Below are 45875 nucleotides of genomic sequence, written 5' to 3' on the forward strand. Positions count from 1 at the left end.
ACGTACAACAAATCAACAAGGATATTAACACCACGAAATCAGATATTACAAAAATCGATACCAAACTGAAGGAACAAGAAAAGGTGAACAGTGCAGCGTTGCCAAAATTAGACCAAATATTGGGCTTTCTTCCCCTTATTCCCGCCAGAGCCGCAGACGCAATCAGGCCGGATATTCCAACCATCCCGCAAATCGAGCAAGCGGCCGCAACTGGGACGTGCCGAACCACCCAGCCGGGTGGATGTATGAATAAGGCATTGAAAGACAATGCAGCAGAAATCACTAGCAATAATAATGCCAACACCGCTAATATCTTGGATGCCTACAACACAGGCGCTAACACTGCATTACTGCAAGGACAGCAGACAATTTTGCAGAGGTTGGGTGACCAGGTTCCCGGAGGTATATCCGGTTTTATGAACCGAATTGTCAGGAATCAGTGGGTAGATCGCTCAATAAATCTAATAACAATGACGGCAGCAGTGCATAACGTAATGATGCTTAGCGACCAAGCCGTGACCACATTTTTTAGTATTTTAGATAACGTCCTCGCAATCCCAGCATTAATTGTTGATCCAAACGCTGAAACTATTGACACCAAACAAGCCTTTGGTGGAGTTATTGATAACTTTTTTAAAAATATTTTTGGTGTAGCCGAATGGACGGAAATTAAAACCAAATGGGCAACTGCTAACCGAATTTATCAAGCAGCTGCAAATGGAGCTAATGAAGTTCGCAACATTGGAGGAAATATTATTAATGCAGTAGAGCAAACTGCAAACTTAACGGGTAAAGGATTTAATGCTTTGCAGGATGAAGGCTTAATTTCAGAAAATAATTGGGACTATTCTCCAGAAAATCTAAAACTAAAAGGAGGATTATTTGCTAAATTCGGCAAATTAGCTGATGGAATTAATATTGCAACTGAAGGATTAGAAGCAATAGAATCTATCACTTCAGAAATTAGAAGTGCTGTAGATTCAGCTAACCAAATTAAAGAAAATGCCAAAGAGGTTGATGATGGTTTGAAGGAGTTATTCAATCAATCCAAAACCAAACGTGAAGAAGAAGTCGAAGCGCTTCCAGCTAAAAGCTATTCATGGGAGGATTTAATTTAATGCCTGCTAGAGATTGGGCACAACTTAGAAAAATCCTTCGTAATGGAGATAGTTTCAACCGTGAAGTGTACGAATGGTTTCGAGATGCTGATAACAACGATATTAGAAAAGCATTAAGAGACGATTTATTAATTGGAGCAAAAGACAGCATTGCAATTGCTCAAGTAAAAATGAGGACATTTAGAGAAATAATACAAAAGACTCATCTCAAGCCCGATATCATCGGGATGCCAAAAATTGATGTTGACGCTGATGTTAGTTATCGTCCAGAAATAACTTTACACTTCAAGCAAAGTAAAGAATCTGTTCCTAAAAACAAACATGCTAAAACAGCACGAGTTTCTTATAGATTGATGAATCAAACATCATTGTCTTTATCATTAGCTGAATTAAAAAATTTAGGAAGAGATATTTACAATGATTTTGCCAAGCCAACTCCATATCGATTTAATAAAGGCAAAATAATCGGTTGGTATATCAAGCCAGAGCAAGGTTTAAACCTTCAAGTTTATTGTCACACTGAAGAAATTGCAGAAACGGTAGTTAAAAAAGTTATTACTCATCGAAGTTTTAGCTTTGATAACGATATTTTCAAGTTCACCAAACCTAACAGAAATAGCGACCCAACACCAGGTAATATTACAATTCTTGGAAACTCCGTACAAAAGCCAGTGTGGCGACCCACGGTGTTTGTAGAATTCGACCACGCTAGTATAAATCTACACAATGACACCAAAATTAGAATACTTGTTGATTTATCTGGATTACACGCTCCGTTGTATCGACCTTGAAACCAAATCTCTGATATTCCCGATACATTACAAACCCTATAGGGTTTGACAAATGTCATAACGCTCCAAGCACAAGCTATGACTGATTTGTAGACATTTTTGATTAAACATCACAATGGCAACAACAAAAACGTTAGAAAGAGAAGCTCATATTGTAGGGAGTGGCAGTGATGCCGTGGTCATTTCGCTTCCAGACGTGTATAGCAACATTGAATCCGTGGTTGGAGTCAAAAAATTGACTGGAGACAAACCAGATGGGGCGACTGGAAGTACTGTTTCTCTCGCCAAAAAATCAGGTTTAGTTGTGCCGATTCGCATTTCTTACATTGAAGGAACTAAGCGCCGCTACACAACTATTATCTGTGCCCTTGATAAAGTTAAAACCGCAGTAGCAGAACTCCCTGGCAAGACTTATAACACCTTCAAAATCAAAACTGCATATTTCCCTCGCCGTATGCGTTTAGGCTAAATTATCCATTTACACATTTTAAAAATACGCCAAATTTATGGTAGCTAAACTGATAAAGTGCAAATTAGTTTCTGGAACTGCCCCAAACCAAGAAACTTACTTTTTTTTAGGGCCCAAGGGTCTTTACATTGGGGGAATTGCTACTGAGACTGGTATCAGTGAGGCAGATGAAAACGAGCAAGATAAACCTAATACCACTGTTAAAGAATTGCTTGGCAGTGGGGTTGCCAGACGCATATCTGTACGTTCAACTCAAGGAACCAGCAAGTACACTACAAAAATGCTTGTAGCTAAATCTAAAGCTCCAACCGCCGAAGATGGCTTAATTGACAAAATTATTAGTACAGATGGTACTAAAGTCTCTGGCTCAAAAATTGTTTCTGTAGTTAATCCACGTCGAGCAACTTTTTACTAAATAAGTAGATGGGAATCCCCATTTTACAGTTATCCAATGGCGCGAATTGGGAGGAAATACACACTGAATATTATCAGGCGAATGTTGAGTCTCCCAGTTCGCGTTTTATGTACGTTATTCCAGAGGTTACTATTCCAATATTGATGGAGAATAGCATAGTAATCACTTATGTAACTTCTCCAAAAGCCAAACAACATTGGAAAAGTGCGGGCTACATTAATCAAAAAGTTCAATCTGGCATCTTAATCGGCGGAACTTTTGATACAGAAATTGGCGAACGTAAACGGCTGTTGTTGAATCGAAAAACTCTATTAATTTTTACTCAGATTGTTTCAGGGTATTCTATCTCGGTAAATTTTCATGAGTGGATTCAAGATGCCTACCTGACTATTTGGCAATATTTACCAGTGGTCGAAGATTACACCAATAACTTAATCTTTGAGCTTGGCGACGCTGTGGAACGAATTGAATCTAAAATTGATGCTCTTTAATAAGTCCGAATTCTTATCAATATTTTGCTTTTACTTACAATCAATAACCGCTGCTTATGCCCATTGCATACAATGATTGATTTAAAAAACTCTGTAGACTTGATTTTAGGAATATTTGCGCTAGTTGCAATTGTTTATCGCATTAGCCATATGGAAGCAGCAATCTATCGAGAAATTGATAAAGCTTCAGATGAATTTAGAAAAGAAATTCATTTAATTCAGATGGATTTGTCTGCACATAAAACTGATTATGTAGTCCGTAAAGAATGGCAATCAGATGTTGCCCGTGGGTTGAAACAGATGATTAAGCATAAATCCAGTCGGCTCAACTTCCACATTATTGACATCCAACGCCATCTAGAAAAACAAACTGGCTTTATTGTTCGCTCCCAGCCGGTTGCTGACCCTGATGAAGACGAAAACGAGAATTAACTCTCTGGGGATTCACGGTACAATTTATCCAAACTGGAAAGCGCACTGTTATAGGCATTTTCTCTAGTCCGCATCTTTTCAATCAGGCTTGAGAAAGCAGGTAAAGTGAGTCCATTGCCTAAATCTAAATTTGAAGCAATTGAGTTTATACCAGCTGCACGACGCACTGCTTTTTCTAAGACTACGGAAGTTCTTTTTCTACGAGCCATAATCTACACCTTGTAATTAAGTACGGTTAATATTCTTTACCTTAAAAAATTCCGTATAGATCGGCTTGAGAGAATTCCGGCAAATCTGCAATAGCTTTTGCTACAAGCGCGATATTTGTCATGAATGCGCGAACTACTGAAAAAAGAAAGCAAACTGGGGTTTGAGAAAGTCAAAGCTGATTTTACTTGCGGAAAACACCAAAATGAGAAAGCAAACTGGGGTTTGAGAAAGTCAAAGCTGATTTTACTTGCGGAAAACACCAAAATGAGAAAGCAAACTGGGGTTTGAGAAAGTCAAAGCTGATTTTACTTGCGGAAAACACTAAAATGAGAAAGCAAACTGGGGTTTGAGAAATTCAAAGCTGCTTTTGCTAACTAAATTTAGGTTTATCTATATTTTTGCGATGTAATGACCACTTACGATAGTCGTGAGGTAGGCGAGCGTAAAGCATAAAGTAATGAAATAATGACCCAGAGCGAGTATTATATTTGGCAGTTCCAGTAGATGCCTACGGAACTTTTTTTCAACTTGAGTTCACCCAGACATGGAGGAAAATAAGCTGAATTTAGAAAATATTCATATCGCATTTTAAGTAAAGCTTTGAATTCAAATTAAGATTAATTCTATGACTCTTGAAAGAAAGATAGCAGCAGCCTTTAGCATGAGCGATGATGCTTGGTTACGTCATGCTAACCCTTGGAGTGGATGGACGCGTTTTATTACTGTCTTACCACTGCTAATTTTTGCAGCATGGAGCCGTGTTTGGTTCGGTTGGTGGTCACTAATTCCTGTTACCATCGCCATTGTTTGGATATGGTTGAACCCGCGCATCTTTCCTAAGCCACAATCAACCGACCATTGGATTTCTAGAGGTGTTCTTGGCGAACGAGTTTGGTTAAATCGCGATCGAATTCCTGTTCCCCACCACCACCATCACGTGCCTAATATTCTCAATGGTATCTCTGCTTTTGGTGGAATTTTAGTCATTTGGGGCTTAATCGAACTCAACAGCTGGATTACTCTATTGGGTTATACTTTAGTTACACTCGGTAAACTTTGGTTCATCGATCGCATGGTCTGGCTTTACAACGATATGAAAGATGTAAATCAAGAATATCAAAGCTGGCTTTATTGATGTGGCATCAAAAATAAGTGTATGAGGTTCTCAAAAGGGTGCAACGCAGCTTAATAATATTACAAATTTGAGAATGATTAAAATCTCTTGGCGTCCCCTTGTCTCCGTATCCCCGCGTCACCCTAAATGATAAGCATTTCAAAGGACATGATTTAATTGAGGCGATCGCACCAATCAAATCCTCAATCTACCTGGATTGTATTAAATAATAAATTATACCTAAAATTATTAAATGAGCCGGGTAAAATAAATAAAACCATCTAGCTCGCGAACCTTGTTTGCCATTGAATTGAAACACAATGAATCCTGAAAAAACTGCAAAACTTTGATACAAATATCCTCTAGATATCACTACTAAAATGAAGTGAAATATGCACCAGTAAAGCAACCATACTTTTGGCTTCAATTTGTCTGTTAAAGACATTAATAAAATTACCCCAATTCCATAGGCTCCATACTCAAAATTCCAGATTTCACTCACCACTGCACACAATCCAATAATTATTAATTTCTGCCATAATTGAGAACAACGATTTACTAAACGCAACATCCCCAGCCCAAGCAGAAGCGTAAAAAGAATATTAAGTGAGAAGCTCCGAAAAACAAAAGTGTAGATTGGTTGAGATATAATTGCTGTGATTAATAGTCTACTTCCATAGCGGTAGATATTTTGGGTGTGTTTTTCGCCTTCAGCCAACAACCATGCAAAAAGGGGAAAACTCAATCGCCCAATTAAATGCAAAATTATCAACTGTGGTATTAGCAAATAGCACACATGATCCATAACCATGAATACTGCTGCTAAAATTTTAATCCTGAAAGCTGAAAATTTAATCACAACACTGAGTTTCCTTAATTTGTGAATATCAAATCTCTCAAAGATTCTTTCTTTAATATAAGAGTTATTCCAATTCCTCGGAAATTTCTCTTGGGAAAACTATTTATATAGGAATTCGATTTGATTGATGAACAAATCTAAGTATGTGTAGTGGCGTAGCAAGCCTTAAATATTGTATTGAAGAAGAATTCAGAAGTCAGAATTCAGGAGTCAGAATTCAGGAGTCAGAATAAATCAGTCGGGGATTCAGACTTGCGACTGATTAAAGACCACCAAATTTTCAATTTGGTGGGGGTGCAAAAACGCCGATTATTCAGACGCTCCTACGTCGCTCTAAGCGAAGCCATGCCGCAGGCTTTACGCTGCGCTATCCGCCAGTCATACAGAATACCTAACTGAATTCTGACGACTGACTCCTGAATTCTGTTTGATAAAATTTCTTATGGGTAAACTCTTTAACCCGCCCCAGACACGCGAGAGAGCTTACCCCACAAGAATCAAGCTAATGCATAACTTTAGCCTTGCCACGCCAGTAGAGTGTGTTACAGCTGTGTAGGAATTTGAGGGTTTGAGAAACCCCTATAATGCTTGTGCCGCGCCAAGGACAGCAGGTAAATAAATTTTTTAAATTAAAGCAGATTTCCGTAGCAATTTGATAACATTAACAAAAAGGGCGATGTCTGTCTTTAAAAGTTTAGATGCCTGCGGTAACCCCAAAGCATCTGCGGCGTAAGCTGTTACTAAAACAACTTTTCCCTGTGACAGACTGTTCGGTGATGCCCTCTTCACCAAAGATCCCAAAAACACTATTTATGGCAAAGCGTAAAAAAAGCAATCTCCAGTGGATTAAAGAAACGCTTGAATTAAAACCCGATCATCGCTGGGAATCTCCATCAGGCTACAAAATATTTGTTGCTAATCGTGGGGCTGTTCGCTTCAATGTCCCTCAAGATTGGGTTTTTGAGCCACAAGAAAAATCTTTCAAGTTCGTCGATAAAAAACCACCCAACGATGATTGCTGTCTAGAAGTATCTTTTAATCAATTACCTCCCCATGATTGGAGTCAGTTTCCACTTAAATCTACCTTGAGGAAAATTGTAGAAGACGACAGTCGCAATCCCATTGAAAAGGGAGAAATTATCACTGTTAACCGCCAAACAGCTAAAATTGTTTGGACAGAAATTAAGTTTATTGACACACAAGAAGAACCACGGGAAGCTTTTTCGCGGATTTGCATTGGTTTGGGGTCGAATGTTCAGTGCTTGATTACATTCGATTTTTGGGCAGATCAAGCAGAACAATTAATACCCGTTTGGGATGAAGCAATCCGTAGTCTCACACTAGGTTTATATATTCGCGACCCTATGACTGGTTTAGCTTTTCCGGACTGAAGTTTTTAAAGTAATTCGTAATTGACTGAGAGGTTATTCATAAAGCGAAAATAAAATTAATGTAGTGCCGTGACAAGACTAAAATCGTGCATTAGTAAACTCTTGTGGGGTGGGCATCCTGCCCGCCCGGACGGGTGAGGACACCCATCCCACAATAAAATCTATTGCAATATTTAGGGCTTGCCATGCTACTACTTAAGATTTACTTTATAAATGGTCTCTGAGGACTTAAGTACTCACTACAAAATGATATAAGTCCTGTGACTGGTACTTAATCTCCATACCCAATCTGATTGTGCTAAATTTGAAGCGGAATAGTAAGAAAGTTACAAAGCTATGGTTTGGGTTCTGTGTGCCTGACTGGTGCGCCTACCTATGGTATGAGCGTATGTCGTGGAGTACTTGAAACTATACCATCGTTTGATTAGCTCAGTTGGCAGAGCGATCGACTCATAATCGATGTGTCGCAGGTTCGAGTCCTGTATCAAACACCAAACAATGAAAGTTAGCTCAATTGGAAGAGCGATCGACTCATAATCGATTTGTTGTAGGTTCGATTCTTACACTTTCTGCCAAAAACCCTGTCCGGGTCAAAAGACACTACCCTTTTAAGGTAGCTAATATGGTACGAATCCCAAAAGGTTCGAGACTCTCATTTTCTCAACTCTGCGGTGCAAGTGTTTTGCTGTCGCTCATCACTCCCAAGGTGATGTTTGATGGCTACAGTCAAGGAGCCAGCGCAATTGTATTTCTCCTTAACTTGAGTATGTCCCTTCGTTTTCCACAATCAATTTCTCTCAGGAGATTTTGAATTGGCAAATAGAACGGTGTATTTGAGCGCAGTTATCTTTCTCCACCAGGGAAAAGTGACAGCAATCTTAATCCAGTTCTGGAGAAACTTTTGCCCGCACCTCAACTGTAAACACTTGCATTAGCAGAGTCCAAAAATCTTTTGCTATGATATACGGCACAAATTTAACCACCACCCCGCTAGCAATTGAGGGTAATTCAGCAGTATTGCGATCGCATGGTTTAGCTGAATATCATTCTGCCGCAGAAATAGCCTGTGCAATGGGGATAAACCCAGGACAACTGCGTTTTTTGACATCTAGTTTTCCTGGTTCTGAAGTTAAACATTACGTCCATTTCAAAATTTCAAAAAAGACTGGTGGAGAAAGACTAATTTCTGCACCCAAACCCCATCTTAAGGCTGCTCAAAGGTGGATTTTAGAAAATATTTTAGAAAAATTAGAAGTTCATCATGCAGCACATGGTTTTTGTAAAAATCGTTCCATAGTCACCAACGCTCAACCTCATGTTGGTGCTGATGTCATAGTTCACATTGATTTACAAAACTTTTTTCAATCAATTACCTACAAACATGTCAAAGAATTATTTTCTGGGTGTGGTTATTCAGGAATTGCAGCGAATATTTTTGCACTGACCTGTACTACTTCGGAAATAGAAATACATGAACAAGCTCACAATATCAGTCTAGAAAATCGTCACTTACCTCAAGGTTCGCCTACCAGTCCTGTTATTTCAAATTTAATTTGCTATCATCTCGATCGTCGGATGCTAACAATGGCTGAAAATCTGGAATTTTCTTATACACGCTATGCTGATGATTTAACATTTTCTGCTTCTGGACAGGCATCGGAGAGAAGATATAAGTTAATTAAAAATGCAAAATTAATTATTAATAGTGAAGGTTTTACTGTTAATTCTCATAAAACCAATATTTTAGGTAAATCTGTGCAACAACAAGTAACAGGTGTTGTTGTCAATACACAATTAAATATATCTAAAAAGACATTAAAAGCTTTTCGTGCAACTTTATATCAAATCGAACAAGAAGGCTTGTCAGGCAAACATTGGGGCAATTCACCTAATATAATTGCTGCAATTACTGGGTTTGCAAATTATGTAGCAATGATTAACCCCAACAAAGGTGCAGAACTGCGATCGCGTGTGCAACGCATCAAAGAAAAATATGAATCGCAAGAATAGCCGATCGCTCCTCAATTTCCCCGTTGCCTTGTAATACTTTTTTCCTGTGCTAAATTTGAAGCGAGATAGCGACAAAGCTACAAAGCTATAGTTTGGGTTCTGTATACCCGACTGGTGCGCCAACCTCTGGTAATAGCGTATACCGCTTAATGCTTCCAACTATTTCACCATGAAAGTTAGCTCATTTGGTAGAGCGATCGGTGTATCGCCGATTCATTATAGGTTCGATTCCTATACTTTCAGCCAAAAAACCCCTGCCCTGGGTACGGGCACCTTGTTAGGGACAAGGCAGTGTCACAGCTAGATGTATTGGGCGATTCAAAAAAACCCAGTGAAAAAACTTTTTGTTTTTTGTACTCTGTCATGCAGGTGTTCGTAACAGTAAAGGAGCCAGCGCAACTGTAATCTCTCCCCAACTTGAGTATGTACCTTCGTTTTCCTATATCTGCTTTGACTTCGGAAATTCTAGATTGGCAAAGCGATCGGCATATTTGAGCGCGGTTCTGTTTTTCTAGATTGCCTTTGAGCCGTCTATTGAAACTAACAGCAATCTTAATCCAGTTCTGGAGAAGCTTTTGCCCGCATCCCAAACTATAAACACCTGCGCTGGCAGAGTAAAATGTAATATAATACTACAAAACCTCAAACAAATCCTTCAACCTTTATTTATAGGTTTGTCAACTCCAGAATTATAGGTGGTATTTAGTTTCAAGCAAGGTTATAAATGTTTTGATTAAATCTGGTCAAATTATCTATGCAAATTACTATGTGGAAAACATTTTATATAAAACCTAACGAAATCGGTATTTTATATCACCGCAGCGACTTCAAGAAAATTTTACAGCCTGGTACACATACTTATTTTGGTCGTCATTGGCAAGTAAAAACTTATGACCTCAACCAGCCACAAGCTCAGATTGAGAACCTAGAACTGTTGTTGCGGAATCATCAGGCTGAATTGCAACAACATTTATTGATTGTCAGAACCCAATACAACCAAGCGGCTTTAGTACGCTGCGGTCAGAATTGGGTAAGCATTAGACCAAATCAATTAATAGCTTTTTGGCGTGGTTTTATTGAGGTAGAATCTCATGTCTTCAACTTAGAAGAAAGCTTAGAATTGCCTGGTTCTTTTGTACAGCAACTACGTCAAATCGCCTTGAGTGGAGTGAAAAAGTTCCTCATTTCCGAGTCTGAGATTGGTTTGCTGTACGTGCAAAATGATTTTGTCCGACCCCTAGAACCTGGAGAATATGCTTTTTGGTCAGTGGATCGGGATGTTTCTGTACGCACTCTCAGCCGAATTGTACCTAACCCAGACTTTCCCCTGGAAGATGTCCTAATAGAAAAACATCCCGACTTTGTTGCAGCCTACTGCCAAACAGTGCAATTACTGAATTGGCAAGTCGCAATTGTGCGGTATCGAGGTAAAGTGATTTCTATTTTGCTACCCACCAGCCGCAAATTGTTTTGGCAAGGTGTTGAGGTGGAAATCATCGACATCAGCACCAATGCTCAGTTAGAGTCTCGCTTAGTGGCTGAGTTAGTTGAAGGTTCAGCAGAAGTGAAATTGCTCAGTCGCAACTGTTTGCATATATGCCAAGTACCCGCACAGCATATTGCACTACTATATATTAATCAAGAATTTCAAGGACAGCGATCGCCAGGTATACACGCTTGGTGGTTATTTGGACGCTCCTTTCAAACCGAAACCATCGACTTGAGATTGCAAAACATGGAAGTATCAGGTCAAGATATCCTTTCTAAGGATAAAGTACCTCTGCGGTTAAATTTGACAGCTGGCTTTCGCATCCTCGATCCCTTGAGAGCAAAAAGCGGCTTGTCAGATATTGCTGGCTTCTTATACAAAGAATTACAATTTGCATTGCGTGGTGCGATCGGCGAACGCAACTTAGATGCCTTATTAGAAGATAAAGGTGCAATTGACACAAGCATATCTGAATATATCCGCCAAAAAACCGCCGACTATGGAATCGAAGTAGATTCTGTAGGCATCAAAGACATTATTTTACCTGGCGAGATTAAGACTATCTTGAGCAAAGTTGTGGAAGCAGAAAAAGCTGCTCAAGCAAACGTAGTCAGACGCAGAGAAGAAACCGCCGCTACCCGCAGTATGTTAAACACAGCCAAAGTGATGGAGGATAACCCAGTGGCTTTGCGTCTCAAGGAACTCGAAGTATTAGAACGCATTGCAGAGAAAATCGATCGCATTCAAGTTAACGGTAGTTTGGATAATATTTTGACAGACATGATTCGGATTAACGGGTAGCGATCGCGGCAAATACTCACGCAGTAAAAGACCAGTATAATAACAGTAGGTCTATCTACGAAAAAACGAGTATGCGACAGTCAGCTTCAGACTCTCAACAAAACCTTGCTCAAAAAATTGCAAAGTGGAAAGCTGGGCTGGCTGACTTAGGACGACGAAATCCTCTCATCAAGTTTCGGCAAGATAGTCCTCGAATATTAGAAATTCTGACAGAAGAACCAGATGTTCTCTTCAAAAATCTGACAGAAGATAAGAAATCGCTTTATTTTCAAATACTTGATGGCGAACATCAAGATATTATTCAGTCCAGAAATACTAAGGCATTATCAGCACAAAGAAATCCTCTTGAATTAATTACTCGTCAAAGAGGCAGTGAACAACTGAAACGACTGAATAAATTGCGTCTTGAATCACGACGCTCATTTGAAGAACGAGGGGTAAACAGCCTATTCTTGGCGCTGGGAACGTTGACTTGGTATGACAAGGACAAGGATAAGCCAGAAGATGTTTTGGTATCACCACTAATTTTAGTTCCTGTAGAGTTAATTAAAGAACCTAGACGAGATGTTTATAAAATATCTCTATTAGATGAAGATGTTGTATTAAATCCAACGCTGACACAAAAGTTAAAGGTAACTTTTGGGATTGAGCTTCCAGAGGGAGAAGCGATACAAACACTAACTTATAAGGAAATTATTGCTGAAATTGAGGATCTATTAGCAGAACAGAAGACATGGCAAATTAAAGAGAATGTATTTCTCTCACTGTTTTCTTATGCTAAAGCTGCAATGGTTCGGGACATTATCGAAAATGAAGCTTTAATTTTTGACCACCCAATTTTACAAGCAATTAGTGGTGATTTAACTACCTATCAGTCTAACTATAAAGAACCCATACCTGCATCTGCTCTAGATTCACAAGTTAAACCTGAACGAATATTTCAAATTCTTGATGCTGACTCTAGCCAGCAAGTCGTAATTGAAGCAGCGAAATCTGGTTCTAGCTTTGTTGTCCAAGGGCCACCAGGAACGGGCAAAAGTCAAACTATTGTAAATATAATTGCTGAACTAGTTGGCGATGGCAAATCAGTTTTATTAGTTGCAGAAAAAGAAACAGCGCTAAGTGTGGTTTATAAGCGCATGGCTGAATGTGGTTTAGCTCATATATGTCTTAATCTCCATCATAGTGGAACAACAGATAAGCGGGAACTTGTAAATAATTTATCAAGAACTATTGAATATATCAAACAAATTTACGGAGCAGAAAATTATCACGGTTTGTTTGAACAGCTTATTTCTACTCGTCAATCGCTAAAATTATATCTGACAAGTTTACATACTAAAGAACAGCCTCTAGATAAATCACCTTTTGAGATATTTGGTGAGCTTTTGAAAAAAGAACGCGAAGCAGTTCCCAATATTAATGTCATATTTTCCAACTTTAGCCAATGGAATGCTAGTAGATTACAACAGGCAGAAGACTTATTAAATCAATTAGCAAAATTTGTCCCTTTCTTTACAGGAGAAAAAACAACTATTTGGGAAAAAAGTTCTCTAGATTCTTATTCCTATGAAATGGAATTGCAAATTACACAGAAAATAGAGGAATTTCAGCAAGCAATTTTTTCAATTCAAAACATTAGTCAAGAATTACAAGAGACTCTCCAAGTTCAACCGTTATTGAATTTAGAGTCTTTAGAGAAGTGTTATCCAGCCATAGACTACATACGAAAAGCGCCATCCAATCTTCCAGAAAACTGGACTGGAGTAGATATATCAATTGCTCAGTATGCTTTCACTATTCTGCAAACAGACGTTCAAGAGCTTGAAAAAAATAAGCTTTCGCAAGAAGCCGAAAATTTGCTGAGTCGGCTTTCTTCATTTCTTCCATTTTTAAGAGGAGAAAAAACAACCATTTGGGCACAAAGTACTTTAAATTCTTGCTCTGAAATGCTGGAGTTAGAATTAAATAATAAAATCAATAAATTTAACCAAGCAATTTCTTTGATTCAGACAGCTAGCCAACAGCTTAAAAGAATTATTAATATTAAGCCTTTATTGAATCTGGGAGATATAGAAGTTTGCATTCCTGCTCTTCAACATATATTGCAAGCTCCATCTGATTTACCTAATGATTGGACTGAATTAGATATTCCTATGGCTCAGAGTGCCTTCAGTAAAATGAAAGCAGATATTAAAATTCTGGGAGAAAATGAGCCACTTTTAAAGCAAAAATATCATCCTGAATTATTCTCTTCAGAATTACCTGCTTTAGCTAATAGATATCAGAAATATAGCCGCTTTTGGCTGATTAGAATTTTTAATTCTAGATACAGGCGTGATATCAAGCTTTTGAAGAAACTAATTACTAAAAAAGGGCAAATTTCTCACAACGAATTAAAACGTGATTTGGCGCAAGCGGTTCAAATACAAGCTGCACGGAACGAACTATATCAAAGCAATTACCCAGCACGTCAAGTTTTTGGCTCTTTATTTAACCCGGAGGTTTCTAGTGAAGCAGAGTTAAAAGAAATCGAGCAAGCTTTAAGTTGGTTGACTGGCTTACAGAAGTATTCGCTTCCTACAAATTCAGTCCAGCAGCTTCTAAATTCTCCCTCTACACGACGCGAATTAGCTGAATTAGTTAAAAAGCTTGAATCCCTTCCTGAAGATATTAGCCAGGGTATGGATTTCTTATTCTCATACTTTAATGAGAATGATGTTATTGGACAATATCAGCCTCATAATCAAATTTTATTTACCGAACTGGCAACTTTTTTAAACCTAGCTCAATCCGATTTACCCAATTTCCGCCAATGGTTGACTTATAAAGAAATCTATAGGCAACTAGAAAGTTTAGGAGTCCAAAATTTCTTAGATGCATTGCGCGACAACAAACCTAATCCTATTGAGTCTGTAAGAAATAAGTTACGTCAAATTGACTACCAGCCTCGTCAGGTTTTTGGATCTTTATTTAACTCGGAAATTTCTAGTGAAGGAGAGTTAAAAGAAATCGAACAAGCTTTAAGTTGGTTGACTGGCTTACAAAAGTATTCGCTTTCTGCTGATTCAGTCCAGCGCATTCTAAATTCTCCTTCTAAGCGGCGTGAACTTGCTGAATTAGTTAAGAAATATGAGTCAGTTCATGACAGTATTAGGCAAGGATTAGATTTCCTGCTATCACACTTTGATGAAAGTGATATCACAGATTCTTACTTACCTCGCAATCAAATTAATTTTGTCGAGCTAGAAAGATTCTTAAACTTGGCTCAATCGGAACTGCCTTATTTTCAAGAATGGCTGACTTATAAAGAAACTTATCAGAAACTCGAAAATCTGGGTAATAATAAGTTTTTAGATGCTTTACGTGAAAACAAAGTTCAACCAGAGCAATGGTTTTCAGTTTTAGAAAAGCGAATTTATCAAATCTGTCTTGATGCTATTTTTGCTAAAAAACCTGAATTAAAGAATTTTAAACCAGAAGTACATGAACGACAAATAAAGGAGTTTTCTAAACTCGATTTTAAGCAACTAGATACTGCTAGAGAACGTTTAAAGCAGCTTCATGTCCGACGCTGGCAAAACTGGGAAAAGACTTCACTTGCTCTAGCTGAGTTGCAAAATTTGAAAAAAGAAGCGAATAAGAAAAGCCGACATTTACCCATCCGTAAACTTCTTAACGACACACAAAAAGGAATACCAAATCTCGTCAAAACCTTAAAGCCTTGCTGGATGATGAGTCCACTTTCGGTTAGTCAATATATCAATCCAGATGTAATTGATTTTGATGTTCTTATCTTTGATGAAGCATCTCAACTTCGGACTGAGGATGTTGTTCCTTCAATTATCCGTTCTAATCAAGTGATTGTAATTGGGGACAATAAACAGCTTCCTCCCACATCATTTTTTGCAACCAGAGATAGCCAAGAAGATATCGATGATGAAGATGATGCAAGCTATGAAAGTGTTTTAGATGAATGTTCCAGGTTTATGTTTGGACGCACACTAAAATGGCACTACCGCAGTCAAGATGAGCGTTTGATTGCTTTCTCCAACCATTATTTTTATGACGACAATTTAGTTACATTTCCAAATCCAGTTCAAAATTCAGATTTGGGGGTATCGTTCCGACACGTTCCTGATGGCGTTTACGATCGCAGTGGACGCACAGATAATCGACGCGAGGCTCAAGTGGTTGCTCAGTTGGCATTGGAGCATTTTCAACGGTTTCCAGAACAATCCCTTGGTATTATTGCCTTTAGCGAAAACCAAGCCGATGCGATTCGGGAGCAAATTGAGATTTTGGGGAAAGAATATCCTAATCTGGAGACATTTTGCAGTGATAACTCACCTCAGTTTTTTCTGAAAGCATTAGAAAACGTTCAGGGTGATGAGCGAGATGCCATTATACTCAGCGTTGGGTATGCTCGTGATTCTCAAGGTAAGCTTTATCTCAACTTTGGCCCCTTAAATCGGCAAGGTGGAGAACGACGGCTCAACGTCGCTGTGACGCGGGCAAAAAGTAAAATTACACTTGTTTCTTCCATTGTGGCTGGTGACATCGACAAAACACGCGCCCAAAGCAAAGGTGTAAAATTACTACATGATTACTTGGAATACGCAGCAAGTGGTGGAGAACGACTACAAGGTAACTCTTACACAGATACGCTTAAGTTTGACTCGCCATTTGAAGAAGATGTCTACCATACTTTAGTCCAGCAGGGATACACTATCCGCACCCAAGTTGGATGCTCAGGATACCGGATTGACCTTGGTGTAGTCAATAGCGAGCGCCCTGGTGAGTTTTTATTGGGGATTGAGTGTGATGGTGCATCTTACCATAGTTCACCTACTGCCAGAGATCGCGATCGCCTCAGACAACAAGTACTTGAAAAACTTGGTTGGAAAATTCACCGCATTTGGTCAACAGACTGGTTTCGCAACAAACCAGTTCAAGTTAGTCTTTTGATAGAAAAAATTAAACAATTACAACAAATCAGATAAAATCTGATAAGGTTCAGTTAAGCCTATAGATTTTTGTCGAATCAATTTTTTTTAACAAACCGCTCCAAGCCCAGAAAACGCAGAGATAAGAGAGTAATGTTTAACCAAACTGTATTGAGATAAAATCTTGTTGCTCTGCATAATATCTATTTAAGTCTAAATAGTTTATACACTACAACAATGCGTAGGTATAAAATGCTAACATGAGTCTATCAAATCAAAGTGGTGTTTCTGCTAAAGCTGCCAAGTTTAATTTATTTAAAATACTAGACTTGATTGGGCGCTTTTCGTCCCAAAAAATTAGAGACGAATAAAAGTCTTTTGCTATTGAAGAAGTCAAAAGTTCAAAAGTTTTATATGCAACTTTTTCATCATCAAAGCTAATAAAGTAAACTGTATCATCAAAAACCGCAGGTTTTTCTCCTATCTGACCTATCAATCTAAAGTCCAATTTCTTGTAAAGTCCACAGATTGCAATTTTCCAAGGTGCAAAAGTATACGAACCTACACCAAAAATCGAAAATCGAGGGTTATCTTGATAAATCTTACTTTTTCTTTTGTCTAGGTATTGTGAATATGCTTCTAGATAGTTCCAAGTTTTAGGAGCAGAATCTTTAATATGTTCGATAGGTTCACCCACAAATCTTTGAGTTACTAAAACATATCTATCAGTAACTTTGGTTTTATTTTGAGCAACATAGGAACCTTTAAGCAAAGGAAATAGATATGTTTCTTCAATATCGGCAGCTTCTCCCAATCCATTAATCAGAGTGTTGTTAATTTTGCGAAATTCCATCACACTCGCGCAATCATGTTTAATGCCAGAGCGCCATTTTATTTTTGATTTTTTATCGTATAGATTTTGTAGTTTTTCAAATGTAATAATATCTCTGACAAGTACATTATTCCAATAACCTATTCGATAATAATTAGAACTTTCAAGGCTGCTGAATACATCACAGAAATAATTTTGTGAACTTGAATCAAATTTACATAACAGTAAACACGCGTCAACAGTAGCATCAAAATATTTTTTTGTATCTATTTTATAAGTTGCACAGTAAGCAAGATGTAATTTTTGAGAACTAATATAAGTTAATATTTTCCTAGCAACAGAACTCTTACATAAAATCGCTAAATAACCTTCACGCTTTTGTAGCCATTGCACAACCTGAATTAACATCCATTCAGATATATCAAAATTACTCTTACCTGTAATTGCATCTAAACCAGAATAGTTTTGGAAATTACTCTTATTTGGTAAATTATTTCCATCAATGCTACCTTGCTGCGAGTTTGTTACCCAAGGTAAATTACCAATTACTAAGATTTCATCATTTGAGTTTTCTATAATTGATGACCAATCAAATTTAAAAAAATCCCCATATATAATTTCAATTTTTTTATAATTAACAAATTTAGCTTTCGTTTGAGCTTGATTTAAATAATTACGATTGATTTCAACTCCAAAAATTTTATTTGGTGATTGAAATGAATCTAATACTGCTTCAATAAAATTACCAACTCCACACGTTGGCTCAACTATAATATCTGGTGTTATGCCAAGTTCAACTAGCTTTTTACATACTTTGTTAGCTAATTCTAATGGTGTCTGAAAATCTCCGTACTCTATCTTTGTTTTATGTGCAGTATGAGTCATGGATTGATTTTGTAAACAGAAATTATACCATCTTCTTGACCAGCACGTTCTATCACTCTTCCATACTGGAGCCGCCATTGCAAAGCATTGGAAATAGTCAGAAAACCCTGTACAGGTGGATTGCTCATAATCTCATCGGCGATGTTGCTTGCCTCAATTTCATCAACGGGTAAATTGCGATCGAGCATGAAAGCAATTAAATCATCTTTATTACCTTCGTTTGCTATGATATTGCGAATTCCACGAGTCATTTGAAAATCTGCGGTTCTTTCGGCACTTACATAAATAGTATGCAAAATATTTAAGGTTGCTGTGCGGTTAGTGCTATTGTCTGTTTTATCGTAGACGAAAATCAGCAGCGAATACCCAAGCCCAAATATCTTTTGTCGTGCAGATTTGAAAGGACATGATGATTGTGGTTGTCGAATGCTTGTTACCTTCACATCTACAAGTAACCCTGGAAAGTCAATACCACTTGCAGAATTACCCTCTACAAACTCATACCGTTCCTTGAGATAAAGTCTAAATTTTTGTTCCAAGTATGTCCCGACAGCCTTACCATCAGTCACACCATATAACAAAGGTTCTGGATGTAAAGACTCGGCTGCTGAAAATATGGCAGCTTCTGAGCATAGAATTTCTACAGTCAAAATTGTCATGGATAAAGTAAAACTAAGTGTCAAATATCATACAGTAGTCCTATTTGATTTGTGAAAAAACTAAATATAGGATAGCGATCGCCATTTAGAAGCGATCGCAAGCTGGTTATCGAGTAAAGGCGATGTCTGCGACGAGCTACACCTACGCCATTAAACTGGCCTTACGAAACCGAACATGATTGAGTTCGGTGGTTAATTAATAACGGTAAGATGGGAGTATCACGCATTAACAAAGACGGTTAAGCTTTTCATTTATCTCACTCCTTACTTTAATGAAACCAAAAGTTTATATTGAAACTTCTATTCCCAGTTTTTATTACGAGGTACGTACTGAACCTGATATGGTGGCGCGGCGAGAGTGGACACGGGAATGGTGGAGCTATGCAAGTGACAACTATATGCTTGTAACCAGCCTTGCGGTACTGGATGAATTGAATCGAGGTAACTTTCCTCAAAAGAGCGAGGCAATAGAATTGATTACTGACTTGTTATTTATCCCAATTGAATCTGCGATCGCCCAAATCGTTGAAGTGTATATTCAGCAACAACTGATGCCTAAAGATCCACTTGGAGATGCACTACATCTTGCCCTAGCTTCGTACCATAAATGTGATTTTCTGTTGACTTGGAATTGTCGTCACTTAGCAAATGCCAATAAATTTGGGCATATCCGACGGCTGAACGTTATGCTGGGGTTATACGTTCCAACACTGGTTACGCCATTAGAGTTAATAGGGGCGCAAAATGACGAAGAATGATGAAGCAATCAGCCAAATACGTAAAATTCGGCACATAATATCTCAGGAAAATGAACACAATCCCGATCAATTGGTAAATTACTACATTGAACTTCAAAAGCAATATCCTCACCTTATTCAGTACAAAGAACAGCACCAAAAAGTTTTAGAATCAGCAGCACAACAAGGTATTGAAACAGAAGTATAGAAGCGATCGCAGTTCAACCAACTGACAAAACTAAGCATGATTTTAGTGCGTTGATGTAGCCCACCGTAGGCATCGCTCTATCCCGTAAATTAATTTTGTTAACTCGCAATCATCCGGATTTCAGCAAAGTACCAGGATTGTTAATTGAAGTAGTAACAATTTAATGCGATCGCATCCCCTCATCACCCATAATTCAGTAGGGTGTGTTGTCGCGAAGCGCAACGCACCATCATTTCAAACATCCCAAATATCAGACACAAGTTGAACCTCACCACTGCTACCCCAATCTAACGAGTAAATGTTCTGCTCGATAAAACGATGAACACTCGAAAAAGCCCATTGTTGTGGTAATTCACAGAGTTGATGCCGTACAGGATTATAGTGAATGTAGTCACAATGATTGGCAAAATCAACATCGTCTCTAATTAGATGCTCCCAAAAGCGGCGTTGCCATAAATTTCCTTCTTTTCGCTTTTCTCGTGAACGGGAAATAGCCACATCAAGCCCTAGCTGATGCCCGTAGTATTTAGTCACAAAACGTTTGATCAAAAGCATTCGCATCGATAGATTACTATCTCCCGTAGGTAGAGTCCATAAAGTATGAAAATGATCGGGCAAAAGAACAAATGCATCAATGGAAAAAGGATAATTTTTTCTGACATGCCCAAGGGCAGCACGAACAGCAGTACGTCCGATATCAGAGCAAAGCCAAGGTTGTCGTTGGTAAGTAACTTGGGTGATGAAGTAAGTAGCTCCAGAAATATGTAGTCTGCGGTAGTTGGACATGGACATGAGGAGATGACATTTGTTTTTAGGATGCCCATGATTTATGTGGTGCGTTGCACTACGGGACAACGCACCCTACGACTCTTTTATATATTCAGCAAATCTCAGTATAATTAGGTGAGTATAAAGCAGGATTTTTGGGTATTCTCTTCATAAGCATAGATTTCCTGAACGATACTCAAATACCAAAAATTGATATAACTTCCAAAGTTGATAAACTTCATGATTCATGAAGCTTTGACAGAAATACACTTTTATTTAGTGCCAGTCCATCACCAGTCTCACTGTTTAAGCAAATATTATGAACTCTGCTAAAGTTGGCAATTTTTTCGCTAGTCCAAAGACAGGTACAATATCAGAATTAATTACTATTTTAAATAATGAATATGAATTACGAGTAAATACCCAAGTCTTTAGATTAAATCAGTCACAGTTTAACAGACTGATACACATTCCAGACGCTATAGTTTACTTATTGAACCGTTCAGAAGAAATAACCTTAGCACCTTATAAGCAAATTGTAGACTCTTTTCTTGAAGCAGCTAGGGTGTTGTACTTTGATGGAAAAATTGAATATGAAGTGCTTCAAGCATGGCGGGAAAAGCTTGGATTTACGTTTTCTAATGAAGTATCGTTATTAACAAATTATGGTAATTCATTAGAGTATGGGGGTCTATATCTGGGTGGGGATTGGAGAGATGATTACGATCCACGTTACTAAATTTTGACGCTGAATCCGTTTTTAACTTCTACAGTTATGAGGAAATACATCTTCATCACTCGTTTAGCGATCATAAGTATGATATCGAGATGAAAGTATAGCTTAAGCACTATAAGACTACTATAATATGCAAGAGGTTACTTACAACCAATGAGTTAGGTAGTTAGTGCGATTGCTCCTCCGAAGCGAGGCAATTGCATCTCGTCCATCTTCCTAGAACCTGATCGCCTACCTCCTTATCCCACAAAAGCGATCGCCCCATTTAATCTAAAAAATCGTCATTTAAAATAGTCTTTTATTTAACAGTTTTTCTTTGAGCAAAATGCTTTTCAAATCTAAAAACCAGATTACATAAGAGTTATACTGTCTGAAGCATTAAAAAAGAGTGTTAGTGAATAATCCTATAACTTGCATTTAGGCTAGAAATAGGCTCTTTTTTATTCGACAGCTAAAAAAAACATTGATTTAATTCAGTTTGAAGTACGATCGCCAGGTTCGGAGTAATCCCAGGAGTGCATTTGGCGGAAGGGTAGACCCATCTTTTGGAAGACGTACTTCTCTTTGACACCAGAAGCAATTAAATCTGGTTTGAGTGCTTTTACAAATTCCTCGAATTCATAAGCAGTTACGTCATCGTAAACGATGGTGCCGTTTTCGATGTAGTGGGTGGTACGTTTGTAGTCGTCGTTGTGAGCGAACTCATAACCTGTACCAACCATCTTCATACCCAAATCTTGGAAAGCGGGTACAACGTGGCGAGGACGCAAACCACCAACCATCATCGCAACGGTCTTACCTTCCAAACGGGGGCGATACTTGTTAACGATCGCATCCATTGTAGGCTGATATTTAGCGATGATTTTCTCAGCGTTTTCTTGGATCTTGGAGTCAAATTTAGAAGCGATTTCCCGTAAGGATTCAGCTATCTTGGTGGGGCCGAAGAAATTGTACTCCAACCAGGGTATCCCATAAGCTTCTTCCATGTGACGGCTGATGTAGTTCATCGAACGGTAGCAGTGAATCAAGTTCATCTTCACGTTCGGTGTCATCAACATTTCGTTGATTGTACCATCACCAGACCACTGAGCAACTACGCGCAAGCCCAGTTCTTCTAACAGAATCCGGCTCGCCCAAGCATCACCACCGATGTTGTAGTCACCGATGATTGCTACGTCGTAAGGAGTAGACTCGAATTGTAATTTGCCTTCTTTTTTCTCTTTGTCGGCTCTGGTGAACACCCAGTCACGCACCATGTCGTTAGCGATGTGGTGACCCAAGGACTGAGAAACACCCCGGAAACCTTCGCAACGAACGGGAACAACTGGCTTGCCAATTTCTTTGGATGTGTTCCGAGCTACTGCTTCGATGTCATCCCCGATTAGACCGATGGGACATTCAGATTGAATGGAAACACCACGGTTGAGAGGGAAAAGAACTTCCAATTCTTGGATCAGCTTGGTGAGTTTCTTGTCACCACCGAACACGATATCGCGTTCTTGGAAGTCAGAGGTGAAGTGCATAGTACCAAAGGTGTCTACACCTGTAGTACCAATGTAGTAGTTACGACGACCAGACCAAGACCAGTAACCGCAACCTACAGGGCCGTGGCTGATGTGGATCATGTCCTTAATAGGGCCCCAAACCACACCTTTAGAACCGGCGTAAGCACAACCACGAGCGGTCATTACACCAGGAAGAGATTTGATGTTAGATTTAACGCCGCAATCGCTCTTACCTTCTTCGTATACGTTTAGGTGCTTTTCCCGTTTTTTAGCTGCTTTTTCGGGATAAGCGCTTAGTACTTCCTTAATTAGTTCTTTTCTTTCTTCGATGATGTTTTGATTTTCTGGAGGAGTCATTTTTGCCTCTCTAGCTCCTAAGGAACGGGGATAGGAAGGGGAACTTCGTCCCCTGTGGGGTTGGGGACTTGCAGTCCCCTTGGGGGATACAGGTAATCGGTAGAAAGAAGGTAAAAGGTAAATTATGCAATTGTTTCCTTTCCCTTTTTCTACATCAGAGTTTACTTAACAGGTGCTTCAGCAGCGGTTTTACCGATGATGTCTGCGTGCTTGGTATCATCATCAAGAATACCGAATTCAACCAACAATGCTTCTAGCTCATCCATTTCGATTGGTGTGGGGATTGTGAGCTTGTCGTTGTTGATGATCTTCTTAGCTAGTGCGCGGTATTCGTTACCTTGTGCGCTGTCGGGTGCGTATTCGTTAACAGTCATCCGGCGTAATTCTGCGTGTTGAACGATGTTGTCGCGGGGTACGAAGTGAATCATTTGAGTGTTCAAACGTTCAGCCAAAGTTTCGATCAATTCGATTTCCCGGTCAACTTTACGGCTGTTACAAATCAAACCACCCAAACGCACGCCACCGGAGTGAGCATATTTCAAAATACCACGAGCGATGTTGTTAGCAGCGTACATCGCCATCATTTCACCAGATGTAACGATGTAGATTTCTTGTGCTTTACCTTCACGGATAGGCATAGCAAAACCACCGCACACAACGTCACCCAATACGTCGTAAGATACGAAGTCTAGGTCTTGGTAAGCACCAGCTTCTTCCAAGAAGTTAATGGCGGTGATGATACCACGACCGGCGCAACCTACACCGGGTTCTGGACCACCAGACTCCACGCACTTAACACCACGGAAACCGGTGAGCATTACTTCTTCGAGTTCTAAATCTTCTACTGCACCACGTTCAGCAGCTAGGTGAAGAACTGTGGTTTGAGCTTTACTGTGGAGCATCAAACGGGTGGAGTCAGCTTTGGGGTCGCAACCCACAATCATGATGCGCTGACCCATTTCTGCCATAGCTGCGAGGGTGTTTTGGGAGGTGGTAGATTTACCGATACCACCTTTACCGTAGAAAGCTATCTGTCTAATATTTTCGTCAGTCATTGTTCTTGTTTTCCTGCAATTGGTTGGTTGGTGGGTCTTTTTTGTTTGAGGATCTCACGCCTGTCGGAGCTATGGCTGTGAGGGTTTGTAGAACATCGCTGGTGGCGATCGCTCCACAGTAAAAACATAAATAAGTACCTGCATATACTTCCTCGTTAAATTTGTTTTCTTTTGGACAGGCAATTTTAGATTTTAGATTTTGGATTTTGGATTAATTCCACTGAGAAATCCGGACGTTTGTAAGCTTAAATAATTATTGGTAATTTGTCTTTTGTCCTAGTCATTAGTCATTTGACTAATGACTAAGAGATTACGCAATTTACAAATACGTCGTCATGTGTTTCAGCTTCCAAAACTTAGTAGGAATTGACCTAAATATTCGTCAACAATTAATGTTTAAGTCCGATTATTTGTTCAAAATAGCGGGTTTCAAGTTTGAGACGCGATCTAGTGCAGCTTTTGTATCATCTGCGGATACTCCAGCTACAGCCATTGATTCACTCAGGTGTTTGACGATCGCATCGAAGTGTGACTGTTGTAGTGCCATACCTGTGTGGGTTTTGTCCATCGCACGGCCGCCGTATTCCTTTGGCCCTTCAAATATTTGAGAAAAGAAAGTAATCTGATGATTACGTTGCTTTACCATGTCTGTGTTAGCGAAAAAACCCTTGAGGCTGTTATCTGCAAGAATGCGTTTGTGAAGCTCATCTACTACTTTCTCAATAGTAGGTTTTCCGCCAATTTTTTCGTACAATGTACTCATGTTTGTCTCCTTTGAAGCGAGTTGAATGACGGAATTTGCAATTAGGCGCTTGACTATTTTCGCCTATATGCTGTTGTTAGTAGGACTGATACCAATTCGTAATTCGTAATGAAGAAAGTTAGATTTGATTTAGATTTGCTCATTTCAATCTGGAACTTTCTGTTGACGAATTGGTATGAAACATTGAGTGGAGACAATTATTCAAGTCCAATCCTACTTTTTGTTGTTAGCTGATGCTTATTCGGGCGTATTTGTAGAGTACGTAAACTCTACAGGAATTTCTAAACTGCTTCGACTACAAGGTTTTTGCTGACACGATCTTGTAATCTGGCTTCGATCGCAATTTTCAAGGTTGCTGTGCTACTGGAGCAAGAACCACAAGCACCTTGCAAAATTACTTTCACGCGATCGCCTTCTACATCATACAGTTCTACATCTCCTCCGTCTGCAATTAAAACGGGTCTAACTTCTTCGTCGAGAACTTTTTGAATGAGGGCAATTTTTTGAACGTTGGTTAGCGATCGCTCTTTAGAAGTAACAATTTCTGTGGCAACTTTGACGCCGTAATTGTTGAGATCCGGTGCGATTGCTTCTTGTCTGACTGATTTAATAATATCATCAATATTCGCCAGACAGGAACCGCATCCGCCACCAGCTTTTACATAATTTGTTACTTGTTCGGCATCAGTGAGATTATTTTCTAAAATCACGCGACGAATCTTGGATTCGCTAATACCAAAACAGCTACAAACTAATGCGCCTTCATCATCGTCATCGTGGCTATCTAAAGGAATGCCACGATAATTATAGATTGCTGCTTCTAAAGCTTCTTGTCCCATAACAGAGCAGTGCATTTTGGCTTCTGGTAAACCACCCAAGTAATCTGCAATGTCTTTGTTGGACACTTTCAAAGCTTCATCTAAAGTCAAACCTTTGACCATTTCGGTTAATGCACTAGAAGAAGCGATCGCACTTGTGCAGCCAAAGGTTTGAAAACGAGCATCCAGAATCTTATCAGATTCTACCTCAACCTTGAGGTGCAATCTCAGAGCATCACCACAAGCAATGCTACCGACTTCCCCCGTTGCAACCTTAACACCAGGTTCGCTAACTTCTTCAATTTCCCCCTGGTTTTGGGGATTGTAAAACAGTTCTAATACTTTATCTGTGTAGTCCCACATGAGCGATTTTAGATTTTAGATTTTGGATTTTAGATTGGAGGATTGGGCAATTCAATTTTGGATTTTGGATTTTGGATTTTAGATTGAATTCCAATTCAAAATCGCAAATCCAAAATCTAAAATTCCTAGTCCCCAGTCCCTAACGATGTGCCAGTGCTTGTTCTTGTCCTTGCAACCAACCTGCGTCGTCATTTTTGAAGGGTGAGAGGGCGCGTAGACGTTCTACAATACCGGGCATGACTTCGATAACTTTATCGATTTCAGCTTCTGTGGTGTAGCGAGAAAGGCTGAAGCGGATGGAACCATGCAAGGTGGTGTAGGGTAAGCCCATTGCCCGGAGGACGTGGGAAGGTTCCAGGGAACCAGAGGTACAGGCAGAACCAGATGAGGCACAGATACCGAATTTGTTCAATAACAGTAGAATTGCTTCACCTTCGATGTACTTGAAGCCGATATTGGTGGTGTTGGGTAATCTCTGCGTAGGGTCACCATTAACTACACAATCGGGAATGGTGGCGAGTAAAGTTTGTTCTAGGCGATCGCGCAGCCTTCTTTCTCTTTTTGTCGCTTCTTCTAAGTGTAACAGTTCTAGTTCCGCAGCTTTACCCAAGCCAATAATTCCCGGAACATTCTCTGTTCCCGCCCTGCGTCCGCGTTCTTGGTGTCCGCCAAGCAACAAAGGACGGAATCTGACACCGCGCCGCACATACAAAGCACCAATGCCTTTGGGTGCGTGTAGCTTGTGACCAGACAGCGTTAACATATCCACAGTGCTATTCTTCATATTCATGGGAATTTTACCCACTGCTTGCACTGCATCAACGTGGAAGAGAGCGCCATGCTCTTTTACTCGTAACCCAATCTGCTCAATGGGGAAAACCGTACCGGTTTCGTTGTTGGCGTACATAATTGTTACCAACGCCGTGTTACCAGTCAAGGAAGCTTCTAGTTCATTGAGATCCAACTGCCCTTGATTATTCACCGAAAGGTAGGTAACGTTGTAACCTTGGGTTTCCAATTGTTTGCAGACATTCAGTACTGCTGGATGTTCTACTTGGGTAGTAATAATGTGTCGCTTTTCTGGTTGCGCTAACAATGCAGCGCGAATGGCGGCGTTATCTCCCTCAGTTCCGCAGCTAGTATAGACAATCTCTGACTCATCGGCTCCCAACAAGGCTGCTAATTGTTCTCTGGCTGTTTTCACGCCTTTGGCAAGTTGTCCGCCAAAGGTATGCATACTAGAGGGATTGCCGTAAAAGTCCGTCAGGTAAGGCAGCATTGCCTCTACAACTTGCGGATCTACCTTGGTAGTAGCATTATTATCGAGATAGATGCAGTTCTTTTCCATTGTTTGTAATTTGATATCAGAATAATTAGCAATGTGGGGAATAGGGAATGAGGGATAATTACCAATCTTTTGACCCTCTAACCTGATACCCGTTACCCTTTAACTTTTAAGCTTCAACAATTCGTAATTTTTGAGTTGAATTTTGCATTACGAATTACGAATTATCTTATTAGGCTTCTACTCCCATTGTGCGGGGTTGACGTTTTTGTAATTGTTCAGAGTACTTCTGAGAATAGCAGTTAAACCAACGTTCCCAGTAATCTTGTTTATTAGTTAATTTTGCAAGGACGCGATTGTAATTGGCAAACCAGCCTTCCCAATAATCAGCAGGCTGTTTCACGCAACCGTCGCAGGTGGGACAACCAGCTTTACACTGAGGCACTGTATGAATGCTACCAACACAGTTTGTGCAAAGTTCGGGATCTATCCAGCGATCGCCATCAACTATTTTGATTGCACCGGTAGGACATACAGACAGACACAAATCACAGGAAATACATTGGCTAGTGATTTTGTAAGCCATGATTATTCTCCTTTTTGTAGATGGGGCATTGGGCATGGGGCATTGGGCATTGGGCATTGGGTATTGGGTATGGTGAGTGCTAAGTTAGGAGTTAGGAGTTAGGAGTCAAGAGTTAATAGTTATTTTCCCCACACTCCTTCATCTCCCTATGCCCCATGCCCTATTCCCTATTCCCTATTCCATTGTTCGTAAAACTCCAAAGCAACCTTCTCAATTACGTCGTAAGCTTCAACAGTCTCTATTCCAGCTTCTTGCAATTTTTCTTTGGGGCAGTTACCAATTTTGGAAACTAAAACTGCTTTGCAATCTGCGATCACTTTCATAATATGCTCAAAGGAAGCTTCTTCGCCGTATCCACCTTGGCAATATTGATCGATTTTGCGATGACTGATAAAGCGAACTTCATTACCATCTACTTCGTAAATTTGGAATTCTTTGGCGTGACCGAAGTGCTGGTTAACTAAACCGCCACCTTTGGTTGCTACTGCAACTAAGATTTTGGGGTTGTTGGCAACTTTTTTGCCAGCTAGTGCCTTTTCTTTGGCTGCTTTAATTTCTTGTTTAAATTTCTCAATACCTTCGTGAACTTCTTGGCGCATTTCTAGGTTATATTCTGGGGCCATTTCCAAGAATTTATCTTTGGTAAATTCCTGGCTGCGGTCTTCTCCCAATAATCCCACTGCATCGGCACGGCACTGGCGACAGTGACGCATCATTTTCATGTTACCGGAGCAGCTGTCTTGGAGTTCTTTAAGTTCTTTGGGTGTGGGGCCGCGTTGACCGATTAAACCAAAGTGTGTGCCGTGTTCTGGTGCAGAAATCAAGGGCATGATGTTATGCAGGAATGCACCTTTTTCACGAATGACGCGATTGACTTCAATCAAGTGTTTGTCGTTAATTCCGGGAATCATTACGGAGTTGACTTTACACAAGATATCAGCTTCTTTTAAGGCTTGCAATCCTTCCATCTGCTTTTCGTGCAGCAGTTTTGCCCCTTCGATGCCTCTGTAACGTTTGCGTTTGTAGTGAACCCAGGGGTAAATCTTAGCACCGATTTCTGGATCTACCATGTTGATGGTGATCGTCACGTGATCTATATTTAACTGTTTAATGCGATCGATGTATTCCGAGAGCATTAAACCGTTAGTAGATAAACAAAGTTTAATATCTGGTGCTTGCTGTGCAATTAACTCAAATGTGCGGAAAGTCTTTTCTGGGTTGGCTAGTGGGTCGCCAGGGCCAGCAATTCCCAAAACTGTCATTTGGGGAATCTTGCCTGCAATTACCAGAGTTTTGTGTGCTGCTTCTTCTGGTGTCAGCAACTCGCTAACTACTCCAGGACGGCTTTCGTTGGCACAATCATATTTGCGGTTACAATAGTTGCATTGAATGTTACAGGCAGGAGCAACTGCAACGTGCATCCGGGCGTAATGGTGATGGGCGTCTTCGCTGTAGCAGGGATGTTGAGCAATGCGTTCTTGGAGTTTTTCGTCCATTTCCACGGTGGTACTGCTATCGCAGCCGCAACCACCGGATTTTGCTTGGGTTGTTGTCGAGTCCGTGGCGGGGGAGGTGACGAGTCGTGTAGACGGTGGTGTCATTGAATTTCGCAAAAGGATCGGTGGACTTGGCTGCCACTGTGGGAGATGCAGTGGCTACTCTCTATGCCCGGAAATTGAAGTCGTGGCTGGTACACTGCCTGCAAACGCTTAGGTTTAGGCGACTTGTTATCAAGTAGGGCAGGCGGTAGATATTTGATTTTGGGCTGTGATTTTGGGCTGGTGTGTGTCAACGTTCGGTTCTTGGGAGAATTGTGCTTGCAGCCACGACTTCTATTTATTTGGGGCATGGTGCTATGTCATCCCTCCACTTACTCTTCGCTGCCTTTTTGTGTAGGAGCGTTAAGTAATTGGCGATATAAGATTTATATCAGCCGTATTTGACCCAGGGAACGCGTTTATCTAGGATAGAATTTATTGGATTTATTAAGCTTGTACTCAAATAGGAAAAACTCTAATTCTTTGAGCTTTACAAGAATTAAAAAAAAATTTTTCGGGTAGGGGTTCTAGTGTTTAGAGATGGGGGTTCTAGTGTTTAGAGATGGGGGTTCAGGATTTTTTTGTACTCAGCCAAAACTTGCTTCCTGCAAGCATTTTGATTCACTTGAAACTCAATTGGAGTTATTTAAATGTGTACTCAAATTCTCCTCAAATCCCGTCAAAAGCAACAAAGACTAAGGAATTTGGGGGAAAAACTGGAGCAGAATATGTCGTACTACTCCAGATACGTGCGAAATTCAATTCTGTATCCAACATATCATTTTTTTTGGGCTAAAAATGCAATTCATATTTTTTTAACTTTTACTTTGGCAATGATATGCAATTAGGGTTCTAACTTTTAGCTGGTAAGGCATACAGCCTCGTCAAAATGGGTGTGTTGATGCACATGTTTTTCAAAAAATTTAACTTTTAGCTCGTTTTTTCGTTCCAAAGATGAAGAGATAAGAGGGATGAAGGAGATGAGGGAGTTTTTTGATTGTTATTTGTGAATTTTGTGTTTTGACGAAACAATCAAATTTAATCTAACATGACTTGGCGATCGCAATAAATATTCTGAATTGTTCGCTGCAAACTTTTGTATCGCTTTTCATGCAACTGCATACCCTCAGGTAAAGTTAGATGAGCGCCCATAGTCAAAAGTGAAAAGACCAGCAAACACCACAAAATTTTTATCCAAATGCGCGGATGGGTAGGTGTAGAAAATCAACCTTTGACAAAAATCTCTGTGTTCCTCTCAGCACAAACCTTTCAAGCAAAAGTAAATCAAAATCACCCGCGCATCCTGCCCAGAAAGCATTTCAGCGATTTAGTGTCAATCAATTGAAATTTTCTGGTGATACAATTGACCCATCCGCGCAACTGAACCTTGAAAACCAAATACACATTAGCTTTAAGGCTTTGGCGGTTACAATTTTTCTTAATCCCTATTAGGGATTGAAACTTTTAGTACAGGCAGACGACGGCAGGATTTACAAAGGTTACAATTTTTCTTAATCCCTATTAGGGATTGAAACACAAATGATGAGTAACCCGTATCAACATAGATACTCTGGTTACAATTTTTCTTAATCCCTATTAGGGATTGAAACCAAGAAGGAGCCAATACAGTACAGGCTATTGTGCAAGGTTACAATTTTTCTTAATCCCTATTAGGGATTGAAACGTTTTGCGCTAGATTTAGCAGTATTACTACCGAGTTACAATTTTTCTTAATCCCTATTAGGGATTGAAACAACTCGGTACGAGCAATAGTTTCAGCACGCTTTGGTTACAATTTTTCTTAATCCCTATTAGGGATTGAAACATTGGTTGAGCGCACCAACATATTTATCGACTGTTACAATTTTTCTTAATCCCTATTAGGGATTGAAACGGATCTAATTCTTCACGCGGATACTCAACGTCTGGAGTTACAATTTTTCTTAATCCCTATTAGGGATTGAAACTGCGTGGATTTGAAGCAAAAATTTCATATTTATCAGGGTTACAATTTTTCTTAATCCCTATTAGGGATTGAAACTTGCTCTATCTTTTGTAACAGCTTGCGCTCACCCGCGTTACAATTTTTCTTAATCCCTATTAGGGATTGAAACGCAGGTGATTGGTGAAGTGCAGTAGTGCCTGTAGGTTACAATTTTTCTTAATCCCTATTAGGGATTGAAACTGCTTGACCATCTCTTCAACGACTTCCCTAAGCGTTACAATTTTTCTTAATCCCTATTAGGGATTGAAACAAGAGAGGCTTTTTGGAAGTCTAGCTGTGAAACCAGAGACTTAAAGGTTACAATTTTTCTTAATCCCTATTAGGGATTGAAACCCCTTAGTTCCACCTCACCATCAAAGGCGAACGCATTGGGGTTACAATTTTTCTTAATCCCTATTAGGGATTGAAACATCTTTAGTAACTACAACTAAGTGCAAATGAAGTGGTTACAATTTTTCTTAATCCCTATTAGGGATTGAAACGGTAGTGGCAGATTCAACACTAATGGACGGCGAGCGTTACAATTTTTCTTAATCCCTATTAGGGATTGAAACGTACAGACTCAACATTTTGTAAATCCTTAGCAGCTTTGAGTTACAATTTTTCTTAATCCCTATTAGGGATTGAAACAAAAATAGCCGATTCATTTATTAGGAAAGGTGGATGTTACAATTTTTCTTAATCCCTATTAGGGATTGAAACTTGAAATTATTAAGTCAACCATGAAAAATAAAGGCGTTGCTGATTGAAAGTATGAATTACTTTCACACATAGTCAATTAAAAATTATTTAAGTAATTGTATATTCACCTTGGGCGAGAGCATCTAACTTCGCTCGGTCTAATACCAAAATTTTTCCGCCTCGATGATAGCGGACGCTCGACTGGATTTGCTTGAACAATCTTACACACTCTTCATAAGTAATTCCAATGCTACGAGCAATTTGATAATATGGTAAACGCGATCGCAACAATTCTCCCTGTTCAGTTACTTCCGTTCCTTCTGTAAGTGCTGAGAACTTCAGGTATTGCGCTAAACGCACAATTGCGCGTTCTGAAACTAATCCATGCACCGTTTGATGTAGATGCTGGAGACGCTCTGTCAAAACTGCAATAATCCGCAAAGCCACTTCTGGAGTATGGTGAATTAGTGCTAGTAAAGCAGTACGCTCCAGCATCAGAATTTTGCAGTTCTGCTGTGCTACTACCGTTGCTGGCGCAAAGCCATTTTCTAACAGCGCCGTTGCAGCAAATATTTCTCCGGCTGGTAGTGTTCGCAGAATCGTTTCTTTGCCCGTAGCTGCTATTTTTTTGATTTCAATTCTGCCACCTAGAACGGCAAAAAGTTGACCAGGCAAAGGGTCACCCTCATGTAAAATGATTTCTCCTGGGAAATATTGCTTGACCATCGCATGAGCTTGTAATGCCAAAAGCTGTTGTAGTTCCAGCCCAGAAAGCAGTGGTATTTGCTTGAGTTGTTCAACTGTAACTTGCATTCTCAAAATGCTCCGGTGACTTCTTCCCTCAATTTAAAGGTTTAGCATCCTTGAGAGAAAGACCCAGACACAATTAGAGACTTGCAAATACAAAAATATTCCATAGAAGAGTGTTAACTGTTGACGGTTCACAGTTAATATCATGTCCGCTTGATTACTTATTAAACCCGAAAAACCCCACCCCTTAATCCCCTCCCCGCAGGCTCTGAGGGGAGACAAAGCGTAGCTTTGGCTCTTTGGGGTGCAATACTGTGGGAATCATAACTAATTATGCGGACATGATATCAGTCCTAACTACAGGTCTTTAACCGAACCTGATATCACTTATCAATGCTGCTTATACAGCAAGCACTTTAACTCGCTTGTCGCCCCTTGAAGTAAATTCCTCAAGCTGTGGGGTCTTGGAGTCGGTGCAGCAGCTGTCAGTATCACTTCACCTTTAGCATTCACTACCCACCCCTGAGCTTCTACAATCTGTGTAGTGGATGCTGAATTTTTCTCAATATCTCTTTTACTGCTGTACTCTGCTGCTTGTGTTGGCACAGCAATGACTCGCCAATCTTCCCAAACTGTATTATTGTTAAGTACAGTGTTGGGGGAAGAAGGTAAACCACCACGTCCAACGATGGTGAAGCTACTATTACCTCTTTTGGCACAGAAGTTTTGGTTAATTAATTGTGAGGCATCCACTACTTCTAGTGGCAATTCCTCTAAACCATTTGTGGGATCTTGTTGTGGCGTATTGAGTTGCACTGTACCATTCAACTGCTGATTAGCTCCTGTGGCAGTGATATCGCTATTTGGGGTGAGTACATCACGAAATTGAGTACCAAATACTCCTTTGGCATTGATTATCACCTGACCACCTCGAAAGTCAGCAGAATTAGCACTAATATCACTATTGTCAGATGCAACTAAAAAATCAGTATTAATATTGATATTGCCACCGATGACATTTTCTCCAGAAGCATTAGTGGTGATGTTACTATTACGAAGCAATAGTAAATTTTGAGAGCGTAAAGTAATAGTAGCTTGTTCTTGAGTCGGGTCAGTGTTGACAGCCTGGGTATTAGCATCAACAGAAGCCTTGTTGTTCAAACGGATAAAGTCAGCATCAATATTTAAATTCCCTGCAATTCCTTTACCTGAGCTTCTGACAGTGATTATCGCCCCGTCTTGAACGAGTAATTTATCGCTACTAATCTTTAAATCTCCTGCATCCCCAGTTGATTCAGTAGAAGCAAACAAGCCACTACTAGAACTACCATCAGCAGACGTACCAATCAATTGCACATCTTGAGCATTGACAGTTAAAGAACCCCCTTTACCTGCACTCTGTGTTCCGGCGCTGATTTTTGCCCCATCACGTATAAGCAATTGTTGGGTATTAATTGTCAAAAACTTTGCATCCCCAGTTGCTCCTGTGTAAGCAGTAGTAAACAAGCCACTGGGAAACCGACTATCAGCAGTAGTACCAATCAGTTGCACATCTTTGGCATTGACAGTTAAAGAACCTCCCTTGCCTACGCCCGATGTGGTTGCACCCACCTGTGCCCCATCGCCCACGAGCAACTGTTGAGTATTAATTGTCAAGTCTCCAGCATCCCCAGTTGACCCTAACTGAGCAGATGTATTCAAACCACTGCCAGAGCGCCCATCACTAGAGACACCAATCAGTTGCACATCTTGAGCATTGACAGTTAAAGAACCTCCTTTACCTGTACCTTGTGTACTGGCATCAACAAATGCACCATCCCGTACCAGCAAATATTGAGTATTAATTGTCAAATCTCCCGCATTGCCAGTTGTTCCAACGGCAGCAGTAGTAAATAAACGGCTCTTAAAATAACCATCACTAGACTCACCAATCAGTTGCACATCGTTAGCAGTGACAGTTAAAGAACCTCCTTTACCTGTACCCGATGTGCTGGTATTTATCAGTGCCCCATCCCGCACAAGCAACTGTTGGGTATTAATAGTCAAGTTTCCTGCATCTCCGGTTGAGAGAGTAGAAGTCAACAAGCCGCTAGGAAAGTAACCATTACTAGAAGTACCAATCAGTTGTACATCTTTAGCAGTGACATTCAAAAAACCCCCCTTGCCTGTACCATATGTCTCTGCATCTATTTGTGCGCCATCTAGCACAAGCAAACGTTGGGTATTAATTGTCAAGTTTCCGGCATCCCCAGTTATTCCTGAATAAGCTTGAGTAAACAAGCCACTCCTAAAGCGACCATCAGTAGAAGTACCAATCAGTTGTATATCATTAGCAGTGATAGTTAAAGAACCACCCTTACCTGTACCGTATATGCTGGCATCAACGTATGCCCCATCCCGCACGAGCAAACGTTGGGTATTAATCGTCAAATTTCCAGCATCCCCAGTTGACCCTAAACCAGCGTTAACAGATAAGTCACTGGCAAAGTCACCATTTGGACTCCTACCAATTAGTTGTATATCTTCAGCATTGACAGTTATAGAACCTGTCTTACCTGCACTATATGTCTGCGTAGCAACATTGGCTCCATCGCGCACAAGCAAATTTTGGGTATTAATCCTCAAGTCTCCCGCATCCCCGGTTGAGTAAGCATAATTGAACAAGCCACTGGGAAACTGACTATTGACAGTACCAATCATTTGTACATCTTTAGCATTGACAGTTAAAGAACCCGCCTTACCTGCACCAGATGTATATACAGCTACCTGTGCCCCATCGATCGCCAGCAAATTTTGGGTATTAATTGTCAAGTCTCCGGCATCTCCTGTTGATTGTGTAGAAACAAATAAGCCACTGGGAAAAAGACCATCGGCAGTAGTACCAATCAGTTGCACATCTTGAGCATTGACAGTTAAAGAAGCGCCCTTACCCGTACCAAATGTGGCTGTACTTACTTGTGCCCCATCACGCACTACCAAATTTTGAGTATTAATTGTCAAGTTTCCGACATCCCCGGTTGAGTAAGCAGAAGCAAGCAAGCCGCTGGAAAAGTAACCATCAGCAGATGTACTAATTAGCTCTACTAATTCAGTAGCATTGACTACTAAATTTCCACCTTGTTCTTCTAACAGAGTACTTGCTTCTATCTGGGAACCATCGGCTATGGTGACACGCCTACCCTGGATTTGGATGTCACCGCTACCTGCGCCACTGGCATCTACCGCTGAAAGTTTTGATAGTTGAATATTGCCAAAGTTTTGCACTCCATCGTAGCTCAAGGCAAAACCTTTAGTTATCGGTGTGAGACTAACTAGACTGTTATCCCCTACACTGCCCAACTCTATCCTTCCTCCTGCTGTTTTTAGCGTTGCTCCCTCTAAGAAAATATCGCCACCCACCAGGGCTAAAGTTTGATTAGCTGGCACTCGCAGTGCATTTGTTGTATCAATCAATTCATCTGTGAGCCTTACACCTTGACCGTCGCCTTTGACCTCAATAGTGGCTGGATTGACTTTATATTGCAAGCCAATGGGTGTATTTATCGTTAGTAAAGGTGTAGATTCAGGAGTTGTAGCACTGAACTCAAAACCATTAGCAAATTTAATGCTACTTGCTGTGCTAGCAATAAATGAACCACCAATATCTAAGCGGGCATTTTCTCCAAAAATAATGCCGTTAGGATTAATTAAAAATAAATTTGCTGTAGCGTTCGCCCGCAAAATTCCGTCTATTTTTGATTGCGAACCACCTGTAACTCGACTAATAATATTTTGAATATCTGGAGGATTATTAAAGTAAGCTGTAGTATCTTTGAGAACAGAAAATTCGCTGAAACTGTGAAATAGATTAGTTCCTGCTTGCGTGCCACCAGTAATATTTGTAATGTTATTTAGTGTATTTACATTGCTATTATTCGGTAATGTTGTATCTGGGGTGATTTGTCCAATGGCGATATTTGGGTGAAATGCGATCGCTATTCCTAATGTAAGTAACCAATCTAAATGTCTGACATTAACCGCAACCATCCCTAGCTTTAAAAACCAGTTTTCACCCATACTTGCTTTAGACATTACACCCTCAAAGTAGGTAACTATTACTAAATTTCAGTTAATAGACACAAAATTACTGTATAATCTGATTTTCCATTACCTAGTTTTGGATAAACGCATAGAGCGATCGCTCTTTCCAACATCATCGGCTGAAAACCTAATTATTTCGTCAAATTCACCAATTTTTTAATCTAAATAAAGGATTATAAAAGACTACCTGAAACCTCAAAGACATTCATTCATCTTGTCATGATTCGTATTACAATCGGATGACTAGCATGATTTTTGACTAATTTCGACTGTTTAAAACATCCTCTGACAAAAGTTTTCGACAATTATCGCCAGAGTTTTTCTTTTACTCATAGGTATCATCTCAACTTAGTACTTATATACTATATATCTTCCTTAAGCGGCGATAGTACTTCCCTGTGGATCTGAAGCTTACTGTGTGGATTAGCTCACAATCAGCCATTCGCCTTGATTTTTTTGGGTTTCAAGAATTTCGTTTTTTCTCGGTAGCGGGAAATATAGCCTTGACCCGCAATCATGGCATACTACCCAAGACCCTATCAACATTACAATATGCCGTGAAATGGTAGCTTACCGCGACGCGATCCTACGTATCGCGTCGCGGTAAATTCAAAAGCTGCTATTCCCATAACAGAATTGAAGGCAGTTGTTCCAGATGAGTCAGGCGCAGCAAAGTATAACCAATACCAACCTCCCCACGGAACAAACCAGGAACGTATACGCTTGAGTGTAGGGCGGGTTCGAGATAATACCCTTTGTGTCTTGCTTGCTGCACAATTTGTAAAGCATGGACTTTGGCATTTGTCAATAAATCTGGTTTTCCCAATCGGTTGGCTGCACATAGCAGTAATTCAATCTGTCCCATCTGACCGCAGCATAGCTGGTTTACTATCCCTTGTTTCTGGGTGAGTTGCTTTTGGGTAGTTTTAATTGCCACTTGAATATCTTGATGAATTGCTTCAGTTTCTAACATTGGCAGTCCACCAAGGCGGGCTAAACCGATACCTGTTGCACCGTGACACCAACTAGACATCAGTGAAGAAGATTCGGATTTGGCAGTTGCTTGGAGAAATTTAGAAAAGTCCCTGAGATCCGGCCAGTTGCCTACCTCTGGTAAAAATATATTTTGTTCGTAGGCGATCGCTTCTGCGGCAGCCGCCCGAAACTCAGCATCATTCGTCACTTGTGCCAGTTTCAGCAGGGCGTAGGCAATTCCGGCTGCTCCGTGGGAAAAGCCCGTTAACAATCCACCATCCAGCGTTTTCCAAGCTCTGCCGTTAGAAGTTATTAAACTTTGGGCTAATAAATGACGACCAATCAAGCAGGCGCGTTCTAGCACAATTGGGTCGCCAACAACTTGGTACAATGCCAATAAACTTAAAAGCGTACCTGCTGTACCGCCAGCGATATCCAAACTGCGATCGCTAGTAATTGCCTCTGGCACTATCGAGTATGCCAAATTTAGAGCATCTGCAAGCAAGCGATCGTCATTGAGAAATTGACCGATTTTAGTCAGGCTGTAAATCCATCCTCCCAGTCCAGTTGATAAGCCAAGATTCAGGTTCGAGAATTCACCTTTTGGCTGTTCAATTTTGGATAACGCCTGACGAAACTCCTGCAACGCTCCCAAACACAGTTCTCGAAACTCTCCATCTTTTTTAATATGCTCTACCGCCGCCAGAAATAATGCAATTCCTAATTTGCCATCAAAAAGGCCGAGTTCAGTGGGTTGAAATTGGAATCGCTGTTGTTGAGCGATAAACTGAGGAGCAAGCCAAGTTACAGATCCATCAGGAGCGTAAATTGCTCGCTCCTGTAATCTACGGGCAATTGCCATTACCTCAGCAACCAAATCTGACTCATCGAGCATCACCTCAGATGATTGCTGCACCCTTAGAGAAGTTTGATTGGCAGGTTTTTCAGGTGCAGCAATCTCTTGACCGGGAACCATTCTCAAATATAGAGTGTTGCGGATAAAATCAACTTGTATCGCCAAGTCGGATTTGCTCAGGTTCTTGATGCGCTCTAGTACTAACTCAAAGCTAGAACCTTGGAAAAATCCCTCAACGCGACTATCTGGTGATAACTCCAACACATCTGTATCAGGATAAATTGAGAAAAAAGGAACATCCAACTGCTCCATTTGTTGGCGTTCAGACTGGAGAAGAGGCCAGAATTTTGGTTTTTCAGTTGCGCCTGCTGCTGTCAACTTAAGGATTTCCAATGCAATACTGCGGTCAACTCCATCCCGCAAATACTCCGAACTATGGAGTTTTTTTAAGATTCTCGAATAAGTGTTTGTGGGGCGAAACACAAAGCGAACAAGCTGTTTTGCCATTGTCCACAGCAGGCTATTTGGGGAGAGTAGCAGGTCTTGTTTCTCTTGCAAGAAGCGATACATCTGCTCAAATCCTTCCACCACTGCCTCAATCCAGTCTGATAAATTGGCAGGTTGTCCATTTAAGGTTGGCACGTGAGCTAAAAATGGATCGATCGCTAGCAACTTTTGATTTAAAGCCATCTTGTCTGTATTTACACTAGACCACTGGAGTCCTTTATAATGCCTAGTCTCTTGGTTATGGCTGCCTAACCCGCTAAAATCAAAGCCTGAGTTACCATTGGATGCTGGATGCCAGACAGGTAATAGAGCAGTACGCATCACGGAATTATCTACGCGATGGAATGCGAGTTGTTGAGCAGTCTGTAGGTTTGCCCATGACTCGTTTTTCGGTCGATGCTGCATCACAGTTTCGGTATCAATTAGAACTGGATGTTCTCCAGAGGCAATAATATTTTCGTAGTGACAATCAGTAGCATCTAGCACGTAAACCAAACAGAGCAACATTCCTGCCCGTTGGTAATGGCGTTTGATTTGGGCTATATCTTCACAGGCTTGGGAGGTGACAAACTCCACCCAGCCGTGACTATCGCGGTTAATTACTTGCAAGGTTTTTAGAGGCAGAGGAGAACCCTGTTCGTTTAACCAAGTCAAAAACTGATTGTACGCCTGTTCAACGCCTAAATGCTTGGGTTTGTAAACTAAGCGCAAATTTGGCTCAATTTTCAGTGTAATTACAGAACGTCTGCCGCGATGGGGGTCAGATCGGAGAGGCTGCACCGATGTCACCTGACCGAGAGGTAAACCGTTGTTAAATTTCTCTGCAATTTCTGACCAGTCTGCGTCTAAGTGATGGATAAATTCTAGCTGGGATTCTACCCAAAGCTCGGTTGTCGTAGCCAGTAACCTAGCTAGAGCAGCATATTCTACAAAAAAAGAAGTTAGTTTGCCCTGCAACATTTCCCGAACAAACCGGATATAGAGGTTGCGGCTTTGCAGTTCTTGTGTCTGCGTCAGTAGACGAGTAAAAGAGGATTGTTGAGCGACTCGCCAACTGGTAAAAGCTATTTGTAAAGGCTGTGTGGCGATGTCAATTAGCTGACCGAGCAAGCTACGTTCAAATACGCCATGAACCTCATGGGTTAATCTCTGATAAGACTCGCCAGTTCTAGCAATCAGTTTTTGTTGAGCAAATATAACGAATGGGGCGAGAATCTCTTCAAAGGGGAGGGGAGACTGGGGAATCAAAAAGTGCTGTGAAGTCGTTGTTTCGGGATTTGTTGCTGCTTGAGAAAAGGCAAGATTGAGAACAGCTGAGAGCGTCTTTGCCCAGTTGGGCAGGGGAGCATCGTGGCGCAAACATACAGGTGCGATCGCGCTTTTTGCTGTTTCTAAATTCAGCCCATCCCATTGCAAGTATTGTTGAAAATGCTCGAAATTCCCTTTTGCTACTGTCTGACACCAAGTATCAAGACGCGATTGCAAGAGTTTTTCATCTGTTTCGGGGGAGGGTGAGAACATCTTTGGATCGAGTCGTTCAAACAGATTGCTAGCTCGGCTAACGATGCTTTGCAACTGGGCTGTGGAAATAACGGGGTTGGCGATCGCAGGCAACTGCTGTGTAGAGATACTAGAAATAACTGCGTTCATCTTAATTTTCCTTATAAACTACGATGTAGAGCTTGTAATACTGTGGCAGTGGTAAAGACACAATGCTTGTCAAACACTAAACTGCCTTGAATCGTGCCGTGGTAAATCCACTGGTTAAACTGATTGGGATTTAGGTCATCCGGTAATGGAACTTGCAACCGGGCTGAGGAAATCCAAGAACCATTGGGCTGTTGCTGTGCTAGTAACCAATCAGTTGCCTTGGCGATCGCTGCTTGTACTGCGGTATCTTGCCGTCTCAGTATCAGCAGTCGCAAGCACCAAGCTGTGGCAAATGGCGAACCAGAGGGGCGATCGCTAGTTGCGACAAATCCTTGGGAATTGAGGCGGTTCATTCCCCACGCCACGGCGTTGGTAATACAATCAGAATTTGGATAACAAGCGGCGATCGCCTCAGCTGCTAGAGCCGTTACATATTCGGGGTCTTGCCACCAGTAAGCCAGCCAGCTACCATCATTTTGCTGAGTCGATCGCAAATAATCTTGAAGCTGAAAGCGGTATTCGGGCAGAGCTGCAATTGCCGCACTCACGCAAGTATGCGAACCGCACCAACCCGCAAATCCGATTTCGGGAGAAGCATGAATAAAAGCCCGAATCGATTCTTCACTCTCATAGGTGCAAATACCTCCATCCGGCCGCTGATGGGCTGCTAGGGATTGCATTGCTTGACGCGCCCGTTCTGAATTACTCTCACCAATAGCATGGGCAAGCTGGAGTACCCAGCCAGTACTATCTGCATCGCCAGGAGGCAAGCGATTGTAGCCCCATTTGCCATTAGCGCGATGACGGCGACTATTGAGCAGATTCCAAGCTGTAGAAACAGCTTCAGGTATACGGATATCGCGTATATTTGCTAACATCGCTCCCACATAACCCGTCACCCATTCATCGCTCAAGCCAGCCGCTAGTTGAAAATCAATCCACCACCCCTCGGAATTCCGTGCAGTTAGCAAAAAAGTAACGGCTGATTCGATAGTGTCTGCGTCACCACGTTCTTGCTTGGTTACGTCCTCTGTACTTACCGTCTCAGCAGAACGTCCAGGTATTTTACTGAGGGGTTGATGCATTGCACCAAAATAAATTTTACTTGCTAGGGGTTGCCCTGATTGATAAATGAGTTTGATATGGTTCAACCCCCGGACGTAAATGCGATCGCCCAGACGCTTTACTAGGCTATAGCCAGAGTATTTGAGTAAAGCATCCCTGGTTTCTTTTGCACATAAACCTTGAGAAGTGAGATAATCTAGCAGCGATTCCCATTGTCCGTTTACGCAGGCTTGATAGCGGGTGAGAAAAATTCCTTCAATGCCGATTCGCGGGTAAATGTGTTCGCCAATATCAAGGTCGAGGATAATGCCATCAACGCAGCCAGAAAGGGAGTTGACGAGATTTTCTACCTCTGCAAGCTGTCCCGTCCAGCCTATTTCCTTCAAGTATGGCAGCAATTCCGAGGGAGAACCGACAAGGCAGAGTCTTATCGCTTCCACCGTTCGGGAAAACATCATCCCAACCTGAAAAATGCTGGTTTGGGGAGGCAACCGCTTGATACAGTCGATGAATTTTTTCTCTAAGGCGGGAGGTAAAGGTGTGCCTAATAATAAAGGCATAGCTTGTTCCCAAATCCAAGAGTAGTTGAAGGAGATTCCTGAATTATCTGGTGGGCTAGTTACTCCGAAAAATAACCCAGGTATGGGGATATTATTTGTACTAGTAGTCTGGGAACCCTGAGGTCTGGGGAAAGGGGAAGGGGTAAAGGGTAAGGGATTTAAAACCTTTCCCCTTTGCCCTTTCCCCTTTACCCCGCCAAGTTCACTTGCCGAACTACTAGTATCGCCATCGAGCTTTGAATCAAACTCTAACCAAAGATCGCTAATGAAGTAATGGAGTAAGGAAGACGGATCTGCCCATTCGCCGCAAAACTTCTGAATTTGTTGCCAAACGGGATGCTTGCTAAAATCCTCCGACAGACGTGTGTGGGGGTTTAAGCCTGCTAAAATTTCTCGACCGGTTTCGGTAACTTGAAAAGCAAAGTCAACTACTGGAGCAGAAGGTTGTAGGCGATATTCAAAGCCATAAGTGGAAGCGATCGCATCTGGAAAGTAACTGCTTACAGAGTCGAGTTGTTCTATCGCTTCTGGACAGACTAGGGGGGTGAGATGCGGCTTGAGGGGTTGCAGAGAGTCTTTTAAAGAGTACAGCCAAGTATGAGTGCGTTGGTAAACCATGACAGAAACAAAGATGAGTAAGCGATCGGATTAGTTTCGGCGGTTGCTAGGTTTGAGATGGGAAAATGAAGAAGAATTCAGAAGTCAGAATTCAGAATTCAGAGTTCTTTGGTAAACGATTGGATTCATTGAAGTTTCAGCCAAGTCTCCGGGTTTCAATCCTGGCAAACAGGTAGATAAGTTGCGTTGGCGAATTACAGCAGCAAACTGCTCCTGCGGTAGAGCATTGGCGGGTACAGGGGGCATCGTGACCCTGGCTCCATCGGCGTAAAAAACAATCACTAAGGCTTCGCGGGTGCGATCGCTTGTGTTTTTGCGCGAACTGTGCAGTGTCCAGCCAGAATGGAAACTTGCATCTCCGGCTGCCATTGCTCCATAATTTTTGAGTTGAAATCCCGATTTAATAATGGATTGCTCAAACTCATCCATTGACTCATCTAGCGGCATTGAAGCCCCGATATATCCCTGTTTGTGGGAACCGGTAGCAAAAGTCATCGGTGCCATTTCTGGGGAAACCTCCGACAGAGCAATCCACATTGTGACTATTTGAGTTGTATCTAGGGGCATAAAGTAACCATCTTGATGCCAGGGTGTATTGCCGCCTCCGGGTTTTTTGAAATAAGATTGGTCGCGGAATAAGCGGACAGTATCAACTCCTAATAAATCGGCAGCAATCTTGCCAAACCGACGAGCTAAAACAAAGCGTTGGGCAACTAAATCTAGTTGGTAAAGGTTTTCAACAAACTGCCATCCTTGACTTTGACCGCTAACAGTCTTTTCCATCGCCTGCTGTTCTCGGTCATAACGGTCAACCGTTTCTACTAATGCAGGTTTATAGACAGCTATTTCTTTGGGAGAAACTACACCGCGCACCAACAAATGTCCATCGTGCTGAAAGTTATGAATTTGCTCGGTTGTGAGGTCGTAATCGCTATCCAAGGGGAAGTTATCTACCTCAGAAATATCAAACGCTAAACTCCCTTGTGAGTAATTTGCATATTTGTTTGCTGGTTTAGTCTGCGTAGGCGCATATACAATTGGATTGTTTGCACTGTCTGTCAAATTTGGGTTAGGCATATACTTTAGATTTAGATGAGAAATGATGTTTGATTTGGTTTGAGGTAATCGTTTGATTGTCTTCTGTATTACTTGTTGGGAGAACTCAAATCAAAATATGCAACCTTTGAGATTGTGAGGAATAGTTCAGTTGCATTAAAATGCTCGAAAACCTTTGACATCAAGCAATTTTGGAATTTACTCACAGCTAGCTGAGCGTCAATAGGGCGCACTCATAGTGCCATTTTGGTTATATTCTTTGTCTGGTGAAGGTTTTAGCTATTTAGCCAAAATTATTTTAATTTTCTTACCTCATACCAAACTTGTATACAGATTTAGTCAATACCTGTATACAAGTTTTATTAAACATGTACACGAGTTTAATTGAAGTACTAAGGGTAAAGCGAAAGCCCAATCATTAAAAAACTGTTGACATTCACTTAGCAATTTGCTAAGTTTTAATTACTTGAAAATATAATCTATCTACCGGGGTGTCAGTTCATGAAATTTATTCTGAAAAAATTCATCTACTATGCATGTAATTTCCAATACTGCATTAAAACTTTTTTATCAAAAGTATCCTGATGCTGAATCTAGTTTACGTGGTTGGAACAAAGCCGTAAAATCAGCCAAGTGGCAAAATATACTTCAAGTTCGTGAAACTTTCAACTCTGCCGATTCAGTAGGTGAACTTACGGTTTTTAATATTCAAGGAAATAAATATCGGCTTATTACTTTTATTGACTATCAAAGTCAAAAAGTATTTATTCGCAACGTATTAACTCATGCAGAGTACGATACAAATAAATGGAAAAATGACCCTTGGTTTAAATAAACGCCCTACATACATTGAACTGTTGCAAGCATTCCCTCCTCGTCCCATCAAGACTGAGGAGGAGTTATTTGCTACTCAAGAAGTTATTAATTCTTTGATAGATAGTGCCCCATTAACATTAGATGAAAAAGATTATCTTAATATTTTAGGCACTCTGGTTTACGAGTATGAACAAGCACAAGAGCCTATACCTGATATTTATGGAATAGATTTACTTCAGGTTTTGATAGAAGAAAATGGATTACGTCAAAAAGATTTACTACCCATTTTCAAAACAGAATCTATTATATCGGCCATATTGAAAAAGCAGCGTAAACTAACAACTAGACACATTGAAGAACTAGCGAAATTTTTTCATATTTCACCTGCTGCTTTCTTCCCAAATAGTCTTGAATGATTCTTTGATATAAGCAAAACAAATCCATTCTGCTTAAAACCCGCTTTCTCGCGTTCGAGGGCGGGTTTTTCATTGATAAGGCTTGCTTAATTGGGATTGATTTGTTGCGAAATATTGCGGTAACTATCAAGCAACAACGCAGTTGCAGAGGTTTGACTTAATTGTGGGACAATTCTGGGAAAAGGGGAAGGGGGGGCCCCCTCTGGGGA

General features: G+C 40.7%; 33 protein-coding genes, 3 tRNA genes, 1 pseudogene and 1 CRISPR repeat array. Of the genes and pseudogenes, 19 read left to right on the forward strand and 18 right to left on the reverse strand.

What is annotated here, in order from left to right; genetic code table 11:
* The 6 genes from GNE10_RS03390 to GNE10_RS03415 all read left to right on the forward strand — a co-directional run.
* Positions 1 to 1118: hypothetical protein (locus GNE10_RS03390; protein WP_185563649.1), on the forward strand; the 1118-nt coding region annotated here is incomplete at its 5' end.
* Positions 1118 to 1909 carry a hypothetical protein gene (locus GNE10_RS03395; protein WP_185563650.1) on the forward strand — a complete coding sequence of 264 codons (792 nt, stop codon included), beginning with the start codon at positions 1118 to 1120 and terminating at the stop codon, positions 1907 to 1909. The genes GNE10_RS03390 and GNE10_RS03395, both read left to right, overlap by 1 nt.
* A gap of 115 nt (positions 1910 to 2024) precedes the next feature.
* Positions 2025 to 2378, forward strand: a complete 354-nt coding sequence (locus GNE10_RS03400) for a hypothetical protein (protein ID WP_185563651.1) — start codon at positions 2025 to 2027, stop codon at positions 2376 to 2378.
* Between the two features lie 37 nt (positions 2379 to 2415).
* Positions 2416 to 2793 carry a hypothetical protein gene (locus GNE10_RS03405; RefSeq protein ID WP_185563652.1) on the forward strand — a complete coding sequence of 126 codons (378 nt, stop codon included), beginning with the start codon at positions 2416 to 2418 and terminating at the stop codon, positions 2791 to 2793.
* An 8-nt stretch (positions 2794 to 2801) separates the two neighbouring features.
* Positions 2802 to 3284 carry a hypothetical protein gene (locus GNE10_RS03410; RefSeq protein WP_185563653.1) on the forward strand — a complete coding sequence of 161 codons (483 nt, stop codon included), beginning with the start codon at positions 2802 to 2804 and terminating at the stop codon, positions 3282 to 3284.
* 72 nt (positions 3285 to 3356) lie between these two features.
* On the forward strand, positions 3357 to 3716 hold the full coding sequence (locus GNE10_RS03415) for a hypothetical protein (RefSeq protein ID WP_099069592.1): 360 nt from the start codon (positions 3357 to 3359) through the stop codon (positions 3714 to 3716).
* A gap of 11 nt (positions 3717 to 3727) precedes the next feature.
* Here the strand turns inward: GNE10_RS03415 and GNE10_RS03420 are convergent.
* Positions 3728 to 3925, reverse strand: a pseudogene (locus GNE10_RS03420) (hypothetical protein); the annotation flags it as partial.
* 626 nt (positions 3926 to 4551) lie between these two features.
* Between GNE10_RS03420 and GNE10_RS03425 the strand changes: the two are divergent.
* Entirely contained in the window at positions 4552 to 5061 is a 510-nt protein-coding gene (locus GNE10_RS03425; RefSeq protein WP_185563654.1) for a DUF6653 family protein, read from the forward strand.
* Between the two features lie 187 nt (positions 5062 to 5248).
* On the opposite strand, the gene GNE10_RS03430 is transcribed toward GNE10_RS03425, so the two are convergent.
* Positions 5249 to 5899, reverse strand: coding sequence for a TraX family protein (locus GNE10_RS03430; RefSeq protein ID WP_185563655.1), 651 nt, complete (start codon positions 5897 to 5899; stop codon positions 5249 to 5251).
* Between the two features lie 812 nt (positions 5900 to 6711).
* Between GNE10_RS03430 and GNE10_RS03435 the strand changes: the two genes are divergently transcribed.
* From GNE10_RS03435 to GNE10_RS03465, 7 genes are all read left to right on the forward strand, one after another.
* Entirely contained in the window at positions 6712 to 7290 is a 579-nt protein-coding gene (locus tag GNE10_RS03435) for a hypothetical protein (RefSeq protein WP_185563656.1), read from the forward strand.
* A gap of 418 nt (positions 7291 to 7708) precedes the next feature.
* Positions 7709 to 7784, forward strand: a tRNA-Met gene (locus GNE10_RS03440).
* Between the two features lie 5 nt (positions 7785 to 7789).
* Positions 7790 to 7865 (forward strand) — tRNA-Ile (locus GNE10_RS03445).
* A 382-nt stretch (positions 7866 to 8247) separates the two neighbouring features.
* Positions 8248 to 9300 carry a reverse transcriptase family protein gene (locus GNE10_RS03450; protein ID WP_185563657.1) on the forward strand — a complete coding sequence of 351 codons (1053 nt, stop codon included), beginning with the start codon at positions 8248 to 8250 and terminating at the stop codon, positions 9298 to 9300.
* A 170-nt stretch (positions 9301 to 9470) separates the two neighbouring features.
* A tRNA-Ile gene (locus GNE10_RS03455) sits at positions 9471 to 9546 on the forward strand.
* Between the two features lie 520 nt (positions 9547 to 10066).
* Positions 10067 to 11590, forward strand: coding sequence for a slipin family protein (locus tag GNE10_RS03460; protein WP_185563677.1), 1524 nt, complete (start codon positions 10067 to 10069; stop codon positions 11588 to 11590).
* A gap of 71 nt (positions 11591 to 11661) precedes the next feature.
* Positions 11662 to 16593, forward strand: coding sequence for a DUF4011 domain-containing protein (locus tag GNE10_RS03465; RefSeq protein WP_185563658.1), 4932 nt, complete (start codon positions 11662 to 11664; stop codon positions 16591 to 16593).
* 217 nt (positions 16594 to 16810) lie between these two features.
* Here the strand turns inward: GNE10_RS03465 and GNE10_RS03470 are convergent, their stop codons facing one another.
* Together GNE10_RS03470 and GNE10_RS03475 are read right to left on the reverse strand one after the other, a co-directional pair.
* The gene (locus GNE10_RS03470) at positions 16811 to 18253 is read right to left on the reverse strand and encodes an rRNA adenine N-6-methyltransferase family protein (RefSeq protein WP_185563659.1); all 1443 of its coding nucleotides are present in this window, start codon (positions 18251 to 18253) and stop codon (positions 16811 to 16813) included.
* Entirely contained in the window at positions 18250 to 18912 is a 663-nt protein-coding gene (locus GNE10_RS03475) for a restriction endonuclease (RefSeq protein ID WP_185563660.1), read from the reverse strand. Before GNE10_RS03475 ends, GNE10_RS03470 begins: the two co-directional genes overlap by 4 nt.
* Positions 18913 to 19184: 272 nt before the next feature.
* Here GNE10_RS03475 and GNE10_RS03480 point away from each other — a divergent pair, with 272 nt between their 5' ends.
* Positions 19185 to 19670 carry a type II toxin-antitoxin system VapC family toxin gene (locus GNE10_RS03480; RefSeq protein WP_185563661.1) on the forward strand — a complete coding sequence of 162 codons (486 nt, stop codon included), beginning with the start codon at positions 19185 to 19187 and terminating at the stop codon, positions 19668 to 19670.
* Positions 19657 to 19857 carry a hypothetical protein gene (locus GNE10_RS03485; RefSeq protein ID WP_185563662.1) on the forward strand — a complete coding sequence of 67 codons (201 nt, stop codon included), beginning with the start codon at positions 19657 to 19659 and terminating at the stop codon, positions 19855 to 19857. Before GNE10_RS03480 ends, GNE10_RS03485 begins: the two co-directional genes overlap by 14 nt.
* Before the next feature lie 234 nt (positions 19858 to 20091).
* Here GNE10_RS03485 and GNE10_RS03490 read toward each other — a convergent pair whose 3' ends face one another.
* Positions 20092 to 20649, reverse strand: coding sequence for an REP-associated tyrosine transposase (locus GNE10_RS03490; RefSeq protein ID WP_260446788.1), 558 nt, complete (start codon positions 20647 to 20649; stop codon positions 20092 to 20094).
* 295 nt (positions 20650 to 20944) lie between these two features.
* Here GNE10_RS03490 and GNE10_RS03495 point away from each other — a divergent pair, with 295 nt between their 5' ends.
* Positions 20945 to 21364: a hypothetical protein gene (locus tag GNE10_RS03495; RefSeq protein WP_185563663.1), complete on the forward strand. Its 420-nt coding sequence runs from the start codon at positions 20945 to 20947 to the stop codon at positions 21362 to 21364.
* A gap of 470 nt (positions 21365 to 21834) precedes the next feature.
* On the opposite strand, the gene nifD is transcribed toward GNE10_RS03495, so the two are convergent.
* The 13 genes from nifD to GNE10_RS03555 form a co-directional block, all read right to left on the reverse strand.
* On the reverse strand, positions 21835 to 23223 hold the full coding sequence (gene nifD, locus GNE10_RS03500; protein ID WP_185563664.1) for a nitrogenase molybdenum-iron protein alpha chain: 1389 nt from the start codon (positions 23221 to 23223) through the stop codon (positions 21835 to 21837).
* A gap of 161 nt (positions 23224 to 23384) precedes the next feature.
* Positions 23385 to 24278, reverse strand: a complete 894-nt coding sequence (gene nifH, locus GNE10_RS03505) for a nitrogenase iron protein (RefSeq protein WP_185563665.1) — start codon at positions 24276 to 24278, stop codon at positions 23385 to 23387.
* A complete protein-coding gene (locus GNE10_RS35745) occupies positions 24275 to 24406 on the reverse strand; it encodes a hypothetical protein (RefSeq protein ID WP_260446791.1) in 132 nt (43 codons plus the stop codon). Before GNE10_RS35745 ends, nifH begins: the two co-directional genes overlap by 4 nt.
* A gap of 278 nt (positions 24407 to 24684) precedes the next feature.
* The gene (locus tag GNE10_RS03510) at positions 24685 to 25041 is read right to left on the reverse strand and encodes a group 1 truncated hemoglobin (protein WP_185563666.1); all 357 of its coding nucleotides are present in this window, start codon (positions 25039 to 25041) and stop codon (positions 24685 to 24687) included.
* Positions 25042 to 25322: 281 nt separating this feature from the next.
* Positions 25323 to 26222: a Fe-S cluster assembly protein NifU gene (gene nifU / locus GNE10_RS03515; RefSeq protein WP_185563667.1), complete on the reverse strand. Its 900-nt coding sequence runs from the start codon at positions 26220 to 26222 to the stop codon at positions 25323 to 25325.
* Between the two features lie 139 nt (positions 26223 to 26361).
* Positions 26362 to 27570, reverse strand: a complete 1209-nt coding sequence (gene nifS, locus GNE10_RS03520; RefSeq protein WP_185563668.1) for a cysteine desulfurase NifS — start codon at positions 27568 to 27570, stop codon at positions 26362 to 26364.
* 169 nt (positions 27571 to 27739) lie between these two features.
* Positions 27740 to 28093 carry a 4Fe-4S binding protein gene (locus GNE10_RS03525; RefSeq protein ID WP_185563669.1) on the reverse strand — a complete coding sequence of 118 codons (354 nt, stop codon included), beginning with the start codon at positions 28091 to 28093 and terminating at the stop codon, positions 27740 to 27742.
* A gap of 167 nt (positions 28094 to 28260) precedes the next feature.
* Positions 28261 to 29694 carry a nitrogenase cofactor biosynthesis protein NifB gene (gene nifB, locus GNE10_RS03530; RefSeq protein WP_185563670.1) on the reverse strand — a complete coding sequence of 478 codons (1434 nt, stop codon included), beginning with the start codon at positions 29692 to 29694 and terminating at the stop codon, positions 28261 to 28263.
* Between the two features lie 1361 nt (positions 29695 to 31055).
* Positions 31056 to 32338: a CRISPR direct-repeat array (repeat unit 37 nt; unit sequence GTTACAATTTTTCTTAATCCCTATTAGGGATTGAAAC).
* A gap of 87 nt (positions 32339 to 32425) precedes the next feature.
* Complete coding sequence (locus GNE10_RS03535) at positions 32426 to 33130, reverse strand: Crp/Fnr family transcriptional regulator (protein WP_185563671.1); 705 nt, start codon at positions 33128 to 33130, stop codon at positions 32426 to 32428.
* A 327-nt stretch (positions 33131 to 33457) separates the two neighbouring features.
* Positions 33458 to 37138, reverse strand: a complete 3681-nt coding sequence (locus GNE10_RS03540) for a filamentous hemagglutinin N-terminal domain-containing protein (RefSeq protein WP_185563672.1) — start codon at positions 37136 to 37138, stop codon at positions 33458 to 33460.
* A gap of 628 nt (positions 37139 to 37766) precedes the next feature.
* On the reverse strand, positions 37767 to 41135 hold the full coding sequence (locus GNE10_RS03545) for a type 2 lanthipeptide synthetase LanM family protein (RefSeq protein ID WP_185563673.1): 3369 nt from the start codon (positions 41133 to 41135) through the stop codon (positions 37767 to 37769).
* 11 nt (positions 41136 to 41146) lie between these two features.
* Positions 41147 to 43378 carry a prenyltransferase/squalene oxidase repeat-containing protein gene (locus GNE10_RS03550; protein WP_185563674.1) on the reverse strand — a complete coding sequence of 744 codons (2232 nt, stop codon included), beginning with the start codon at positions 43376 to 43378 and terminating at the stop codon, positions 41147 to 41149.
* Between the two features lie 84 nt (positions 43379 to 43462).
* Complete coding sequence (locus GNE10_RS03555) at positions 43463 to 44455, reverse strand: phytanoyl-CoA dioxygenase family protein (RefSeq protein WP_185563675.1); 993 nt, start codon at positions 44453 to 44455, stop codon at positions 43463 to 43465.
* Positions 44456 to 44966: 511 nt separating this feature from the next.
* Between GNE10_RS03555 and GNE10_RS03560 the strand changes: the two genes are divergently transcribed.
* Together GNE10_RS03560 and GNE10_RS03565 are read left to right on the forward strand one after the other, a co-directional pair.
* Positions 44967 to 45269, forward strand: a complete 303-nt coding sequence (locus GNE10_RS03560) for a type II toxin-antitoxin system HigB family toxin (RefSeq protein ID WP_185563676.1) — start codon at positions 44967 to 44969, stop codon at positions 45267 to 45269.
* Complete coding sequence (locus tag GNE10_RS03565; protein WP_099068201.1) at positions 45250 to 45666, forward strand: type II toxin-antitoxin system HigA family antitoxin; 417 nt, start codon at positions 45250 to 45252, stop codon at positions 45664 to 45666. Before GNE10_RS03560 ends, GNE10_RS03565 begins: the two co-directional genes overlap by 20 nt.
* Positions 45667 to 45875 lie beyond the last annotated feature (209 nt).

Origin of the sequence: Nostoc sp. 2RC, assembly GCF_014222165.1 — a bacterium.
GTDB classification, from domain to species: domain Bacteria; phylum Cyanobacteriota; class Cyanobacteriia; order Cyanobacteriales; family Nostocaceae; genus Nostoc; species Nostoc linckia.

Coding starts and splice junctions, on each gene's coding strand:
- GNE10_RS03395 (WP_185563650.1), top strand. CDS start 1,118: ATGCCTGCTAGAGATTGGGCACAACTTAGAAAAATCCTTCGTAATGGA.
- GNE10_RS03400 (WP_185563651.1), top strand. CDS start 2,025: ATGGCAACAACAAAAACGTTAGAAAGAGAAGCTCATATTGTAGGGAGT.
- GNE10_RS03405 (WP_185563652.1), top strand. CDS start 2,416: ATGGTAGCTAAACTGATAAAGTGCAAATTAGTTTCTGGAACTGCCCCA.
- GNE10_RS03410 (WP_185563653.1), top strand. CDS start 2,802: ATGGGAATCCCCATTTTACAGTTATCCAATGGCGCGAATTGGGAGGAA.
- GNE10_RS03415 (WP_099069592.1), top strand. CDS start 3,357: ATGATTGATTTAAAAAACTCTGTAGACTTGATTTTAGGAATATTTGCG.
- GNE10_RS03425 (WP_185563654.1), top strand. CDS start 4,552: ATGACTCTTGAAAGAAAGATAGCAGCAGCCTTTAGCATGAGCGATGAT.
- GNE10_RS03435 (WP_185563656.1), top strand. CDS start 6,712: ATGGCAAAGCGTAAAAAAAGCAATCTCCAGTGGATTAAAGAAACGCTT.
- GNE10_RS03450 (WP_185563657.1), top strand. CDS start 8,248: ATGATATACGGCACAAATTTAACCACCACCCCGCTAGCAATTGAGGGT.
- GNE10_RS03460 (WP_185563677.1), top strand. CDS start 10,067: ATGTGGAAAACATTTTATATAAAACCTAACGAAATCGGTATTTTATAT.
- GNE10_RS03465 (WP_185563658.1), top strand. CDS start 11,662: ATGCGACAGTCAGCTTCAGACTCTCAACAAAACCTTGCTCAAAAAATT.
- GNE10_RS03470 (WP_185563659.1), bottom strand. CDS start 18,253: ATGACTCATACTGCACATAAAACAAAGATAGAGTACGGAGATTTTCAG.
- GNE10_RS03475 (WP_185563660.1), bottom strand. CDS start 18,912: ATGACAATTTTGACTGTAGAAATTCTATGCTCAGAAGCTGCCATATTT.
- GNE10_RS03480 (WP_185563661.1), top strand. CDS start 19,185: ATGAAACCAAAAGTTTATATTGAAACTTCTATTCCCAGTTTTTATTAC.
- GNE10_RS03485 (WP_185563662.1), top strand. CDS start 19,657: ATGACGAAGAATGATGAAGCAATCAGCCAAATACGTAAAATTCGGCAC.
- GNE10_RS03490 (WP_260446788.1), bottom strand. CDS start 20,649: ATGTCCATGTCCAACTACCGCAGACTACATATTTCTGGAGCTACTTAC.
- GNE10_RS03495 (WP_185563663.1), top strand. CDS start 20,945: ATGAACTCTGCTAAAGTTGGCAATTTTTTCGCTAGTCCAAAGACAGGT.
- nifD (WP_185563664.1), bottom strand. CDS start 23,223: ATGACTCCTCCAGAAAATCAAAACATCATCGAAGAAAGAAAAGAACTA.
- nifH (WP_185563665.1), bottom strand. CDS start 24,278: ATGACTGACGAAAATATTAGACAGATAGCTTTCTACGGTAAAGGTGGT.
- GNE10_RS35745 (WP_260446791.1), bottom strand. CDS start 24,406: ATGTTTTTACTGTGGAGCGATCGCCACCAGCGATGTTCTACAAACCCT.
- GNE10_RS03510 (WP_185563666.1), bottom strand. CDS start 25,041: ATGAGTACATTGTACGAAAAAATTGGCGGAAAACCTACTATTGAGAAA.
- nifU (WP_185563667.1), bottom strand. CDS start 26,222: ATGTGGGACTACACAGATAAAGTATTAGAACTGTTTTACAATCCCCAA.
- nifS (WP_185563668.1), bottom strand. CDS start 27,570: ATGGAAAAGAACTGCATCTATCTCGATAATAATGCTACTACCAAGGTA.
- GNE10_RS03525 (WP_185563669.1), bottom strand. CDS start 28,093: ATGGCTTACAAAATCACTAGCCAATGTATTTCCTGTGATTTGTGTCTG.
- nifB (WP_185563670.1), bottom strand. CDS start 29,694: ATGACACCACCGTCTACACGACTCGTCACCTCCCCCGCCACGGACTCG.
- GNE10_RS03535 (WP_185563671.1), bottom strand. CDS start 33,130: ATGCAAGTTACAGTTGAACAACTCAAGCAAATACCACTGCTTTCTGGG.
- GNE10_RS03540 (WP_185563672.1), bottom strand. CDS start 37,138: ATGTCTAAAGCAAGTATGGGTGAAAACTGGTTTTTAAAGCTAGGGATG.
- GNE10_RS03545 (WP_185563673.1), bottom strand. CDS start 41,135: ATGAACGCAGTTATTTCTAGTATCTCTACACAGCAGTTGCCTGCGATC.
- GNE10_RS03550 (WP_185563674.1), bottom strand. CDS start 43,378: ATGGTTTACCAACGCACTCATACTTGGCTGTACTCTTTAAAAGACTCT.
- GNE10_RS03555 (WP_185563675.1), bottom strand. CDS start 44,455: ATGCCTAACCCAAATTTGACAGACAGTGCAAACAATCCAATTGTATAT.
- GNE10_RS03560 (WP_185563676.1), top strand. CDS start 44,967: ATGCATGTAATTTCCAATACTGCATTAAAACTTTTTTATCAAAAGTAT.
- GNE10_RS03565 (WP_099068201.1), top strand. CDS start 45,250: ATGACCCTTGGTTTAAATAAACGCCCTACATACATTGAACTGTTGCAA.